The following is a 54,737-nucleotide window of genomic DNA, read 5'->3' on the forward strand; positions in this document are numbered from 1 at the left end:
CCGGCCGCGCGCCATGACCGCCGCCGACGCCCGCCCCGCGATCGGCGGTGACCGGTGAGCGCCGGGGGTGGCCGGTGAGCAGCGTCACCGGGGACGCGTCCGCCCGGCCGATACGGCCGGACGGTCAGGTCAGGTCAGGTCAGGTCAGGTCAGACCGATACGGCCGGCCGCCGAGGCCCAGGCGGACCGGTCGCCCCGGGGGGTGTAGCGGCGCAGCGGCTGGGTGTCCGCGACCAGGCGGCGCATCCGGGAGCGGTCACCGACCAGGCCATGGGCGCGGGCCTGGACGAGGACATTGCCGAGCGCGGTGGCCTCGGCGGGCCCCGCGACCACCGGCAGCCGGGCGGCGTCGGCGGTGAGCTGGCACAGCAGGTCGTTCCGGCTGCCGCCGCCCACCAGGTGGATCACGTCGAGGTCCCGCCCCGCGAGTTCGGCCGCCCGGCGCAGGGTGCGGGCGTGGGCCAGGGCCAGGGCTTCCAGGATGGTCCGCACCAGTGCGCCCTGGTCGGCGGGTGGCCGCTGCCCCGTGCGCTCGCAGAAGGCGGCGATGCGGGCGGGCATGTCACCGGGGGCGAGGAACTCCGGGGCGTCGGGATCGATGACGGCGGTGAAAGGCTCCGCCGACGCCGCCCGGGACAGCAGCGGGCCGATGTCGTGCTGCTTGCCCTGGGCCCGCCAGGTGCGCTGAGCCTCGCTGAGCAGCCACAGCCCCATGATGTTGCGCAGGTAGCGGACGGTGTGGTCGATGCCGAGTTCGTTGGTGAAGTTGGCGGCTCGTGAGGCCTCGGTGAGCACCGGGGCGTCGAGTTCCAGTCCGGCCAGGGACCAGGTGCCGCAGGAGATGTAGCCGAAGCCGGGCCGGTCGGCCGGGACGGCGACGACGGCGGACGCGGTGTCGTGCGAGGCGACGGCCGTGACCGGTGTGCCGGACGGCAGCCCGGTGTGGGCGGCGGCCTCCGGCAGCAGCGTCCCGGTCGCGTCGCCGGGGTGGTGCAGTCGCGGCAGCAGCCCGGCACCGAGGCCGAGAGAGTCGGTCACCGTGGCTGACCAGGTGCCGGCGCGGGTGTCGTACAGGCCGGTGGTGGAGGCGTTGGTGGCCTCGGCGCCGATCCGGCCGGTGAGCCAGTACGTCAGGAGGTCGGGGATCAGCAGCAAATGGCGGGCGGTGCGGAGTTGGGGGGTGCCGGTGGCGGCGGCCAGCTGGTAGACGGTGTTGAAGGGCAGGTGCTGCACACCGGTGATCCGGTACAGCTCCGCCGCGCCGATCTTCTCGCGGACCTCCTCGGCGACGGTGTCCGTGCGCGGGTCGCGGTAGTGGTACGGGTTGCCCAGCAGCGCCCCGGTCCGGTCCAGCAGGCCGTAGTCGACGGCCCAGCTGTCGATGCCGATGGACGCGATCGGACCGGACCGGTCGGCTTCGCGCAGTCCGTCGAGTACTCCCTGGTAGAGCCCGAGGATGTCCCAGTGGAGCCCGGAGGGCAGTCGTACGGGCGTGTTGGCGAAGCGGTGCACCTCCGTCAGGTCGAGGCGGCCGTCACCGACGCGGCCGAGGACCACACGGCCGCTGGTGGCGCCGAGGTCGGCCGCCGCGAAGGTGGCGGGGAGTGCGCGGGGCGAGGCCGTGGAGTTCGTCGCGGAGTTCGTCGTGGAATTCAACGGGCAACCTGGGAGCTGGGCGTCGGGGCCGGGGACGGTGGGGGCGTACGGGTGCCGGAGTGGTACCGGCGGGCAACGGACGGGTAGGTGGACCGCTTGACCGGTCGGCTGGCGTGGCGTCAGCGCAGGAAGGCCGCGGCGACACCGGCGTCGACGGGAATGTGCAGACCGGTCGTGTGGGTGAGGTCGCCGCCGGTGAGCGCGAAGACCGCATTCGCGACGTGCTCGGGCAGGACCTCGCGCTTGAGGATGGTGCGCTGGGCGTAGAACGCACCGAGTTCCTCCTCCTCGATGCCGTAGGTGGCGGCACGCTGGGCCCCCCAGCCGGCGGCGAAGATTCCCGAGCCGCGTACGACGCCGTCCGGGTTGACACCGTTGACGCGGATGCCGTGCTCGCCCAACTCGGCGGCCAGCAGCCGCACCTGGTGGGCCTGGTCGGCCTTGGTGGCGGAGTAGGCGATGTTGCTGGGACCGGCGAAGACCGCGTTCTTGGAGACGATGTAGACGATGTCACCGCCGAGCCGTTGCTCGATCATCGCGCGGGCCGCCTCGCGGGAGACCAGGAAGGAGCCCCGGGCCATGATGTCGTGCTGCAGGTCCCAGTCCCGGGCGGTGGTCTCCAGCAGCGGCTTGGAGAGGGAGACGCCGGCGTTGTTGACGACCAGGTCCACCCCGCCGAACGCCAGTGCCGCGTCCGCGAAGGCCCGGGTGATCTGCTGCTCGTCGGTCACGTCGACGGTGACGGCCACAGCCCTGTCGCCGTCTCCGATCTCCCCGGCGACGGCGACGGCGCTCGCGGTGTCCAGGTCGGCGACGACGACGCAGGCGCCCTCGGCGGCGAGCCGGTGGGCGACGGCCTTACCGATGCCGGAGCCCGCGCCGGTGACCAGCGCGACCCGGCCCGCCAGGGGCCTGGGCGCGGGCATGCGCCGCAGCTTGGCCTCCTCCAGGGCCCAGTACTCGATGCGGAACTTCTCGGACTCCTCGATCGGGGCGTAGACCGACACCGACTCGGCGCCGCGCATCACGTTGATCGCGTTGAGATAGAACTCGCCGGCCACCCGGGCGGTCTGCTTGTCCTTGCCGAAGGAGAACATGCCCACCCCCGGGACCAGCACGACGGCCGGGTCGGCGCCCCGCATGGCCGGGGAGTCCGCGGTGGCGTGCCGGTCGTAGTACGCCTGGTAGTCGGCGCGGTAGGCGGTGTGCAGCGAGCGCAGGCGCTCGGTCACCTCGCCGATCGGCGCGCCGGCGGGCAGGTCCAGGACCAGCGGGCGGACCTTGGTGCGCAGGAAGTGGTCCGGGCAGGAGGTGCCGAGCGCCGCGAGACGCGGGTGTTCGGCGCGGGCCAGGAAGTCCAGTACCGCGTCGGTGTCGGTGAAGTGGCCGATCTGCGGGCGGTCGGTCGAGGCCAGCCCGCGGATCAGCGGCGCCAGGACGGCGGCGCGCTCGCGGCGCCCGGCTCGCGGCAGCGGGCCGTACCCGTCCAGGAGCGCGCCGAAGGGCTCGGGGCGGCCGCGCTCGGCGAGGAACCGCTCGGCCGTGCGGATGATGTCCAGCGAGTTGGCCTCCGCCTCGTCGCTGGTGGCGCCCCAGGCGGTGATCCCGTGGCCGCCCAGGACGCAGCCGATGGCCCCCGGGTTCTCGCGCTTGACGGCCGCGATGTCCAGGCCGAGCTGGAACCCGGGACGGCGCCAGGGCACCCAGGCCACCCGGTCGCCGAAGCACTCCGCGGTCAGCTTCTCCCCGTCGGCGGCGGTCGCCAGGGCGATGCCGGAGTCGGGGTGCAGGTGGTCCACGTGCGCGGCGTCGACCAGGGCGTGCATGGCGGTGTCGATGGACGGTGCGGCCCCGCCCCTGCCGTGCAGGCAGTAGTCGAACGCGGCGACCATCTCGTCCTCGCGCTCCACGCCCGGGTACACGTCCACCAGCCCGCGCAGCCGGTCCAGCCTGAGCGCCGCCAGGCCCGGCTCGGCCAGGGTGCCCAGATCGCCCCCGGATCCCTTGACCCACAGCACTTCGACCTCGCCGCCGGTGACCGGGTCGGGGGCGGAGCCCTTGGCCGATGTGTTGCCTCCGGCGTAGTTGGTGTTGCGCGGGTCCGAACCCAGCCGGTGGGAACGCGCCAGCAGCGCGGAGATCTCGGGGTGCAGCGGCATGGTGGGAGTCCTCGGTGCGGAAGGAAGAAGAGGGGAGGGTCCGGGCCGTCCCGCCGGGTCTCAGCGTGGCGGACGGGCTCGCGGCGTGGCGGACGGGCTCGGCGTGGCGGACGGTCTCAGCGTGACGGACGGTCTCAGCGTGACGGACGGTCTCAGCGTGGCGGGAGTGGCGTCAGGCGCCCCAGCCGGCCTGGTCGCCGCCGACCCGCTCGGCGACGATCCGCCGCTGCCAGCCGGACGCGGCGTAGGCCGCTCGCGGGTCCGGGTCGAGGCCCTGCTCCGCGCGGACCTCGCGCAGCAGCGGGCGGACGTCGGTGTTGTACGCGTCCATCAGCACCGCGTTGGCCTCCAGCACGTCGCCCGCCAGTTGGGCGGCGCGCAGCGCGTCGAGGTCGACCAGCAGAGCCTTGGCCGTGGCCTCCTGGACGTTCATCACCGAGCGGATCACCGCCGGGATCTTGGCCTCGATGTTGTGGCACTGGTCGAGCATGAACGCCACCTGGCGTTCCGGTGCGAAGCCGTCGTTCTTGGCGACCTCGTGCAGGATGCGGAAGAGCTGGAACGGGTCGGCGGAGCCGACCATGAGGTCGTCGTCGGCGTAGAAGCGGGAGTTGAAGTCGAAGGCCCCGAGCTTCCCCTCCCGCAGCAGGAAGGCGACGATGAACTCGATGTTGGTGCCCGGCGCGTGGTGCCCGGTGTCGACCACCACCTTGGCCTTCTCCCCGAGTTTCAGGCAGTGGGCGTAGGAGGTGCCCCAGTCCGGGACGTCGGTCGTGTAGAAAGCGGGCTCGAAGAGCTTGTACTCCAGGATCATGCGCTGGTCCGCGCCGAGCCGGGCGTAGACCTCGGCCAGCGCCTCGGCCAGGCGGTCCTGACGGGCGGTGACATCGTCCTGGCCCGGGTAGTTGGTGCCGTCGGCGAACCACAGCTTGAGGTCCCGCGAGCCGGTCGCGTCCATGATGTCCACGCACTCCAGCAGGTGGTCCACCGCCTTGCGGCGCACCTTCGGATCGGGGTGGGTGACGCTGCCGAGCTTGTAGTCGTCGTCCTGGAAGGTGTTGGTGTTGACCGCCCCCAGCTCCAGGCCGCGTTCCTTCGCGAACGCGGCCAGCGCGGAGTAGTCCTCGACCCTGTCCCACGGGATGTGCAGCGACACCCGCCGCGCCACCCCGGTCGCGGCGTGCACCTGGGCCGCGTCGTCGATCTTCTCGTACGGGTCACGCGGCACACCGGCCTGCGCGAACACCTTGAACCGTGTCCCCGAGTTCCCGTAGCCCCACGACGGAGTCTCGATCTGCTGCGCCTTCAGCGTCGCCTTCACTGCGGACAGTTCCGTCATGAGATTCCCTGTCATCCTCTAAGTGAATCGTTTCACGCAAGGGCAACGTAGTCGGCCGGGCACGCGCAGTCAAGGAAGGCCGCGCACCCGTCGTCGACCGGTGACGGGGCGCGGTCCGTGCGGAATTGCGGCGGGGTCCGAGCGGGTTTGCGGCGGGGTCCGAGCGGGGTACGGCCGGGGCGGGTATCGACCCGCTCCTGGAGCCGACTCCAGACTCTGCCGGGTTGAAACGTTATACGGCTCGCGTGCCCACTCCGCGCACGGCGCGGGACGCGGTCGGTCGGGCCCGGTTCCTCAGGACACGCTCCACGGCTTGCGGGCCGGCGTGCGTACCGTCACCGTCGACAGCGACGGTTCGCGGCGCGACGCGCCCGGTTCCCCGGGGCTCAGCGCCGGGCGAGGGAGGAGCCGCGTACCACCAGTTCGGGCTGGAGGACGACGCGCCGGTGCCGGTGGGTGCCCGCGTCGTCGCCGGTCTCCTCCAGAAGGATCTCGGCGGCCATGGCGCCCATGATGAGGGCGGGCTGGCGGACCGAGGTCAGCGGGACCACCGCGGCGGCGGCGAATTCGATGTCGTCGTAGCCGACGATCGCGAGGTCCTCCGGAACGCTGACGCCCGCCGCGTACAGCGCCTGCAGCACACCGAGTGCCAGCAGGTCGTTGGCACAGAAGACGGCGGTGGGCCGGTGGGCGAGCCCGAGCAGCCGGGCGCCCGCGTCGCGGCCCGCCGCGACGTCGAGCCCGCCGGTCGGCAGGTCCCGCAGGACATCGGCGGGCAGACCGGCCTCCGCGAGCGCGGCGAGCGCTCCGGCCCGGCGGTCCTTGATCTGCTGGAGGTGGCCGGGACCGCTGACATAGGCGATGGAACGGTGTCCCGCGCCCAGCAGGTGCCGCACCGCGAGGGTCCCGCCGGCGATGTCGTCCACGGATACGGAGCATTCGGCGGTTCCGGTCGCCCTGCGGTCCACCAGCACGAAGGGGATGTTCCGGCGGCGGAGGGAGTCCAGGTTGCGGCCGTCGGCCTCGGCGGGTGTCAGCAGGACGCCACGGACCCGCTGTTCGGCGAAGAGGGACAGGTAGTCGGCCTCCTCGGCCGGGTCCTGTCCGCTGTTGCACACCATCACGCGGAGCCCGGCCGCGCGTGCGGCGCGCTCCGCGCCACGGGCGACGTCGACGAAGAAGGGGTTGCCCATGTCCAGGACCAGCAGCGCGATGATCCGGCTCTGCCCGGCCCGCAGTTGGCGTGCGGACTCGCTCCGGACGTAACCGAGGCGCTCGATGACCGTCCGGACCCGGATCCTGGTCTCCTCCGCGACCATCTCCGGCCGGTTGATCACGTTGGAGACGGTGCCGACCGAGACCCCCGCGTGCCGGGCCACATCCTTGATTCCCACCATCCGTGCCACGCGCGTGTCCTGCTGCCTCTCGCTTGCACCGGAGGGTTCGGCCCCGGCGACTTGCTTATCGTATGGGCTCACGGCCGCGCGCCGGCGCCGCACCCTGGCCCTGGCCCGGTCCCGACGACGTACGGCACGCACCGCCGCCGCCCGGCCGGGCGGCGGCGGACCCGTCCGTGGACCGGTGCGGGTCAGCAGCCGGTGCGGGTCAGAGGCCCGGTGCGGGTCAGAAGTGGAACCGGGCGATGTTGGACGCGTCGAAGACGGTCGGCTCGCCGAGCACCACCACACCGTCGGCGCCGATGGTGAAGGTGCCCTGGGAGCCGGCCTTGAAGGTCTGTCCTGGTGCGCCGGTGATCTGACCCGACGCCAGCGCGGTGGCGGCGTAGGCGGCGAGGCTGCCGAGCTTCGCCGGATCCCACAGCTCGAAGGCCTGGACCGTGCCGTTCTTGACGTACGCGCGCATGTCGTCGGGGGTACCCAGGCCGGTCAGCTTGACCTTTCCCTGGTACTTGGAGCCGTCCAGGTACTGCGCGGCGGCCTTGATGCCGACCGTGGTCGGGGAGATGATCCCCTTCAGGTTCGGGTACTGCTGCAGGAGTCCCTGGGTCTGCTGGAAGGACGTCTGGGCGTCGTCGTTGCCGTAGGCCACGGTGACCAGCTTCATCTTGGCGTACGCGGGCTTCTTCAGCTCGTCCTTCATGTAGCCGATCCAGGTGTTCTGGTTGGTGGCGGTCTGGGCGGCCGAGAGGATCGCGATCTCACCGGTGTAGTCGAGCTGCTTGCCGAGGAGTTCGACCTCGCTGCGGCCGAGCGCCTCGGCCCCGGCCTGGGAGATGAACAGCTGACGGCAGTCGGCGTTGGTGTCCGAGTCGTAGGTGACGATCTTGATGCCGTTGGCCATGGCCTGCTTGAGCCCGGTGCACAGGGCTCCCGGGTCCTGGGCGGACAGGGCGATCGCGGAGACCTGCTGCTGGGTGAGGGTGTTCAGGTAGGAGACCTGGCCGGCGGTGTCGGTGCCGCTGGTGGTGCCGACCTCCTTGTAGGTCTCGCCGAGCGAGGCCAGAGCCGCCTTGCCACCGTTGTCGGCGATGGTGAAGTACGGGTTGTTCACCTGCTTGGGCAGGAAGGCGACGGTCAGGCCGGTCTTGGTGGGCGCGTCCGGGTCGGCCGACGCCCGGGAGACGGGGGCGGAGGAGCCCGCCGCACCGGCCGAGTTCTTGGTGGTGCCGCCGCAGCCGCCGAGCGCGAGGGCGAGAACGGCGGCGGCGGCGAGCGCTGTGCCGGTGCGGGCTGCAGGGGTGAACCTCGGGACCATGGTGGTGTTCCTCTCGTTGCTGGGCGGCGGACCCCCGCCGCTGGGCAGCGGACGGGCGGGCCGACGCCTGGAGGCGCCGACGCCTGGAGGTGGGGAGCCGGCGCGGTCCGGCGATGCCGTTCAGGCGGAACCGGCGGGAGCGGGGAGCGATCCTCTGCGGGCGCGGGCCGCGGCGATCCGCCGGGCGACGCGCGGGCCGAGGACGGAGATCACCAACAGGACACCGGTGACCACGATCTGGGACTGTGCCGAGACATTGAGCAGACTCATCACGTTCTGCAGCGCGCCGAGAAGGAACACTCCGGCGACCGCTCCGCCGAGCGTGCCCCTGCCTCCGTCGAAATCGACCCCGCCGAGCAGCACCGCCGCGATGACGGTCAACTCCAGCCCGGTGGCGTTGTCGTAGCGCGCGCTGGCGTAGTGCAGAGCCCAGAACACGCCGGTCAGGGACGACATGAGGCCGGTGGCGACGAACATCGACAGCTTCAGCCGCTTGACCCGGATACCGGTGAACCGCGCCGCCTCCTCGGAGGCGCCCACCGCGAACAGCGACCGCCCGGCAGGAGTCGCGTGCAGCACGACGACCGCGATGACGAGCAGTACGGCCCAGGGCAGCGCCGCGTAGGGGATGAAGGTGCCCGCGACGCGACCCGAGCCGAAGTCCAGGTACCGCTGCGGGAAGTCGGTCACCGAGTTCGCCCCCAGGACGATCTGTGCGACGCCCCGGTAGGCGGCCATCGTGCCGATGGTGACGGCCAGGGAGGGCAGCCCCAGGCGGGTCACCAGCACGCCGTTGACCAGCCCGCAGACGGCCCCCAGGAGCAGGCAGAGCGGAATGATGGTCTCGATGGCCATGCCGGCGTTCCACAGCGCGCCCATGACGGCCCCGGACAGGCCCACGGTCGATCCGACCGACAGGTCGATCTCCCCGGCCACCACCAGCATCGTCATCGGCAGGGCGATCATCGCGATCGGCAGGGTGTTCCCGATGAGGAAGGAGAGGTTGAGCGCGTTGCCGAAGTGGTCCACGAAGGAGAAGGAGCAGACCAGCAGGACCAGCAGCAGCGCGCCGACGACGGTGTCCCAGCGGACGCTCCCGCGCAGGCGGTGGATGCGTGAGGTGTCAGCCATGGCGGGCGATCCTCCTCCGTGCCGCCCTCGTGCGCAGGGTTCCGGCGACCCGCAGGGCCACGATCCGGTCGACGGCGATCGCGAGCAGCAGCAGGATTCCGTCGATGGCCAGGACCCAGGTCGAGCTGACGCCGATCGAGGGCAGGACGCTGTTGACGGAGGTGAGGAGCAGCGCGCCCAGGGCCGCTCCGTAGACGTTGCCCGAGCCGCCGGTGAAGGCGACGCCGCCGACGACCACGGCGCTGACGACGGTGAGTTCGTAACCGCCGCCGGTGCCGGAGTCGACGTTGCCGAAGCGCGCCAGGTACAGCGCGCCGCCCAGGCCGGCGAGCGCGCCGCAGGCGATGTAGGCGGTGAGGACGCGCTTGCGGACCGGGACACCGGCCAGGCGCGCGGCCTCGGGGCTGGACCCGAGGGCGTAGAACTCCCGGCCGCCGGGGTAGTCGCGTAAATACCAGGCGACGGCGACCAGGACCAGGGCGGCCAGGATCGCGAGATAGGGGACGAACCCGAGGCCGCCATGGCCGAACGAGGAGAATCCGGAGGGCAGATCACCCGCGGTGATCTCGCGGGAGCCCACCCAGATCGAGTCGGTGCCGCGGATGATGTAGAGCGTGCCCAGCGTGACGACCAGTGCGGGAACCTGACCGGTACTCACGAGCAGCCCGTTCAGCGCCCCGAAGGCGGCGCCCAGGGCGACGGCGATCAGGACCGCGAGGAACGGGTTTCCGCCGGACCGGAGGAAGGTGCCCGCCGCGAACGCCGCGACGCCCAGCACCGATCCGACGGAGAGGTCGACGTTGCGCGTGAGCACGACCATCGCCTCGCCGATCGCGACCAGGACCAGAATCGTGGCGTTCAGCAGCAGGTCCTTGATCCCCTGCTGGGACAGGAAGGCGCTGTTGGTGATCTGCGTGGCGCCCAGCATCAGGACCAGGACGGCCAGGATGGCGAACTCGCGTAATCTCAGCACCCGGTCGATCAGCGTGGTCGGGGCCGTGGCCGGGACCGGGGCGGATTCCAGGGTCGTCGTCATGCCGCCCTCCCCGCGACACCGGTGGCGGCCGCCATCACCGACTGCTCGGTCGCCTCGGCCCCGGGGATCTCGGCGGCGATCCGGCCCTCGTGCATGACCAGTACCCGGTCTGCCATGCCGAGGATCTCCGGCAGGTCGGAGGAGATCATCAGGATCGCGACTCCGTCTGCCGCCAGCCGCGCGAGGAGCCGGTGCACCTCGGCCTTGGTGCCGACGTCGATGCCACGGGTGGGCTCGTCCACGATGAGCACGACCGGGTCGGTCGCCAGCCACTTGGCCAGCACCACCTTCTGCTGGTTGCCGCCGGACAGGGTGCCGACGAGATCCCCCAGGCGGGCGTAGGTGACCCGCAGTCGCACAGCCCAGTCGGCGGCGCGGCCGCGTTCGGCGGCCCGCCGCATCAGGCCGGCCCGGGAGGACTTCCCCAGCCCGGTCAGCCCGATGTTGCGCTCGATGGACAGGTTCATCACCAGCCCGTGCGCTCTGCGGTCCTCGGGGACCAGCGCCAGCCCCGCGGCCATGGCCATGCTCGGCGACCCGGGTTTGAGCGGGCGGCCGCCGACCGCGACGTCTCCACCGTCCCAGCGGTCCACCCCGAACACGGCGCGGGCCACCTCGCTGCGCCCGGCACCGACCAGTCCGGCCAGCCCGACGATCTCGCCGGCCCGCACCTCGAAGGACACGTCGGTGAAGACGCCCTCACGGGTCAGCCGGCGCACGCTCAGTGCGACCTCGCCCGTCCCGGGGGTCCGCTCGGGATAGAGCTCGCCCAGGTCGCGGCCGACCATCCGGCGGATCAGATCGTCCTCGGCGAGACCCTCGACCGGCTCACTGGCGATCCAGGCGCCGTCCCGCAGCGTGGTGACCCGCTGGCACAGCGCGAAGATCTCCGTCAGCCGGTGCGAGATGAACAGGACGGCCGCGCCCTGCTCGCGCAGGGTCCGCACCACCTGGAAGAGCCGGGCCGCCTCACTGCCCGTGAGGGCGGCGGTCGGCTCGTCCATGATCAGGACCCGGGCGTCGAACGACAGCGCCTTCGCGATCTCGACCAACTGCTGGTCCGCGATGGACAGGCCACTGGCGGCCTGGTCCGGGTCGAGGTCCACGCCCAGTCGCCGGAAGAGACCGGCGGCGGCCGTGCGCACCGCCCGGTGGTCCACCCGGCCGAGCGAGCGGCGCGGCTGGCGGCCCATGAAGATGTTCTCGGCGACCGACAGGTCGGGAAAGAGCGTCGGCTCCTGGTAGATGACGGCCACCCCCGCGTCGCGGGCGTCGGCGGGACCGTGGAAGACGACGGGCTCACCGTCCAGCAGTACGGTGCCCTCGTCCGGCCGGTGCACCCCGGCCAGCGTCTTGATCAGCGTGGACTTGCCCGCACCGTTCTCGCCCGCCAAGGCGTGCGCCTCTCCCGCGTACAGGCGCAGGGAGACCCCGCGCAGGGCGCGCACGGCGCCGAAGGACTTACTCACCCCCTCCAGTGCGAGGACCGGAAGCTGGTCCGGATCGGGGTGGGTCATCGGGCGTCTCCTGGGTCTCCGGGCCACTGCGCCCCGGGGCGATGAAATGTTTCAACGGAGTTGCCGTGAAGCTAGCTTCGCCCCTGGGGGGCGTCAAGGGATAACGAAGGCCCCATCACGCCGGGGAACCCCCCGTGAGCACGGTGGGAGTGCGTGGGAACGCCTGCCAAGCTGGGCCGATGTACGGCGCGCGAGCGATCCGGATGGATTGACACGATTCAATAACGCGATCTCCCCTGGGCGTTCCCCGCGATTTCCGGAGGGGGGTCGCACGCGGGCATACGGACTTCCCCGGAGCTCCCCCGGAGCTCTCCCCGGCGGCCCGGGACCGACCGTGCCCGCCCTGCCGCGTGAACTGCCGCCCGGCAGAGGGGCCTTGTGGCGATGCCGTGCGCGTCCGCCGTCGCCGCCGGGCCTCATGGCCGCGACGGCGGACGCGGCGGGGGCGGCGGCGGGGCGGTGGGGGCGGGCGCGACACGACGCGCCCGCGCCGCGAAGCCGGGGAGCTTCGCGGCGCGGGCGCGTCGGTGGGGGACGTGAGGTGAGGACCGGGCTCAGACGGCGGACGGCACCTTGCTCTCGACCCCGGTCGTACCGGCCTCCGGGGCGGGCCGATGGTCCGGACGGCCCGCCTTCCGGGCCCCCTTGAGGATGATGACCAGCGTGGCGCTGACCGCCGTACCCGCCGCGATGGCGACCAGGTAGAGGAGCGGGGCGCCGATCAGCGGGACCACGAAGATGCCGCCGTGCGGGGCCCGCAGGGTCGACCCGAAGGCCATCGACAGCGCGCCCGTGACCGCGCCGCCCGCCATGGCCGAGGGAATCACCCGGAGCGGATCGGCGGCGGCGAAGGGGATCGCGCCTTCGGTGATGAAGGACGCGCCGAGCACCCAGGCGGCCTTGCCGTTCTCGCGTTCGGTACGGGTGAACAGTCCGCCCCGTACGGCCGTGGCGAGCGCCATCGCCAGCGGCGGGACCATGCCCGCGGCCATCACGGCCGCCATGACCTTCAGGCTGCCCTCGTTGGGGGTGGCGAGACCGCCGACCGCGAACGCGTAGGCGACCTTGTTCAGCGGGCCACCGAGGTCGAAGCACATCATCAGGCCGAGGACGATACCGAGGATGATCGCGTTGCTCCCGGAGAGCCCGGACAGCCAGTCGGTCAGTCCCGACTGGAGGGAGGCGATCGGCTTGCCGACCACCAGGAACATCAGGAAACCGACGACCGCCGACGAGATCAGCGGGATCACGACCACCGGCATGATGCCGCGCAGGGTGGGATGCACCTTCAGCCGCTGGATGGCCATGACGGTGCCACCGGCGATCAGACCGGCCACCAGACCGCCGAGGAAGCCCGCGTTGATGCTGAGTGCGATGGCACCACCGACGAAGCCGGGTACCAGGCCCGGCCGGTCCGCCATGCCGTACGCGATATAGCCGGCGAGGACCGGCACGAGGAAGCTGAACGCCAGGCCGCCGACCTGGAACAGCAGGGCCGCCCAGCTCGTGGTGTCCGTCCAGACGAAGTGTTCGGCGACCGAGGGGGCCTTGTCGATCGTGTAGCCGCCGATCGCGAAGCCGAGCGCGATGAGGAGGCCGCCCGCCGCGACGAACGGGACCATGTAACTCACTCCGGACATCAGCCACTTGCGCAGCTTGGTGCCGTAGCCGTCCCCCGGGTCACCCGCGTCGCCGACCGGCGCGGTGCGGGCCGCGCCGGTGGTCTCGCCGCGCTCCGCCTTGCCGCGTACCTCGGCGATCAGCTCGGCGGGCCGGTTGATACCGGCCTTCACGCCGACATCGACGGTGGGCTTCCCGGCGAAGCGCTCCTTCTCCCGCACGGGCACGTCGTGCGCGAAGATGACCCCGTCGGCGGCGGCGATGACCGCGGCGTCGGCCCGGGTGAATCCGGCGGACCCCTGCGGCTCGACGACGATCTCGACGCCGGCTTCCCGGCCGGCCTGCTCCAGGGCCTCGGCGGCCATGTAGGTGTGCGCGATGCCGGTGGGGCAGGAGGTGACGGCGACGATCCGGAAGACGCGGTCCTCCGTGCCGCCCTCGTCCTGCCGTCCGGTCCGGTCCTCGTCCTGGCGCCCGTCCCCGTCCGCTGCCGCCGCGCCCTGCGCCGTCTCCTCCCCGCTGACCAGGGACGCCGCCGTCGCGGGCGCCGCCACCGCACGGAGCGCGGACGTGAACGTCTCGTCCATCAGGCGGCGGGCCAGGGCCGACAGGATCGACAGGTGCGCGTCGTCGGCGCCGGCCGGGGCCGCGATCAGGAAGATCAGGTCGGCCGGGCCGTCCGGGGCGCCGAAGTCGATGCCGCGCGCCGAGCGGCCGAAGGCCAGCGTCGGCTCGGTGACATGGGCGCTGCGGCAGTGCGGGATGCCGATCCCCCCGTCCAGGCCCGTCGGCATCTGCGCCTCGCGCGCGGCCACGTCGGCCAGGAATCCGTCCAGATCGGTGACCCGGCCGAGGGCCACCATCCGTTCGGCCAGCGAGCGGGCCGCTGCCTCTTTAGTCTCGGCGGCCAGGTCGAGGTCGACCAGGTCCGCGGTGATCATGTCGCTCATCGCGGGCTCCCTTGCTCGGATATCGCGCGGGTGTGGGTGTGGGTGTGGGTGTGGGTGTGGGTGTGGATGTCGGCGTGGGTGTGCGTGTGGGCGTACGTGTGCGGGTGGGCGTAGGTGTCGCCGGGGGCGTGGACCGGGGACAGGGCGGGGCAAGGAGGGGCGGGAAGGCTCATCGGGCGGGCTCCGTGAGGGAACGGTCCAGCGGTACGTCGGCGGTCACCCTGACCGCCGAATGGTCCAGGTCCCCGGGCGACGGCATCACGCTGCCCGGCAGCCGTACCGCCGCCGCACCGTGCGCGACCGCGGCGGCGAGCGCCTCCGGGCCCTCGCCGCCCGCCACCAGGAAGCCGGCCAGCGAGGCGTCACCAGCCCCCACGTTGCTCCGGACGGCGGCGACCGCCGCGGAGCCGAAGTAGGTCCCGGCGTCCGACACCAGCAGCTGACCGTCCGCGCCGAGACTGGCCAGGACCGACCTGGCACCGTACGCCCGCAGTTCCTCCGCCGCCTTGACCGCGTCGCCCACCGTCGCCAGGGGGCGGCCGACGGCCTGGGCGAGCTCCTCGGCGTTCGGCTTGACGACATCCGGCCGCTCCCGGAGTGCTGCGAGCAGCGAGGGCCCCGAGGTGTCCAGGGCGATCCTGGCCCCGGCCCGGTGGGCGCGGGCGACCAGCTCGGCGTACCAGTCGGGGGCGAGTCCGCGCGGCAGGCTGCCGCAGCAGGCGATCCAGCCGGCGGCGTCGGCCTGCCGCGTGGACGCGCTGATCTGCGCGCGGATCGTGGTGAGTAGCGCTTCCGACTCGGCGGCGGTGAGTTCGGGACCCGGCGCGTTGATCTTCGTCAGCGTGCCGTCGGGTTCGGCGAGCGCGATGTTGGAACGGGTCGTGCCGGAGAGCGCTACGGGGGCGACCTCGATGCCCTGTTCCGCGAGGAGCGCGGCGACGAGGGCGCCCGGCGCTCCCCCGAGCGGCAGCACGGCGACCGTGCGCCGTCCGGCCGCGGCGACGGCTCGCGAGACGTTGACGCCCTTGCCACCGGGGTCCACGCGCTCGGCGGTGGCCCGCAGCACGTCGCCGCGGTCGAGGGCGGGCACCTCGTACGTACGGTCCAGGCTGGGATTGGGGGTGACGGTGAGGATCATGATCGCTTCCGGGGCTTCTCGGCTGTACTCACGGCTGTACTCACGGCGCTTCTCCTAAACACACAGCACTTCGGCGCCCGCGGCCTCGATCGCCGCCGCGTCCGAAGGGCTGAGTCCGTTGTCGGTGATGACCAGATCGACGTCGGCGAGCGTGCCGAAGCGGGCGAAGTGCTCCTGCCCGTACTTGGCCGAATCGGCGAGCAGCACCACCCGCCGGGCGGCGCCGACGATGGCACGCTTGACCGCGGCCTCGGCGAGATCCGGGGTGGTGAGACCGCCGCCGGGCGAGAAGCCGTTGGTTCCGAGGAAGACGACATCGGCACGGATCTCGCCGTACGCCCGCAGTGCCCAGGCGTCGACGGCGGCGCGCGTACGGTGCCGGACCCGGCCGCCGACGAGATGCAGGTCGATCCCCGGGTGGTCGGCGAGCCGGGCGGCGGCGGGCAGCGCGTGGGTGACGACGGTGAGCTCGCAGTCCAGCGGAAGGGCCCCCGCGAGCCTGGCCACGGTCGAACCCGCGTCGAGGATCACGCTGCCGTCGGGCGGCAGTTCCGCGAGGGCGGCCCGCGCGATGCGGTCCTTCTCGTCGGCGGCGGTGGACTCGCGCTCGGCCAGGTCGGGCTCGAAGTCCAGCCGCCCTGACGGTATGGCTCCGCCGTGCACCCGCCTGACGAGCCCGGCCCGGTCGAGTGCCTTGAGGTCGCGCCGCACGGTCTCGGCGGTGACCTGGAACTCCTCGGCGAGCGACAGCACGTCGACGCGGCCGCCTTCGCGGGCGAGGCGCAGGATCTCCTGCTGACGCTCCGGTGCGTACATGTGGATTTACGTCCGTTCCGTGCCCGAACCTGTGGTTTCTCCGAAAGAGTACGGGGAGATTTCCAGGAAGTAAACAAGTTCGGGCGCAGCACGGACATGATCGGGCAAGACCCGGCACGATCGGGCACGATCCGGCGCTTGCGCGACCTCGCCGACCCTCGTGCTCTCCGGTCCTTCCGGTTCTTCCGGTTCTTCCGGTTCTTCCGGTAAGCGGGACGAGCCCGGAAGTCCCCGGGCGTGGGCCTCAGGCGTCCTCGTCGTCCTCCGCCGCCGCCAGCCCCTTGACCCGCTTCCCGATGAGCGCGGCCGCCGCGACGGCACTCACCGTGAAGGCGACGGGGATCATCCAGATCCGGTCGAGGCGGTGGCCGGTGACGTGATCGAGCGAATAGCGGCCGGCGCCCGTGACGCCGAGGGACGCGGCGGTCCAGCCGAGGACGCCCGGAAACTCCAGGCCGCCCTTCTGGGAGAAGAACCCGTTGGGGACATGGACCGAGGCCGCTCCCGCCATGGCTCCGGCCGCCGCCGCCCCCGCCACCGGAGTGGCCAGCCCGAGCGCGAGCAGCGCCCCGCCGCCTGCCTCGCCGAGGCCTGAGGCGAGTGCGGTCGCCCGGCCCGGCCGGAAACCCATGGACTCGAAGGCCTGGCCGGTCCCGTTGATCCCACCACCACCGAACCAGCCGAAGAGTTTCTGGGTGCCGTGCGCGGCGAGCACCGCCCCGGCACCGAGCCGCAGGGCGAGCAGGCCGAGGTCGCGTCGGGTCTGACGGGTCATGACGGGCTCCGGGGGGTCGGGGTCGCGGGCGTACGACTCCCACTCTCGGCTGCCCGGCGGGCGAGGGGGCGGCGTTAGTGGGCCGTACGGGTCGGTCCCACCGCCCGGACCGTGCGATACATTCACCGGCGCTTGTGTCCCGACCGTTTTCTGCCCGCAGCTGCCAGGGAGACTGATTTCTCAATGAGCGACATCATCAACGGACTTGGCCGGGCCGGTGCCTATGGAGCGCTCGGCGTGGTCCTTCTGATTCTCGGCATAGTCCTGGTGGACGCGCTGACGCCCGGAAAGCTCGGCAAGCAGATCTGGGAGGAGCGGAACCGCAACGCGGCGATCCTGCTCAGCTCGGCCCTGCTGGGCGTGGGCGGCATCGTGTTCACCTCGATCTGGACGACGTACGACGACTTCGGCAAGGGCCTGGTGTCGACCGCCGTGTTCGGGCTGCTGGGCCTGGTGATGATGGCCGTGGCGTTCCTGATCGTCGATCTCGTGACGCCGGGGAAGCTGGGGGCGACGCTGGTGGAGGCGGAGCTGCACCCGGCGGTATGGGTCACCGCGTCCTGCAACATCGCGGTGGCCGCGATCGTCGCGGCGTCCATCGCCTGATCCGCCCTCCGGCCGGACGCGGCACCCGCCGGCCGGTGCCGCGTCCCCCGCGCGACACCCGCCGGGTCCCGCTCCAGCGGTGTGCGTCCACCGGAGAAGGGCACTCGTCCCCTGTCCCGTGAACCGGCCCGCCCCGGACAGGGCCGCCATCAGCGAAGGGTGACCCCCGGTGAAACAGAAGAAGCGGAAACTCTCACTCGCCTACAAGCCGGTCGGCTTCGTGCTCGGGTGGGCCGGCGGAGCGCTGGCCGGACTGGCCTTCCAGCAGACCTGGAAGGCCCTGCGGCACGAGGAGAACGCCCCCGACGCCCTCGACCGTGACCGTGGCTGGGGAGAGGTGCTGCTGGCCGCGGCCGTGCAGGGCGCGATTTTCGCGGTCGTACGCAGCGCCGTGGACCGGTCGGGCGCCCAGGTCATCGAGCGTGCGACGGGTACCTGGCCGAGCGACAATGGTGGAGGACGAGACTGATTCCGGTCCATCTCCCCCATGGAGGAGGCTCGTTGTGCCACCGTCCAGCAATCGGGAAACCGTTCGGGAGCTGCTCGACGCCGACGGCCGTACGTACGCCGACGAAGCACACATCCACCTGCGGGACACCCCTCAGCCGCTCTATCAACTACTCGTTCTCGCCTGTCTGTTGAGTGCGCGGATCAGCAGCGGCATCGCACTCGCGACCTCGCGGTCGCTCACCGACTCGGGGCTGCGCAGCCCGCGTCGCATGGCGGACGCCACCTGGCAGGAGCGGGTGGACGCGCTGGGCCGGGGCGGTTACCGCCGCTACGACGAACGCACCGCCACCCAGCTCGGCGACGGAGCCCAGCTGCTTCTCGACACGTACGGCGGCGATCTGCGCCGGCTGCGCGAGGCGGCGGAGAGGGCGGAGGGTGACGAGATCACCGCCCTGCGGGGACTGCTGCGGGAGGTGCCGGGCCTCGGCCCCGTCGGCGCGGACATCTTCCTGCGCGAGGTGCAGGGCGTCTGGCCGGAGGTCGCGCCGTATCTGGACGACAAGACCCTTCAGGGAGCGCGCCGGCGCGGGCTGCCGGACGAGCCCAAGGCCCTCGCGCGGCTGGCGGGCGACACGGACCCGGCCACCTTCGCCGCCGCGCTGGTGCGGGCCGCCCTGGAGAAGAAGAAGGGTTGACGCGACCGTGCGCGCACGTCACCGGACCCAGTCGCGGTCCGGTGACGTGTGCGCACGGTACGAGCGGGCCCTGCCCGTCAGCCCTGCCCGTCAGCCCTGCCCGTCAGCCCTGCGGCGGGCGGTCGTCGTTCGGGGGCCGGCCACCGCCGCCGATCTCGTCGTCGAGCCTCTGCTGGGCGCTGTCGACCTGGCCGCTGTACTTGTTTCCGGTCTTCTTGTCGACCGCGTCGCCGCCCTTCTCCACACCCTGCCGGGCCTGGTCCGGGTGCCCCTTGACGAGGTCCTTCAGCTTGTCGAGCATCGACATGGCTTGCTCCTCACTCGGAACGTACTCACGTCCCACCATCGCCGCTGCCCGGTGATCCCGCATCCGCAGAAAAAGCCGTCCTCCGTGCGATCCCAGCAGGATGCGTGGCGGGATCGCACCGCCGGACGCACGGCGGGACTCTCAGCGGGAGTAGGCGCGGCCGTGGCGGGTGCACGGGTCGGTGATCCGGCCGGTGCCGCTCTCCTCGGGCAGGCCCGCGACGGCCTGGAGCGCCGCGCTGACCAGGGTGGCGAGCAAGTCGATGTCCGCTCCCGTGTCGAGTCGTACGGTGACCCAGCCGGAGCCCGCTCTCAGCCGCAGCGCGGTCGAGTTCTTCAGCGCGGGTCGCAGCTTGGCGATCATGGGGTTGGTGAGGTGCACATCGGCCTCGTTCTCGCCGTGGAAGTGCACGATCTCCTGGGTACCGGCGCGCACGCACAGGTCTGAGCCGCAGTAGGCCCGGCCGCCGCTGAGACCCGGCCAGGTCATCAGTCGTTCGCCGGCATGTCTGGCAGCGTTCATGCCCTCAGCGTGCCGTACGGCGCCCGCCGCGCACAGAGGAAAAGGGGCACGAATTCCGTCCGAACCCGCCGGACGCCCCCTGTTCGCCGCCTGTTCAGCGGTCCGTACTGTTGCCCGCCCTTTCCCGTGATCTGCTCGGCAGGACGACGGCAGACATTTCAGGACGAGGAAGGACGGGTCGTGACGGCGAACTCGGTCGACGAGCTGATGGACCTCCTCCACGCGTGCCGGGACGCCTGGGACGCGCCGGACCGCAGCGGCGACCCGGTGGACCTCCACGACCACGCCCTGCAGACGGCCGCCCTGCTGCGCCGCCGGTATCCGGCGGACGAGGAGCTCCAGGTCGCGGGGCTGCTCCACGACCTGGGCCATCTGCTGCTGCCCGGAGACGACGCCGGGCACGCGGACCGGGCCGCCGAGACCGTCCGCCCGGTGCTCGGCGACCGGGTGGCCCGACTCGTACAGCTGCACGTACCCGCGAAGCGCTATCTGGCCGCGGTGGAGCCGGAGCGTGTCCTGTCGCCGCAGAGCGCGCAGACCCTGGGTCTCCAGGGCGGGGTGATGTCGCCGGAGGAGGCGTCCGCCTTCGCGCTCGATCCCCTGGCGCGGGACGCGGTGCGGCTGCGCCAGGCGGACGACGCGGGCAAGGTGATCGGGCTGGACGCGGGCGCGGTCGAGGACTGGCGGCCGGTCCTGGAAGCGGTCGCGGCCGGCCGGCGACGCGGTCCCGGCCCGGACGATCAGCTGCGGGCCCCGACCACCGCTGAGGCGTGAGGCTCTGTGGCGCTGAGGTTCTCCGGCGCTGAGGCTCTGTGGCGCTGAAAGTTCTCCGGCGCTGTAGCTCTCCGGCGCTGTAGCTCTCCGGCGCTGAGGCGACCCGCCCGTCAGAGCGTTCCGCTCGCCAGGTCCTTCGGGGCCCTCACTCCGTCGCGCCGGGTGGCGGTGGAACGCCCCGTCCGGTCGACGGTCCAGTCCGGATGACCGGGCATGCGCGGTGTCCTCGTCCCGTACAGCCAGTCACGCAGGAAAGCCGACAGGTCGCGGTTCGCCACCTCGGAGGCCACCGCGATGTACTCCCCGGTGCCGGCCGAGGTCTCGCGGTACCGGTCGAGGAAGGCGTGCTCGATACGGCGGAAGACGTCCTCGCCGACCAGCTTCCCCAGGGCGTACAGGACCAGCACACCACCGGTGTAGCGCTGGCTGTCGTAGAGGTCGGCCGCTGTCGGAGCGGCGACCGGTCCCGAGTCCTGCCGCCACTGGTCGCCCTGGGCGTAGAGGCTCCTCATCCGGGCCTCCATGGTCTTGAGCCCGATGGAGTCGGACCAGCCGCGCTCGTAGCGGTAGAGCAGCGCGTAGTAGTCGGCGTGGCCCTCGTTGAGCCACAGGTCGGCCCAGGTGGCGGGCGAGACGAGGTTGCCGAACCAGCTGTGGACCAGTTCGTGCATCATGTGCGCGCCGATGACCTCTTCGCCCTGGAGCAGGAAGTCCGGCTTGTAGAGGGTGAGGGTCTGGGTCTCCAGCGCGGTGAAGCCGAAGGCGCCGGGGTCGTCGCTGTTGACCGGCAGGATGCCGTACGTCTCGAACGGGAAGCGGCCGAGCCGCCGCTCCAGCCAGCCGAGCTGGCCCGGCGTCAGGGCGAGGGCGGGCTCAAGTGCCCTGACGCGGGCGGCCGGTACGACATCGCGCAGCCGCAGTCCGTTCGGCCCCCGCCGCTCGATCACGCGGTAGTGCCCGACCACGACCTGCACCAGTTCCGTCGCGATCGGGGCGCGCGAGCGGTAGGTGGCGGTGGTCGTGCCGCCCGCTCCGGCGGTGGAGACGAGCGAGCCGTTGGCGACGGCCGTCAGCCCGTCCGGGACGGTGACCCGGAAGGTGAAGTGCGCCTTGTCGCTGGGATGGTCGTCGCACGGGAAGACCGTGTGCGCCAGGTCCGGCTGTCCGGCCACGGCGAAGCCGTCAGGCGTGGGCACCCAACCGTTGTGCGGCGCCCGGAGCCCTCGGGGGTCGGCGGTGTAGTCGACCCGTACGACCAGCTTCGCGCGGTTCCCGACCGGGGACGCCGGAGTGACGACCAGCTTCCGGGCCGCCTGGCGGAATGCCGCCTTCCGGCCGTCCACCCACACGCCGTGGACGCGGAGGCCGTACGCGTCGAGCGAGAAGCGGGAGAGATCCTGCGTGGCGTACGCGGTGATCGTGACGCGCGCGTCGACCAGCCGGGGTGTGGCGCGGTAGGTGAAGTCGAGCAGATAGGCCGTGACGCGATAGCCGGTATTGCCGAGGCGGGGGAAGACCGGGTCGCCCAGGCCCTCGCCGCCCGGGGTGCCCCGGTTCGCCGGGCCGGGCGCCGGTGTCCGTGAGCTTTGTGCCAGCGCTGCCGGGGAGCGGGTGAGAGCGGCCGCCGTGCCGAGCAGCGCGGCCATGGGTGCGGTCACGCGGGTGCGGTAGCGCATGTGGGCCCCCGGCCCCCTCTCGGTTCCTTCCGGGCGTCGCTCCGGGCCGCGGGAGCGGCCTCCCAGCATGATCCGCGCGGAGCACGGGGGCGGCAACTTCTCGCGGACCGAACGGCGGCTCCGCCTGACGCGGAAAGCACGCCGACGGTCAGGCCCAGGTCACGGCTCGTCATGGCTCGTCATGGCTCGTCATGGCTCGTCGCGGCTCGTCATGGCTCGTCGCCGGCTCGTCGCGGCTCAGGAGACCGGGGCGAGCCAGGCGTTGAGCACCCGCACCCACTCCAGGTCGTCGGTGGTCTCGATGAACTCCCTGCGGTTGATCAGGAGGTAGATCTCGCCCGCGTGGGTGGTGTCCAGGATCAGCGGCTTTCCCCTGTTGAGCAGGCCGCCGATGAAGCGGCCGTAGAGCTCGGTGAATCTGGCCCGCGCGGACCGGATGTCCGCGCGCCGCAGGACGAGGTCCCCGGCGTCGTTCCACCCCATGAGCACCAGCCGGTCGGTGTAGAGCGCGATATTGCCCCGCCGCAGGAACAGCGCCTGCTGGCTCACCCCTCCGGCCAGCTTGTCCGCGGTCGTCTTCCTCGAAAGCTCGGCCGACGTGGCACCGATATACGTGCCGTGATCGGTCGGCACGTCGGTTGCAGCCATGCTGACCCTCCTGGATCGCTCTGTTCACCTCGGCGTATACGTCGACGCTACCGAGAGCGGTCGCCGTCCGTCCCCGGCGCGGGATGCGACCTGGACCGCGACACCAGGCCGGACGCAGATTTTTCCCGATGAACGGGCAGGATTTTGTGCACGCGCGTCAAAAATTTGCGCACGGTCATCTTGTCCATGCACGGTCATGTCCCTAGGTTGTCCGCGGGTGGCCGGACGGGACGCCGGCCACTCCTCGTACCCCACGGTCCAGCCGATTGCGAGGAAATCCCGTGAGCATCTCCAGACGGTCCGTCATCGTGTCCGCGCTCGCCGGTACCGCCACCGCCACGGTCGCGGGCCTGTCGGCCGCCACACCGGCGGCAGCCGCACCGTCCGCTCCCGCCGCCTCCCCGCCCGGGGATGTCGTCGGCAAGATCACCGTCGGTTACCAGGGCTGGTTCGCCTGTTCGGGCGACGGGGCTCCGATCAACGGCTGGTGGCACTGGAGCCAGAACTGGGGCCAGTCGCCGTCGCCCGGCAACAACGCCATCAAGAGCTGGCCCGACAACCGCGACTACACGCACACCTACCGGACCGCCTACGCGGCCCTCGGCAGCGGGCAGCCGGCGACGCTGTTCTCCTCGTACGACCAGCAGACGGTCGACACGCACTTCAGCTGGATGCGGCAGAACGGGATCGACACCGCCGCGCTGCAGCGCTTCAACCCCAACGGCGGGGAAGGCCCGACGCGCGACGCCATGGCCGTCAAGGTGCGCGCTTCGGCGGAGAGCCAGGGCCGCAAGTTCTACATCATGTACGACGCCACCGGGTGGACGAACATGAAGCAGGAGCTCAAGGACGACTGGACCAACAAGATGCGTGCCCACACGGCGTCGTCCGCGTACGCCCGGCAGAACGGCAAGCCGGTGGTGGGCATCTGGGGCTTCGGCTTCAACGAGGCGAACAAGAACTGGCCGGTCGCGGACTGTCTGGACGTCGTCAACTGGTTCAAGGCGCAGGGCTGTTACGTGATGGGCGGGGTGCCGACCCACTGGCGCAGCGGCAACGAGGACTCCCGCGCCGGCTTCATGGACCTCTACCACGCCTTCGACATGCTGTCCCCGTGGATGGTGGGGCGCATCGCCAATGTCGCGGACACCGACAACTTCTACACCTCGGTCAACACCCCCGACCAGGCCGACTGCAACGCCCACGGCGTGGACTACCAGCCCTGTGTGCTCCCCGGCGACCTCCAGGCGGGTCACCGCGCCCACGGGGACTTCATGTGGCGGCAGTTCTACAACATGGTGCGGGTCGGCGCCCAGGGCATCTACATCTCGATGTTCGACGAGTACAACGAGGGCAACCAGATCGCCAAGACAGCCGAGAACGCCTCGCAGATCCCGGTGGGTTCCGGTATCCGGGCGCTCGACGAGGACGGCACCGCCTGCTCGTCGGACTACTACCTGCGGCTGACGGGCGACGGCGGCCGGATGCTCAGGGGCGAGCTGGCGCTGACTCCCGTACGGCCGACCGCCCCGACGCCGGGAGGGGGCGGGGGTGATCCGCAGCCGTCCGGCGACCTGGCACTGCGCAAACCCGCCACGGCCAGCAGCTACACCCAGGTGTACGGGCCGGGCAACGCTGTCGACGGGAACAGCGGGAGCTACTGGGAGAGCGCCAACAACGCCTTCCCGCAGTGGATCCAGGTCGATCTGGGAGCCGCGTCCGCCGTCAAGCGTGTGGTCCTCGCCCTGCCCCCGGACCCGGCCTGGGCAACCCGTACGCAGACGGTGGCCGTGCTCGGCAGCGCGAACGGCACGGACTTCACCACGCTGGCGGGCGCGGCGGGGCGGACCTTCGACCCCGCCGGCGGGAACACCACCACGGTGACGCTTCCCACCGTGGTCACCACCCGTTACGTACGGCTCCAGTTCACCGCCAACACCGGGTGGCCGGCCGGACAGCTCTCCACCCTGAGCGTGTACTCCTCCTGAGGACCGGGCCCCAGGGCCGTGCTCATCCGGACGACTCGTGCGCGGGAGCGGCCCCGGCGCCGCTCCCGCGCCGCTGGTCCGCCCCGGTCCCGTCGCGCAGGATGTCGGCCAGCAGCTGTTCCATCTCCTCCAGGTCACCCGTTTCGCGCAGAGCCGGGCGGAGGGTGGCGAACAGCTCCCGGACCAGGCCGGCCGCGGGGATCCGGTCGCCGGTACGCGGGTGGATGGCGGGCCCGCCGATGCCGTGGCGGGCCGCCGTCCACAGCGCGGCGGCCAGCAACTGGCCGTCGCTCGTGGCGGGCGGGTCAGCCGTGTCGTTCAGGGCCGTGTGAACCAGTGCGCGGGCGAGGCCTGCCTGGAGTACGGCTCCGTCGACGGTGGCGCAGACGTCGGCGACCCGGATCTCGACGGTGGGCAGCCTGCTGGAGGGGCGGGCCAGCCAGTAGGCGTTGGCCTCGGGCCGCAGGACACCGGCGCGGTGGAGGGAGGCGAGAGTCTCCTCGTAGTGCGCGGCGGACTCGAAGTGCGGCGGGATGTGGTTGGTCGGCCACCGGGAGAGGAGGATCGTGCGCCAGCTCGCGTAGCCGGTGTCCAGGCCGTTGTGGAAACGGGAGTTGGCCGAGAGCGCCAGCAGGGTGGGCAGCCAGGGCCGCAGGTGGTTGACGGCGGTGACCGCGTCGTCCTTGTCCAGGGTGCCCACATGGACATGGCATCCGCAGGTCTCCGTCTCGGTGACCAGCTGCCCGTACAGCTCATGCATGGACCGGTAGTGCTCGGTCCCGGAGACCTGTCGCGGCGGGGCGGGCGCGGGGTGGACCCCCACGGCGAGCGGACGCAGGCCCTCCTCCCGGGCCGCCGCCGCCAGGCGGGCCCGGCCCGCGGTGACCTGGCGGCGCACCTCGGCGAGATCACCGCAGACGCCGGTGGTCGTCTCGGCCATCGAGGCCAGTATTTCCTGGTGCAGCGAGGTGCCGTCCTCGGCCGAGGAGGTGCGCTGCCGGGCGGCGTGGGCCAGGACGGCGGGTCCCCGGGCGTCCGGCGCGCCGGTGACGGAGTGGACGAGCTGGAACTCCTCCTCGACACCCATGGTCAACGACGATGCCGGAGCACCGCCCGTGAACGCCGTCGGCCGCATGACTGGCTTCTGCCCCATCGCTGCACAGCTCCCAGGATCGGATACACAGGGAACGGCCACCTTAGGCAGCCGGTCCGATACAGAAAGCGATGACACGGGGGTTCGGCGCAAGAGCGAGTTTTCGGACGCCGCCCGCACGCCGCCCGCACGCCGCCCGCACGCCGACCGGACGCCGCCCGCAGGCTGACCGGACGCCGCCCTCCCGCGCGAAACGGATGCCGCTTTCCTTGACCGGTCAACGTTTCCGAAGCGCCGGCCGCCACGGGCGTTGGTACGCGTAGGACCCCCTGGAAGGTGCCGACCGGCGGAGGTCCCCTGGACCACCGGCCGAGCGCTCGTGAGGTACCGATCATGGACATGGACTCTTCTCCCGCCGGGCTCCCGGCCCGGGACGCGGTGCTCGTCGTCGGCGGATCCCTGGTGGGACTGACGACCGCGCTGGCCCTGTCCCGGGCCGGTGTCGCGAGCACCGTGCTGGAGGCCGCTCCCGGCGAACGCCGGGGCGGCGGAATCGGGATCAGCACGGCGGCCCTGCGGACGGTCACCGGCCACGACCCCCGCGAGCTGCCGGTGGTGTCGGGCTGGCGCGAGTCCACGGGCTGGCGGGACCTCCACCGGTGGCTGGCGGCCAGGGCCGGTCAGGATCCTCGCATCACGCTGCACCGGGGAGTGCGCGTCCGGCGGGTCGGCCAGGACGGCGGCGGCGCGTGGGCGGTGGACGACCTCGGGCGGCGCTGGGAGGCCCCGGTGCTGCTCGGCGCCGACGGCTACCGCAGTGTGGTGCGTACCACCGTCGATCCCGGCCGGCCGGACGGGCAGTACGCCGGTTACCTGCTGTGGCGCGGACTGATCGACGAGCGGGACCTGCCGGCCGGCACGCGCCCCGCCGACGGCGGCCTCTCCTGGCACGACCGCGGCGACCGGATGATGCTCGGCTACGCCGTCCCGGGCGACGACGGCAGCGCCCGGCGCGGGCAGCGCGCCATCAGCTTCGCCTGCTACGACCCCGGCCGGCGCGACCTGCTGCGCGCGGCGGGCAGCCTCGACGGGCACGGGACCGTCCGGCGTTCGCTGCGGGAGTCGCAGGTGCCGGAGGAGATCCTCACCGGTCTCGCCGAGGCCGCCCGCGGCTGGGACAGCCCCTGGGGGCAGGCCGTGGCGACAGCGGCGGCGACGCGCCGCGTCTACGGCACACCGGTCGTCGAATACCTGCCCGAGCGCCTGGTCCGGGGCCGTGTCGCCGTACTCGGTGACGCGGCTCATGTGGCATCGCCCATGACCGGACACGGTTACGCCACCGGCCTGGAGGACGTTGACGCCCTGGCCGGAGCGCTGGGGACGGACTTCCCCGGCGATGCCGTGCGCGCGCTCCAGGACTACGAGGAGCGCAGGCTCGGCCCGGGACGTGACCTGGTACGCGCCGGACGGTCATGGGGGCGCGACTTCCTGGCCCGTCGTCCGTAATGCCGGTCACGCGTGGTGCCGGTCGGCACCAGCGGGGCGGGCCGGTGCGCGGAGCTCTGGGCGGACTCGCGCTCGGCCCGCTGCTCGCCGGGGTGATCGCCCAGTGGATCCCCGGTCCGCTGACCACGACCCAGGTCGGTTTCGCGGTCGCCATGGCCGTCTGCCTCCTGCTGACCCTCTCCACCCCCGAGACGGTCGACCGGGAACAGCGGGCGTCCGAGCGACCCGACCGGTTCGCCCTGCGCCCCGGCGGGCGGGCCGCCTTCGTGCCGGCCTCCGCCCTCGGTTTCTTCGGCTTCGCGCTCTTCGGCCTGGTCGCCTCGCTGGGCGCCACCATGCTGCACACCAAGCTGGGCATCGACTCGCACTTCATGGCGGGGCTGGCTCCCTTCCTGATGTTCGCGGCCGCCGCCGGCCAGTTCGTCCTGGCCGGCTCACTCTGCCGAGGATGGTGACGGTCGGCGCGTTCGTCTTCCCGGCCGGCCTCGCGCTGGTCTCGGTCTCCCTCCACCACCCCGCCCTGTGGCTGTACCTGGTGGCGGTCGCCGTCGCGGGAGCCGGCGCCGGTGTGCTGTTCAAGGGAGGCGTGGCCAAGGCCGCGTCGGTCGCGGAGCCCGACTCCCGGGCCGGGGTCCTGGCCGTGTTCTTCGTCATCGGCTACATCGGCATGGGCCTGCCGTCCATCATCTTCAGCATCCTGATCAAGCACTGAGCATGGAAATCACCATGATCGGCTTCGCCGCCCTGCTGTCGGCGGGGGCGGCGCTCTCCGCCGCCGCCGTGGCACGGCGCCGCTGACGGCTCCGGTCCCGCGTGACGGGCATCGTCATAACGGGGCGCTGTCGTCAGGGCTGTTGCGTGACGGGCGTTGCCGCCGCAACACCCCGGTGCCTTTCCGGCCGTTCCGGTTGAGGTGAGAGCGCGTTGCGAGGCGCGGACCCGGGCGACAACGGATGATCAATGTTGCCGATGTGAGCGTTGAAGAGCGCAACGCCCTCCGGACGTTCCATGCTGTGGCACACCTCCGGACGACCTTCCGGAGGTGTGCGACGCGGTCGGTGTCACCTCGGTGGCGCCCGGGGAGGGATCCGGTGGAACGTTCGTTGTTGTCGGTGAGGTCGGCGCTGGTGTTGTTCGCCGCGGTGCTGACCGGTGTGGGAGCGGGGGTGCTGACCTCGCTGGCGGGGAACGGCGCCGCGCGAAGTGTGCTGTGCGGCACGGCGGCCTTCGGCCTGGCCGTTCCGTTCCTCGACCGGCTCGTGGCCGCCGACGCCGACCCCGGTGAGCGCGGCACGGCCGCCCGGCGGAGCACCGGGAGCGGCGGCGACCATGGGTGAACTCCGGCCGCTGGCCCTCCACCTGAACTACCAGAGCCGGGCCCTCGCGGAAGCCATGCGCGAGCTGTTCGACGGGCTGGAGGTGTCGGTACGCAGATACGCCGCGCGTCGTCGCAGGGACCCCGGCACGCTCTCGCGCTACCTGAGCGGGACGCGGATCCCGCCCTGGGAGGTGGTGATGGACCTGCTCACCGACCTGGCCGAGCACCGGGGCACAGCGGCGACACCCGAAGCGATCGAGCTGGTGAGGGAGTTGCACAACGCCGCCGTACAGACGAGCGCCTCCCCCAAGCACGCCGTGGAGCTGCTGGAGCTGCAACTGGCGGACGCGGACCGCGTCGCCAGGCGGTCCACGGCCCACGGTGACGTGCTCGGGGAAGCGCTGCTGGACCGCAAGTACCGCATCGCGGACCTGGAAGTACGGCTGAACCAGCTGGAGGCGGAGTGGAGCGCCGAGCGGGCGCGCGCCGACGCCCTGGCGGCGGCCTCGCCCGACCGCGACGGGCTGCTGTACGAGCGCGACGCCCTCCAGCAGGAGGTGTTCCGGCTGTCGGCCGAGTTGACCGACACGCGACGACGGCGTGCCCAGGCGGAGGAGCGGTGCGAGCTGTTGGAGCGTCAGCTGGAGACCATCGAGGCCGCGCAGCAGTCGGCGGGACCCCACGCCCTCACCCCCATCCCCGATCCGGTCACCGCGTCCTCCGCCCGGATCATGCCCCGGGTGCTGATCGTCGACGACCAGCCGGACAACCTCCTGGCGATGACCGCTGTCCTCGCGACCCTGGACCAGGAGCTGGTGGCCGTCTCCTCGGGCCGCGAGGCCCTCAAGGCCCTGCTGGATCACGATGACTTCGCCGTGATCATCATGGATGTCCAGATGCCGGAGATGGACGGCTACGAGACCGCGGCCCACATCAAGCGCCGCAGCAGGACCCGGGACGTCCCGATCATCTTCCTCACGGCGATGGGGGTCGACGCCGAACACTCCGCCCGTGGTTACGCCGCCGGCGCGGTCGACTACATCGGCAAACCCTTCGACCCCTGGGCCCTGCGCGCCAAGGTCGCCGTGTTCACCGGCATCTTCCTCGAACGCCGTAACGCCCGCTGAGCCGCACCGCCCCGCGGTGCCCCGCCCGCCGGCCCGCCGGAGTCCCGGCGTCCGGCGGTGGGCGGGCCGTCCCGGGCCTCCACGGCGCGAGCGGCCGTGGAGGCCCGTACGGGTCACAGATCCGCGGGCCGCAGCCGGTAGGCGTAGGTGTACGTGCGGCCGGCGTGCAGCAGGTACCGCGCCAGCGGCGGGGCACCCCAGGAGTCGTTGCCGCCGACCCCGGTCTGACGGTGGTTGATCCCGAGGACCGTCTCGGCACGCCGCTCGGTCTCGTACGGATGGCCGGGACCCTCCAGGTCGGCCGGCGCGTAGTGCAGGGCGCTGGTCTCCAGCAGGGGCTCGCCGTCTGCGGGATCGGCCAGCACCGTCAGGCCCGATCCGGACCCGTCGGTCAGCGTCAGACGCCGTACGTCGGTCATGTTGCCGGTCTGCTGGGGGCGCGCGTAGGCCGCGATCTGGTCGTCGACCGTGGAACGGTAGCGCCCGACCAGTGCGCCGGTCTGCCGGTCCCAGTAGTTCTCGTGGGGTCCGCGCCCGTACCAGTCGAGCCGTTCGAAACCCTCGGGGACGGTCACCAGCACGCCGACGAGCGGCAGATCGGGCAGGCCGTCGGGGGCGGTGAGCGTGTGCCGGACCCGTATCTCGCCGTCGCCGCGCACCGTGAAGACGGTGTGCCACTCGGACGCCGAGGGTGCGGTGGGCAGGGTCGCGGTCACCTCGACGGTGACCTCGCCCGGCGCCGGCTGCCCGGTGTCGACGGAGGTCACGGTGCGGTCCGTGCCCGCGTCCCGCCAGGTGCGCAGGTTCTGCTGGGCGTCCCGTCCGATGTCGTTGTCGGTCGGAGCGCGCCAGAAGTTCGGTACGGGCCCGCCGGCGAGCAGCGATCGCCCCTTGTGGCGGTACGAGCCGAGGGTGCCCGCCGCCTTGTCGAGGACGACCTCCAGGTCCCGCCCGGTGATCCGCACGCTCGTCCCGCTCTCGGTGAGGGTGAGGGCGGGCAGGGTGGCCGGGTCGGGGTCGGCGGGGGCCGGAACGTGCCAGTCCAGGGTGATCTGGCCGGTGGCGACGGTGTGTCCGGCGTCCGCCCAGCGGGTCGCGTCCCGGAGCACGAAGAACACGTTCAGCAGGTACTCCGCGCCCGGGGCGGGTGAGCCGGGCCGGCGGCAGGGGATCCGGACGGTGGACTCCCCGCCGGGCGCCGTGCGCGGTGCGGGCAGGGTGCCGTGCTGCACCTGGTCGCCGTCCTGGGTCACGGTCCACCGCAGCTCGTAGGCGTCGAGGCCGCTGAACAGATGCTTGTTGCGCACCGTCACGGCTCCCGCGACCGGGTCGGCGGCCGTCACGGCCACCGGCTGGTAGACCTTCTTCACCTCCAGCAGGCCGGGGTGGGGCGTACGGTCGGCGGCCACCAGACCGTCGCAGGAGAAGTTGCCGTCCGTCGGGTAGTCGTCGCTCCAGTCGCCCCCGTAGGAGAGGTACGTGCGCCGGGGGTCCCCCGGCACGGGCAGCCGGATCGCCTGGTCGACCCAGTCCCACACGAAGGCGCCGTGCAGGTTGGGGTAGCGCTCCAGGACGTCCCAGTACTCCTGGAGGTTGCCGGTGCTGTTGCCCATGGAGTGCGCGTACTCGCACAGGATGAACGGCTTGGTCCTGCCGGACCTGCCGTACGCCTCGACGTCCGCCGGGACGGTGTACATCTGGCTCTGCAGGTCGGCGACGTCGCTCATGCCCTCGTAGTGGACGGGGCGGGAGGCGTCGCGGGCGTGCACCCAGTCGGCCATCACCTGGAAGTTGTCGCCCCGGCCCGCTTCGTTGCCGAGCGACCAGACGACGACGCACGGATGGTTCTTGTCGCGTTCGACCATCGAGCGGAGCCGGTCCACGCAGGCGTCCGTCCACTCGGGCAGCGAGCCGGGCAGACGGTCGTTGACGCCGTGCGTCTCCAGGTTCGTCTCGCCGATGACGTACAGGCCGTACTCGTCGCACAGCTCCAGCCAGCGCGGATGGTTCGGGTAGTGCGAGGTGCGCACGGCGTTGATGTTGTGCTGCTTCATCAGGCGGATGTCCTCGATCATCCGTTCCTCGGGGACGGCCTGCCCGTGGTCGGGGTCCGACTCGTGGCGGTTGGTGCCGCGCAGCACGATCGGTTCGCCGTTGAGGGTGAAGGTGCCCGGACCGTAGTCGACCTGGCGGAAACCGACCCGGGTCCGCTGGATGTCGACCGGCTTGCCCGCGCCGTCGGTGAGGGTGACCACCAGCGTGTACAGGTAGGGCTGTTCGGCCGACCAGAGCGCGGGGCCCCGCACCCCGGCCCGGAGTGTGACGGCCGCGTCCCCGTCGCCGAGGAGCACCTGGCCGGTCAGCGGCCGGCCGAGGACGGGGCGCCCCGCCGCGTCGTACAGCACCGCTTCGACCCGGTGCTCGCCGGGCTCCCCGCCGCTCAGGTCGCGGACCGCGACGGCGACCGTGAGCTCGGCGTCGCGGAACGCGGAGTCCAGAGTGGTCCGGACGAACAGGTCCTGCACCCGCACCGGGGGGACCGCGTAGACGTACACGTCGCGGAAGATCCCGGACAGGTCGATCATGTCCTGGTCCTCCAGCCAGCTGCCGTCGGACCAGCGGTAGACCTCGACGGCCAGCGTGTTCCGGCCGGGGCGCAGATGGTCGCCGATGTCGAACTCCGCCGGGGTGTAGCTGTCCTCGCTGTAGCCGACCCGTTCGCCGTTGACCCAGAGGAAGAAGGCGGATTTCACGCCCTGGAAGGAGATCAGGGTGCGGCGCCCGGCCCAGTCGGGGGGCACGGTGAAGGAACGACGGTAGGAGCCGACCGGGTTGAAGGAGCGGGGCACGTCCGGCGGCTCGGGTGTCTCGTAACCCACCCAGGGATACCTGATGTTGAGGTAGATGGGTTCCCGGTACCCGCACATCTCCCAGTTGGACGGCACGGTGATGTGGTCCCAGCCGCTGTCGTCGTAGTCCGGGTCCTGGAAACCGGTGGGGCGGGCGTCCGGGTTCTCGGCCCAGTGGAAGCGCCAGGTGCCGTTGAGGGACCGGTGGTACGGCGAGGCGCCGGGATCGCCGCGCAGGGCGTCCGCCGCGCTCGCGTACGGGACGAGGCGGGCGCGCGCGTCCTCCCGGTTGACCTGGAACACGCGTGGGTCGGCTTCCCACTCGGGTGGGCCGGCCTCGGCGGACGCGCGGTCCGCCGCGAACGCCTGCTTCTGGGCGGCGAAGGCCGCCCAGCCCGCGAGGGCTACGGAGGCGGTGGCGGTGGCGGTGGCGAGGACTGATCGGCGACTCGGTCGGGATGCATCATCCATCGGACAACTCCGAACGGAAGGCGACAAGACTCGTCAGCATCCGACAGGATCGCTCACCTCACAAGGGGTCGCGCGCGCACACGGCCTGAACCCGGCGGCCCGGATGCCCGGCCGCGCGCCACCCTCGACGGACGGCGGTGGCCCGGCGGAGCATGAGCTCGGCGGCCGGGCCACGCCGTGGCGTCAGGACCGGTAGGCGTTGCGGAGGTAAGTCCGGCTGAGCGGTCCGGTGTTCGCGAAGTACTGGGCGATCAGGTAGGCCGGGTCGGTGGCGATGGAACCGGCCTGGAGGTCACTGCCGTCGTTCGTGTCGTCCCAGCCCCAGGGGGTGTGCGCGGCGTTGTCCTTGCCGTTGTCCCCGGCGAAGGCACCCCAGGAGGCGTACGGGGGCTTCGCGTCGCGGCGGTCCCAGAGGCCGCCGGACCCGAAGATGTCGACCAGCTGGTAGGAGGCGGCGCGGTCGTTGCCCCCGGTCGGGACCGTACCGGCGGTGCGGCTGGGGCGGTAGACGATGCCGTCGCCGCCCGGGAAGGCGCCGCCGCTCCAGTTGTACACCCCGTGGCCGCGGTCCTCCTGGAAGACCGTGGGGTGCTGGGCGCCGTCGTGGTCCTCCATGAGCAGGGCGCCGTCGATGTTCTCGCGGTTGTTCTTGAAGGGACTGCCCGCCGGTACGTACTGGTAGTAGTTGTCGTGCGCCAGGGTGACCGCCGCCTGGAGTGTTCCGTACGTGCCGCCGTCCTTGCCGACGACCTCCAGGACACCCTCCATGTCGTTCTCGTGCGAGAACAGGTTGAGCGGGTAGTCCTTCCAGTCGCGCGCGTGGTAGAAGGCGTACGTGATGTACCAGTGGGTCTCCGTCTCGACCACGGAGTAGTACGCCGTGCCGGTCAGCCGGGCGGCGTTGGCGTCGAGGTTCTCCCAGTTGTTGAGGGTGTTCCAGTCCCCGTCGTAGTCGACCCGCGCGAGGTAGTCGGCCGTGTAGTAGGCCGACGACGTGTCCTGGTAGTGGACGGGGGCCCACCGGTAGGCGAGATCGGCGTCGCTGGGCTCGGCCGCGTACACCTGGGTCGGCGCGGCGAGGAGTCCGGCGGAGAGCAGGACGGTGAGGAAGACGGCGCGGGCGGATCGCCGGAGCTTCATGGGGTCTCCAGAACACTGGGGGCGGTTGACGCGCGAACGGCCGCCACTCTCCGGCCGCCGGATGACGCCCACCCTGGCGCACAATGACGTGAACATGAAATCTGACGGGCCGTTGACCGATCGGCCGGCGGCGGGGCCGGCGCGACGGGCCTCTTCGCCGGACTTCACCGCGCTTCCCGCCGGGGCTTCACCGCGCTTCCCGCCGGGGCTTCTTCCGCGTCTTCCCCGCCACCCGAGCGTTCCGCAAGCCCTGACTCCGCTGTTCCCCCTCCCTTGACGGGGTCTCCTACGACGGGCCCTCCTGCGACGTGCCCTCCCAGGACGGGTCCACGGGGATGTTCCAGCCTCTCAGCATGGACAGGATCTCCGCCCGGGTCCGCGGCCGGGCGAACCGGAAGGCGCGGTCGAGTACGTCCCTGCTCTCCAGGAGAGGTTCCACGAAGGTGAAGTAGGCCGTGTCCACCAGCTCGCCCCCGCGACTCTCCTCCAGGCCCTCGACGAACTCGAATCAGCGCGTCAGGAATTCCTCCGCCGCCGCGTCGATCTCGGCGGATTCCATCAAGGGCTGGAAGAGCGGGTGAGCGAGCACTTCGGACAGCAGTGTCCCCGGGTGGGTGGTGATCTGGTCCCAGTGCGTCACCTGCGACGCGCGCAGGCCGTGCCGCTCGGCCGCCTTGCCGACGTAGGGCTCCACTTCCGGGAGCAGCCGCAGCAGCCGCTCGACCAGTTCGCCGGAGGGAATTCCTCGCATGTCCGTACTCCTTCGTCCTGCGCCGAAAAGCACCGCGCCACCGGGACCACTCCCTGGCCGTCACCGGAGAGCACGCACCCCGCGCCCTGGCCCTCGGGGATCATGTCCAGCGGGTCCGTCAGGGACTGGGACTCCGCGAGTGGAAGCCACGATTCACGATGGAAAACCGGGCGTTTCCCCCTCCGCGGACGCCGGACCATGGGAGGCAACACCATGACTTGACCCCCTGTGAACGAAACACCGTCCACAGGGGTCCGTGAGTTCCAGGGAGCACGGAAACGTCCAGGTCAGGGCCAGATTTTACGGCTCGTTCCACACAGTCGTGAGATCTGTGTGAGACACCGTGAGACGACGAAGCCCCGCCGGCCGGGGCTTCGTCGTGGGCCTCAGAGGACACTCAGGGCGCCTCGGCATCCTCGGCGTCCTCGCTGTCGGGGGCGCTGTCCTGTGGGGAGCCCGAGGAGGGGTCCGGGGATGTGTTGATCACCAGGCGTCCATCCGTGCCGAACAGCTCGATCAGTTGGGACAGGTGGGCTCGGGCGGTGCTGCGCACGTGGAGTTCTCCGGAAGGGGACGTATGACGGTTGGGTTGGTCGAAGAGGAGAGTTGGGGCCGCCTCGCAGGCACTCTCGTGTTCATCCGTCGCCCCTTCTTCGCAACAGCGCCCACACCTGTTTCCCCCAAGGCAGCGTGTCGGTGCCCCAGTCCTCCGCCAGCTCCGCCACGAGCGCGAGACCACGACCGCCTTCGTCCTCGTCGTCCGACTCCTTGGGCACCGGGGGCGCTTTCGAGAAGTCCACGACGCCGATGCGTACGCACGCGACCCCGGGGCGATCAATAACGACCCGGATGGACTCCCGCCGGGCGTGCTGGACGGCGTTGGACACCAGCTCGGAGACGATCAGCGCGCCGTCCTCGGTCAGCTCCTCCAGCTCCCAGGCAGCGCAGGCGGTGCGCACCAGGCGCCGAGCCGTCGCGGCGCTCTCCGGCTCGCGCGGCAGGGTCTCGCTGTAGCCGGGGTGCCCGGTGGGTCGGGAGGTGGTGGTCACGGTCATCAGGACCCCTCGTCAGTGTGCTGGAGGCACAGTTCGCCCCCGACGGGGGCCAGGGACGGGCCTCTCTGTCCTGCCACCGCGCTGTCCTTATCCGGTGGCGGCCTGTCACTCAGTCAACGACGCCTTGTGACTGCCCGTGAGGAAATGTCAGGCCACCGTGCAGCGCGGGCAACCGGAAATTTCGCCGCTGCTCCGACGCCGCGACCCTGCTACCTCGCTACCTTGAAGACGTGGAGGCGAACAGACACCTGGCGGACGCGCTCAAAGAAGCAGGGCTGACCCAGAACGAGTTGGCGGAGTCGGTGAACGATTACCTTCGGTCTGTCGGCAGGGAGGGCACGGTCAGTGATCGCACGGTGCGCCACTGGCTGACCGGAAAGACCCGCTGGCCCCACCCTCGGCAGCGCGAAGCAGTGGAGGCAGTATTCGGCTGTACCGCCGGGGAACTGGGCTTCACACCCCCAGCGGGCAGACCTAGCCCTACCAGGACGGAGGACCCTGTGCACCGCAGGAAATTCCTCACCGCCGCCGTCGTGCCCCTGATCGCCGCCAGGCCGCACGCGGTGGGCACCACCGACGTGATCCGCCTCCGCAGCGGCCTGGACGCCCTGACAGCCCTGGACGCCTCCAGAGGTGGGCATGAGGCCCTGGAGCGGGCCGCGCTCGCAGGTGCTGCGGAGGCCCTGGACCTACAGAAGCGCGCAGCCTCCCAACGCATCCGGCAGCGCCTCTTCAGCATGGCCGCGAACTACACCGCGTCGGCAGCGTGGTCGGCCGTGGATGCCCGCCAGAGCGACCGCGCACAGGGCCACCTGAACCGCGCGCTGTACCTGGCAGGCATGGGGAAGGACCCGGTGGCGGAGCTGCGCGTGTGGAACTCACACGCCATGCTCGCGGTCCATCGCGGTGAGTTCTCACAAGCCGTGGACGCGGGCCAAGCGGCGCAGGCGACCGCCGTCACACGGCGCGATCCCCTGTTCGCCTCCCTCGCCCACGCGCGCACGGCGATCGGGCATTCCACCGTCGGCGACCGCCAGGGCGCCCTGCGGTCGCTGGGGCACGCGGAAGACGCTCTGGCGAAGGCGTCCCTGGAGGAGTCCCGACCATCATGGGTGGCGTTCTACGGGCCTGCGGAGCTACTGGCCATCACTGCCATCGTCCGGGATGACATCGGGGACTCTGCGGGCGCAGAGGCAGCTTCACACCGCGCCCTGGCGGCCATCCCGCAGCAGTACCGACGGAACCGGGCGCTGGCCACCCTGCAACTCGCCCTGACACAGCTTCACCAACGGGACGTGGACCAGGCGTGCGCCACAGCTGAGCAGGTATTCGCGCTGATGACCGGCAACCCCCTGCCGGGCCGGATGCGCTCCTACCTCGGAGATTTCTACCGCGACTTGACCACCCTCGCGCCGGACTCCGGCACTGCGCGAGAGTGGGAGGACCGTTACCGATCAGAATGGAGCCAGGCCCGATGACTTCTGCCTTGGAACTGCGCCAGTACACCCACGACGACCTGTCGGAGATCCGACAGACGTTGATCGACGTGCACGCGGATGTGCACGCCGACCGGATGGCGGACGACGACTTCCGGCAGAAGTTCCCCTGGTTCGTGGATCACTGGGGAGGTAACCCCGGCTTCTCCTGCGTGATCGCGTACGACGGCGCCGACGTGGCGGGCTTCGCGTACGGCGCCCCTGGAGCGGAGGGGCGCGAGTGGTGGCGGGAGCACCTGGGCCCGGCGCCGGAGAAAAGCCGCACGTTCCACTTCTCGGAGCTGATGGTGCGCGAGCAGTGGCGGAAGACGGGCGCGGCCGAGCGCCTTCACAAAGCGTTGATGGACGCCAGGAACGAAGATCTCGCGGTGCTTCTGGTAGACGTGACGCACCCGAAGGTGGAAGCCCTGTACGAGTCCTGGGGCTACAGGAGGGTCGGGAAGGACCAGCCGTTCCCGGACTCCCCGGTGTACGCCGTGATGCTCGTGGATCTCCCACTGTCCTGACGCCTTGCTCCCGGACCCGGGGCCCGGGGTGTTGCGGCGATCGAACATCATGCACGCACGGACTCAGGACTTGCAGCGGTGCTTGGCGCCGGGATCACCGGCGCCGTAGCGTCGTTGGGCGCGTTTCTCACCTACCGACAGACGAAGGTCCAGATCATGTCTCTAGCAGGTTCTTTGGGGACCGCTGCAGCAGGTACTTCGGGCTCCAGGCTGCAGCAAGTTGATCTGGCTCCAGTTGCTGGGCGAGGCTCCCGGACGGCTGTGTCAGTGGTTCCTCGTACTCTGCGCTGGTGAGCATGAATGGTGAGTACCTGCGCGTGACCGTCGCCGAGCTAGAACGGGCGATCGAGGATCCGGAGTGGGCGTTCGAGCACGTCGAGGAGGTCATGGAGAGCGATGGCGTCAACGACGTTGCCCCTGCGGACGCCCGGCAGCTGACGACCCACAAGGCGTGGCACGCCGTCGCTTTCCTCCTCGAACGGGCCGGGTTCCCCGTGGACATCGTTCATGGCGAGCAGGCGTTCACCGACGAGGACTGGGGCTACGGACCGGCGAAGTACCTGGATACCGACCAGGTCAAGCTCGCAGCCCAGACTCTGGCCCGGCTGCCCTTCGACGACCTGGTCCGCGACGTTGATCCCGCCCAGCTGGCGGCCGCGCAGATCTATCCGCAGCACTGGGACGAGGCCGGTGCTCTCGAATGGGTGCGCGGGTGGTTCGACCCGCTGGCTCCGTTCTTCGGGGCAGCGGCTCAGGCGGGCGAGGCGGTGCTGGTCTGGCTCGACTGAGTCCGCTCCGCGCGCTGGTCCGGTGCATCTCGCGATGCGCCGCCTCGCCCGCTTTCGAGTGAATGCGGGTGCTCCGTTCGGCTGCCGCGCCAGGGTGTGACCCAGCGATCACGGCCTGTCGGGGGCCGTGGCTGTGGTCATGGTCGTGTCGGGAGGCCGAGGGTGGCGCTGTCGCGGGTGGAGTTGTTCGCAAGCATTCGTCGGGACAAGCGACTTGAGCCCGAAGTTTCCCAACGGGCCCTGGCGGAGCGTTACGGTGTCCATCGCCGCACGGTGCGCCGGGCCCTGGACTCGGCGGTGCCGCCGACCCGCAAGGCCGGCTGGCAGCGGGTCTCGGTGCTGGACCCGGCGAAGGACTGGATCGACGCGATACTGCGCGAGGACCTGACCGCGCCGCGCAAGCAGCGGCACACCATCGAGCGGATCTTCCAGCGACTGGCGGGCGAGTACGGGTTCAGCGAAGCCTCGTACTCGACGCTGCGGGACTGGGTGAACAAGCGCCGCCCGCAGATCGCGGCCGAGGCCAGGGAAGGCCACCAGCACCTTGAGGGCATGGTCCCGCAGGTTCACCTGCCCGGCGAGGAGGCGGAAGTCGACTTCTCCGACGTGTGGGTGCGCGTCGCCGGGACCACGGTCAAGTGCGCCCTGTTCACCCTGCGAATGTCGTTCTCCGGCAAGGCCGTGCACCGACCCGTTGACTGCACTATCGGCGTGTCCTACGTGTCGGCTTGGTGAGGGCGAGGAGTCTCCGTTCGGGATGTGCCCGATGAGACGGAGATGCGATGGATCACGGTGTAGTGATACCCGAACGCGAAGTGTCGGGCCTGGTGGTTACACGGGTCGGCGGCGTGGAGGCGACCACTGCCGCCACGCTGCCCTGGGTGGTGCTCGATGGCGCCGGGCGGCCGATCACACCGGCAAGCGAGTTTCTTCGGGAGCTGCTGGCTTGCGGCAACACTCCGGCTTCCTGCCGGTCCTATGCCTTTGACCTGCTGCGCTGGTTCCGGTTCCTCGCCGCAGTGGACGTCGAATGGAGCCGTGCGAAGCGTGTGGACGTACGCGACTTCGTCCTCTGGCTCCGTACATGCCACAACCCGGCGCGGGACAGGCGTCACCCGGACGCACCCGTGCCGGGGTCGCTGAACGCGCGTACCGGCAAGCCGTACCTGAAGTCGGGCTATGCCCCGGCGACCATCAACCATGCGGTGTCGGTGCTGTCGGCGTTCTACGACCACCATCTGCAGACCGGGCAGGGTCCGCTGGTCTCCCCGGTGCCACCGCAGTCCCGTGACGGGCGCCGGCTGGAGGCGCATCACAACCCGCTGGAGCCTTTCCGGCTGCACCGCCGGGGCGCCTACCGGCAGAAGCAGGTCGACCGCGAGCCGCGGGCGGTCCCCGACGATGTCGTCGAGGACCTGTTCACCTCGCTGGGCTGCCACCGCAACCGGGCACTGTTCTCCATGTTCTTGTCCAGCGGCGCACGGGCCGCCGAGATGCTGGGCATGACGATCGGCCCCCGCATCCCCACACTGGTCCCCAGAATCTCTACCGCCCTGGTCCCCAAAGTTCCTGCCACAGACAAGATCAGGAGCAACGCGAAACTGGCGCTTCGTGAGCCGAGGCGGAAGGTCTACAGCGACTTCCCGGCTGCCAGCCGAGGAGCGGTTTCGGCCGTACTGGATCTCGTAGACGAGGACACGGGAGAGGTTGACCTCGAACCTCTCTGCCTCGCGCTTGACGAGCGCTTCCCGGCCCTGATGCATCTGCTTGCCGAAGTGGACCTGGAAGGGCCGCAAGCAGTGAGTGACGTCAGGTACGCGTCGCTGCTGCTCGGGCGTCAGCTCCAGGGCGCCGAAGGCCCGGTTCATAGCCTCGAACATGATCTTCGTCTGGACTTCCGCGATGTGCACCAAGCGCTCGTTCACCCCATGCGAGAGGCCACCGAGCACATATGGACCAGACGGTCCCGCTCCTCGCCGTAGAGGCGGACCCAGCCGTGCACTTCGGCCGCGTACGTGGTGTCGACGCCGGGAAACTCCCCGCCCTCCCGGTGCACCTCGGAGGTCATGCCCCACACCACGGCGTCCGCCTCCGTCTCTCGGACGCGCTCCAGCAGCCACGCCACATGCCCGGACGCTTGCCGGATGAGCCGGGACATCACCACCGCAGGGCCCTCGGCCGGGCCGATCTCCCCGAAGGTTGTGCCCCACTCAGTGAGGGCCGCCCGGCGCCGGTCGTCCGCCTGCCGCTCCGCGACCGAGGCCGGTAAGCGCCACGCTGCCCCTGCCGAAGCCGGTCCTGCGGGCGTTGAAGGCGTTCCGGGCGCAGCAGGCAGATGGCGAACCACGGGGTGCCGGACACGGTGGTCACCGTGTGGGCCGGTCACTCGGACCTCGGGTTCACGAAGCGGACCTACGTTCACCCTGACCCGCAGTCGTTGAAGGCCGGTTCGGAGAAGCTGGCCGAACTGCTCGGCTGACCTTGATCAACAGCACTGGTGAGAAATCGTGAGACGGCAGGCCTGGAAACGATCGAAAGGGGCCCCGAAGGACCCCTCTGACCTGAAAATACATCGTCGGGACGACAGGATTTGAACCTGCGACCCCTTGACCCCCAGTCAAGTGCGCTACCAAGCTGCGCCACGTCCCGATGCCCGGCCTCACCAGGGCTTCCCCGGCTGGCCACGCAAGAGAACATTACCTCACTCCACGCAGCGGAGAAACGCACCCCTGTCCGCGCGACAATCGAGGCATGACGGAGAAGCGGCGGGACCGTGACAGCGAGGGGCGGGCGCGGAGCGCGCGGCCACGGGACGGGCTGGGGCGCCCGTTGCCCTACGGGGCGCCGGGCGTGGAGCGGCAGCCGGAAGGGCTGGTGCGGGCGCCCGGGGAGACGGTGCGCGAGGCACAGCGGCTGCTGGACGGAGGCAGGCCGTTCCACGCGCATGAGGTGTTCGAGGACGCGTGGAAGTCGGGCCCCGACGCGGAGCGGGCACTGTGGCGGGGACTGGCGCAGCTGGCCGTCGGGCTGACGCACGCCGCGCGGGGCAATACGGCGGGCGGGGCGCGGCTGCTGCTGCGCGGTGCGGGCGGGATCGCCGCGTACCGGGACCGTGCCCCGTACGGGATCGATGTCGCCGGGCTGACGGCATGGGCCGGGGAGCTGGCGGGGCGGCTGGAGGGGCACGGCCCGGTGGACGCGGGGGCCGAGGCGCCCCGGCTGATCTGACTGCCCGGCCGGCCGCTCCCCCGGTCATCCGCTCAGTCGTCGAGGAGGATCACTTCCAGGGCGCGGGGGCCGTGCACGCCTTCCACCCGGTCGAGTTCGATGTCACTGGTCGCTGACGGTCCCGAGATCCAGGTCAGCGGGCGGGTGGGATCCAGGCGGGGCATGGCCTGGGGGACGGATGCGACGACCTGGTCGGCGGTACGTACGACGCAGATGTGGTGGTCGGGGACCAGGGTGATCCGGCGCCGTCCCTGGCCGGGCCCCGCGTCCAGGACGAGGGTGCCGGTCTCGGCGATGGCGAGAGCGCAGCCGGTGATGACGCTGTCGACGGCGTCGAGCTCGTGGGCGGTGGCCCCGGGGTCGTCCTCGATCCGGGTGATGCCGGGGGCCGACGCGGAGAGCCAGGAGGCGGGGAGCAGCGGCGGTACGAGGACGCTGCGGGCGCCCCGTTCGGCCAGCAGGCGGGCGACCAGCGCGGGCAGGCCCTCCGGGTCCGCGCGGTGGACGATCGCGCGGTAGTCCGCGAGGTTCTCGGCGAGCAGGTCGATGACGCGGTCGCGGTCGTCCGGGGTGTGCGTGGTGAGGTAGTCGCGGCCGGCTTCCGGCGCGTCGGGGGCGTCGGCCACGGCGGTACGGATACGGGCGAGGATCCGCTCCCGCGCGCCCGGCGCCGGACCCGGGCCCGGACCGGTGCTGGTACTGGTGCTGGTGCTCATGTGCCGTTGTCCTCACGGTCGTTCTCGCGGTTCTTCTCGCGGTTCTTCTCGCGCTTCTTCCACCAGTCACGGAACGGCTCGGGTGGGATCCCGGGCAGGTCGCGGGTGTCGGTCCAGGCCCCCGCGCCCGGGAGTCTCGACGGATGCAGGGTGCGGGTCCTGGACGCGACCCGCTCCCCCGCGGCCAGGACGCGGGGGTGGTCGAAGACCCAGCCCGCCGCTTTCATCGCCACCTTCTCCAGCCGGTGCCCCTTGCCTCCCTGGTCCGCGACCCGCTCGCGCAGGTGGACCAGGACCTCCGGGATGTCGATGGCGACCGGGCACACGTCGTAGCAGGCCCCGCAGAGGGAGGAAGCGTACGGCAGTGACGCGTCGATCTCGCTCCGCGTGCCCCGCAGTTGAGGGCTGAGGATCGCGCCGATCGGGCCCGGGTAGACGGAGCCGTACGCGTGACCGCCGGCCCGCTCGTACACCGGGCAGACGTTGAGACACGCCGAGCAGCGGATGCAGCGCAGCGCCTGCCGGCCCACCTCGTCGGCCAGTGTGCCGGTCCGGCCGTTGTCCAGCAGGACGAGGTGGAAGGTGCGGGGCCCGTCGGTGTCGTGGGTACCGGTCCACATGCTGGTGTACGGGTTCATCCGCTCGGCGGTCGAGGAGCGCGGCAGCGTCTGGAGGAAGACTTCCAGGTCACGCCAGGTGGGCACGACCTTCTCGATCCCGACGACGGAGATCAGGGTCTCGGGGAGGGTCAGGCACATACGGCCGTTGCCCTCCGACTCGAAGACGACGAGTGTCCCGGTCTCCGCGACCATGAAGTTCGCGCCGGAGACGGCGACCTTCGCCCGGAGGAACTTCTCCCGCAGATGTAGCCGCGCGGCTTCGGCGAGTTCGGCGGGGGTGTCCGACAGGCCGTCCGGGGCCGCGCGTCCCCATTGCGCCATCCGGTCGCGGAAGATGTCCCGGATCTCGCCGCGGTTGCGGTGGATGGCGGGGACGAGGATGTGGGAGGGCCGGTCGTCGCCGAGCTGCACGATGAGTTCGGCCAGGTCGGTCTCGTACGCGGAGATGCCTTCGGCTTCCAGCGCCTCGTTGAGGCCGATCTCCTGCGTGGCCATCGACTTGACCTTGACGACCTCCGACTCGCCGGTGGCCTTCACCAGCTCGGTCACGATCCGGTTCGCCTCGGCCGCGTCGGCGGCCCAGTGCACGATGCCGCCGGCCGCCGTGACCGTCTCCTCCAACTGGACCAGATAGCGGTCCAGATGGCGCAGGGTGTGGTCCTTGATCTGCTTGCCGGCTTCCCGCAGCCGCGCCCAGTCGTCGAGCTCCGCCACCGCCTTGGCCCGCTTGTCGCGGATGGTGTGGGTGGCGTGCCGCAGATTGCCCCGCAGCGTCTCGTCGCCCACCGCGGCCTTGGCGGCCACCGGAAAGGCGGGCATCCCCAGATACGTACCGCTCATGACCAGGGCTCCTCTTCCGTCGATGCCAGGATTTCCGCGAGATGTACGGCGCGCAGCGGGGCGTCCTCGCGGCTCACGATGCCGCCGATGTGCATGAGGCAGGAGTTGTCGGCGCCGCACAGCACCTCCGCCCCGGTGGAGACGGCATTGCGGACCTTGTCCTGGCCCATCGCCGCGGAAACATCGGAGTTCTTCACCGCGAACGTGCCGCCGAAGCCGCAGCACTCCTCCGCGCCCGGCAGTTCCCGCAGCTCCAGTCCCTTGACCGCTTCCAGCAGCTTTCGCGGCCGTTCCCCCAGGCCCAGCATCCGCAGTCCGTGGCAGGACGGGTGGTAGGTGACGGTGTGGGGGAAGTACGCGCCGACGTCGGTCACCCCGACCACGTCGACCAGGAACTCGGTCAGCTCGTACATCCGCCCGGCCAGCGACGCGGCGGCCGCGTCACCGATCTTCGGATAGGTGTGACGGACCATCGCCGCGCAGGACCCGGAAGGGGTGACGACGTAGTCGTAGCCCTCGAAGGCACGGGTCGTCCGCCGCACCAGGGGCTCGGTCTCGCGGCGGTAGCCCGTGTTGAACTGGGGCTGGCCGCAGCAGCTCTGCGCCTCGGGAAAGTCGACATCGACGCCCAGGCGTTCCAGGAGCCGTACGGTCGCGATCCCGGTGGACGGATACACGGCGTCATTGACGCAGGTGACGAAGAGTGCGGCGCGCATGTGCGGAGCATATGTCGCGCGCGGCGGCCCACGTAAGACCCTCAAGGCGCCTGATGGGCCATCAGACCTCCGATGGCTGGGAGATCCGAAGATCTCCGCCCGCGCGGCGCCGGGACGGCCGCGGCCCGTGGGGCCAGACTCGGTGCGGTGAGAAAGATCTATGTCATCGGCATCGGGGCGGGCGATCCGGACCAGTTGACCGTGCAGGCGGTCAGGGCCCTGCGTCAGGTGGACGTCTTCTTCCTCCTGGACAAGGGCGCGGAGAAGTCTGACCTCATCGGGCTCCGGCGCGAGATCCTGGAGCGCCACATCGAGGGGCGCGCCTATCGGCTGGTCGAGGCCGGCGATCCGGAGCGGGACCGCGCGGCCGACAGCGCCGCCTACCCCGGTGCGGTCGACGACTGGCGCCGCCGCCGTGCCCGGCTCTACGAGCGCATGATCATCGACGAGCTGGGCGAGGGCCCCGGCGAGGACCGTACGGGCGCGTTCCTCGTCTGGGGGGATCCCGCCCTGTACGACTCCACGCTCGCGGTCCTGGACGAGATCCTGGAGGGCGGCTCGGTCCGGTTCGAGCATGAGGTGATTCCGGGCATCAGCAGCGTCTCGGCGCTGGCCGCGAAGCACCGGGTCGGACTGACCCGGGTGGGCCGGCCCCTGGAGATCACCACGGGCCGGCGGCTCGCCGACGGGTGGCCGGAGGGGGTGGACGATGTCGTGGTGATGCTGGACGCGCGGGGGGCCTTCCGCCATCTGACGGCAGCCGACCCGGTCATCTACTGGGGCGCTTACGTGGGGACCGGGGACGAGATCCTGATCTCGGGGCGGCTCTCGGAGGTCGCCGGGCGGATCGAGGAGGCGCGGTCGGCGGCGCGGGCCCGCAAGGGCTGGATCATGGACACGTATCTGCTGCGGCGCGACTGAGACCGCGTCGGCGAGCGCGCGCGTCCCGCCGCGTCCCGCCGCATCGCATCGCACCGGATCGCGCCGGCGTCACCGGGCTCGCGCCGGATCGCGCCGGCATCAGCGGGCTCGCGCCGGGGTCGCATCGGGTCGGCGCCCGCGCGTGGCCATGGGGTTGCGAGGGGCGGGAGTTGCTGCTGGTCTCCGATTCCCACTTGCCTTTTTTGACATGCTTCCTACAAGTCGCACCCTGGTATGTACGGCTTCACCGGCGCCTTTGGGTCGAAGATTTTTACTTCTGGCTTCAAAATTTGCGCGGATTCATAGACTTCCTGCGTCCTCACTTCTAGCCTTCTCGCGTCCGCAGAGTCCCCACGAGCCGCAAGGACGTATGTCTGTGACACTCCCCCCGAGACGCCGTTTGCTCCGGCGCGGCATATCCGCATCCGTGTCCCTCGCCCTCGCCGTGGCCGGGACGGCCGCAGCGGTGGTGCTCTCCACCGCACCCGCCGCGCAGGCGGCGGCGGTCCCCGCCCCTTCTCCGCTCAACGTCCCCGGTCGCGGCGCGACCGTGCCGTTCAAGGAGCAGGAAGCCGAGTACGCCGCCACCAACGGCACCCTGATCGGCCCCGACCGTCTCTACGGACACCTCCCCTCCGAAGCTTCCGGCCGGCAGGCCGTGACGCTGAACGCGGTCGGCCAGTACGTGGAGTTCACCCTCACCGCACCGGCGAACGCCATGTCGTTCCGCTACTCGCTGCCGGACAACGCGGCGGGTACGGGCCGGGACGCCTCCATCGACGTCAAGGTCAACGGCAACCAGCTCAAGAGCGTCCCCGTGACCTCGCACTACAGCTGGTACTACGGCGGTTACCCGTTCAACAACAACCCGGGTGACACCAACCCGCACCACTTCTACGACGAGACCCGCACCATGTTCGGGTCGACCCTGGCGGCCGGGACCAAGGTCCGGCTCCAGGTCTCCTCGACGGCCGACTCGCCGACGTTCACCATCGACCTGGCCGACTTCGAGCAGGTGGCCTCCCCGATCGGCAAGCCCTCGGGCGCGCTGGACGTGGTGAGCGACTTCGGCGCCGACCCGACCGGCGCCGCGGACTCCACCGCCAAGATCCAGGCGGCGGTCGACGCGGGCAAGGCGCAGGGCAAGACGGTCTACATCCCGCAGGGCACCTTCCAGGTACGTGACCACATCGTCGTCGACCAGGTGACGCTGGCGGGTGCGGGCCCCTGGTACAGCGTGCTGACCGGACGCGACCCGTCCAACCGCTCCAAGGCCGTCGGGGTGTACGGCAAGTACGCCAACGCGGGCGGCAGCAGGAACGTCACCCTCAAGGACTTCGCCATCCTGGGCGACATCCGTGAGCGCGAGGACAACGACCAGGTCAACGCCATCGGTGGCGCACTGTCCAACTCGACGGTCGACGACGTGTGGATGCAGCACACGAAGGTCGGGGCGTGGATGGACGGCCCGATGGACAACTTCACCATCAAGAACAGCCGCATCCTGGACCAGACCGCTGACGGCGTCAATTTCCACATGGGCGTCACCAACTCCACCGTCACCAACACCTTTGTGCGCAACACCGGTGACGACGGTCTGGCCATGTGGGCGGAGGCCGTTCCGAACGTCAACAACAAGTTCACCTTCAACACGGTGATCCTGCCGATCCTGGCGAACAACATCGTGACGTACGGCGGCAAGGACATCACGATCTCCGACAACGTGATGGCGGACACCATCACCAACGGTGGCGGTCTGCACATCGCCAACCGTTACCCGGGGGTCAACTCCGGTCAGGGCACGGCGGTCTCCGGCACCACCACAGCCGCGCGCAACACCCTGATCCGTACCGGGAACAACGACTTCAACTGGCAATTCGGGGTCGGCGCGGTCTGGTTCAGCGGTCTCAACGAACCGATCAACGCCACGATCAATATCACTGACAGTGAGATCCTGGACAGCTCCTACGCCGCGATCCATCTGATCGAAGGCGCGACGAACGGGCTGCACTTCAACAACATCCGGATCGACGGGGCCGGCACCTACGCGCTCCAGATCCAGGCGCCCGGCACCGCCTCGTTCACCAACGTCACGGCCACGCACATCGCGCAGCCCAACCCGATCCACAACTGCATCGGATCCGGCTTCGTGATCACCCGGGGCACCGGCAACTCGGGCTGGTTCGCCGACCCGCCGGTCTGCACCGGCACCTGGCCGACCCCGGTGTGGACCAACGGCGGTGTTCCGGGTGGCGGCACCCCGCCCACCGACCCGCCGACCACGCCTCCGACGACCCCGCCCACGACTCCGCCGACCACCCCGCCGACCACCCCGCCGGCGGACACGGGCAACATCGCCCAGGGCAAGCCGATCACCGAGACGGGCCACGCGGACGTGTACGGCGCGGGCAACGCGGTCGACGGCAACGCCAACACCTACTGGGAGAGCACGAACAACGCCTGGCCGCAGTCCGTCACCGTCGACCTCGGTGCGGCGAAGGCGGTCAAGCGCCTGGTGCTGAAGCTTCCTCCGTCGTCGTCGTGGGCCACCCGTACGCAGACCCTGAGCGTGCTGGGGAGCACCAACAACTCCTCGTACACCACGCTGAAGGCTTCGGCGGGATACACCTTCAACCCGTCGAGCAACAACACCGTGACCGTCAACCTGGACGGCACGTCGACCCGCTACCTCCGGCTGACCTTCACCGGTAACACCGGCTGGCCGGCCGGACAGCTCTCCGAGCTGGAGGCCTACACCAGCTGATCGCTCCCTCCCGGGACTTCCCGGGACACGCGTGCGGGCCCGGCCGCCGAGGCCGGGCCCGCATCGCTGTTCAGACGGCTCGGGCTTCGCCCGTACGCGGAATCGCTTCCTCGCGTTCGCGCAGCGCGTTGTACACCTTCTCCGGCACGCGCAGCCGGGCATCCTCCTCACCGAGCCGCCGCAACGCGTCGAAGCCCGTGTCGGGCGTGCCCGTGAGGGCGGCGAGACCGTCGAAGAAGGCGGCCCGCTCGTCGTCGATCGTCTCGTGCGGCCGGGGCATCGCGCCCCAGGCGTCCCACGGCAGCAGCTCGACGCCGCCCAGCGCGGCGGCGTCCCGCATCAGGTTGCCGGCGATCCACCACAGACCGGCCCGCTTCCGGAGACGGAGCCCGAACCTTTCCGGGTCCGCCGTCCCCGCGCGGCACCGCCGCCAGGCTTCACCGGCCGTCAGGTAACGGTCGCGAGGCACTCGCGTGGGATCGAAATCGATCCGGAACATCATCCGCTGCCGGGCGTCGAGCTGCGCGTCGACGAGATCCCAGCGCCGCTCCCCGGAGTTCCAGTACTCGCACACCCAGTGGTCCTCGAACGTGCCCGCGCCCAGGTAACCGGCGAAGCCGCAGCGCGCCCGGGCCGGGGTGCCCTGGGCGCGCAGCATCGCGACCATGAGGACGCTGAAATGCCCGCAGTTCGCCGGTATCCGGTCCGGCAGCGGCCGAGCGGTGTCCAGCGGACGGGGATCCCGGGCGGCGATCCGCTCCAGCAGCTCCTCGACGCGGCGGATGTGCACAGCGGCGTGGTCCTCGTCGGAGAGTGTCCGCCCGTACGCGTGCGCGACATGCTCGTGTATCAGCAGCCCCTGGGCGATGCCCGCGAGCGCCGGCACACCACGCGGCAACACGTCGAACAGCGGCGCGAACCGGCCCGCCGAGGTCATGATCCCCGGCCGTGTGTAGTACGGAAGGGTGCCCGGGTCCTGCTCCGGCATCGCTCTCCTCGTGGGTGCTCTTCACCGATCACCGGTTAATCGATCACCAATCGATCACCAATCGAACGCGAGCACCCAGCGTAGCCCTACGGACGCGGGCTGAGCCGGATACGGACCGTCTTCTCCCCGACATCGAGGAACGTCACCGTGACGCCCTCCGCCGTGAGTGTGGTGCCCGCCCCGACCGTTCCCCGGCACCCGTCGTCGTCGCCCACCACATGGATCCCACCGGGTCCGGACGCGCCGCACCGCTGAGCACCCGGCAGACGCCACGTGACGCCCTTCCCGTCCACGGCGGTGACGCCGAAACGGTCGACGCCCTCGCGGGCGCGGAAGCGGACCTCGTCACCCGCGCCCAGCTCGATCTCGCAGTCGGTGTCCGCGCAGGCGGCCCGGCTCCTGCCCTCGGACGCGGACCCGGACCCGGACGGGGAGGCGGACGCGATGGGGCTGGACGCGGGCTCGGGCACCGGCGCGGAGACCGACCGCGACGCGGAGGGCCGGGGCGGCGGGGACGGTGCTCTGTCGTGAGGCGCGGAAGGACCACCGTCCGTACACCCCGCCAGCACCAGCAGCAGGCCGATGACGCCCGCACCATATCCGTATCCGTACCGGCGTCCGTATCCGAATCCGAACTCGCGCATACCGCTCCTTCGCTCCCCGGAAGGCTGCGCGGCCGCCGGGCGGCGAAAACGCGAGAGGGCGTCCGCACTACCGCGCGAGTACCGCCCGGATGGTCTTGCCGCCGCCGGGGCGGGCCCGGACGGTGACCCGCTGGGCCAGGCGCTGGATCATCGGCCAGCCGAAGCCGCCGGTGCGGCCGGTGAGGTCGGGCGTACGGTCCTGCGGCTGCGCAGAGCTGGGGTCGTCGACGACGATCTGCAGGCTCTGCCGGTCCGCGCGCAGTCGCAGAGAGCTGACGTCCCCCGCGTGCCGCAGGGCGTTCGTCACCAGCTCGGAGACGACCAGGACCAGGTTCTGGGCCGTGTGGGCGGACGGTGTCGGATACAGCCCGGCGAGGAATCCGTAGGTGGCCTCCCGGGCCTCGGCCGCCAGCTGTGGACGGCAGTCCCACTCCGCCGGCGGTGAGGACTCGTTGTCGCTCATGGGTACGTGGTTCATCTGGTTCACCCCGAAGGTCGGACTCCTCTGACGCCCTGGTCCTCTCGCCGTGTACCCCCGCGAGCCGAGCCCATGGGTGTCCCCGGACCCAAGGGCGGCTGAACCGGTCGAACAGGGATGGCGGCGTAGCTCACCCGACCCGTGCCCGGGGTCCCGCCGTCACCCCGGGCCCCGGTTCCCCCGGCCCGGCAACTGGTGACGCGTCCCGTCGTCGTGTGAAATACGGATGAGCGGGAAGGGCAGCAGTGGTCGGACAGCGTGTCGCGCCCCGCCGGCGGCGACACGCGGAACGGATGGGCACATGGAAGGACCCCGGCCCCCGGCATCGGCGGAGGCCCTGCGCGAAGCCGCGGAACAGCTCGCCGTGTCCGCGGAGGCCGTCACGGAGATCGCGGCCGGTGCGGCCGCCGCCGTCGACCGCCGGCTGCTCCCCCACCGGCTGAGAATCCTGCTGATCGTCCAGGAGCGCCCGGGGATCAATCTGACCGGGGCGGCCAGGGCGGTCGGGCTGACACTCCCCCGCGCGAGCCGCGTCTGCGGCGGGATGGAGGCGGCCGGTCTGCTGGAGCGCCGACCGGTGCTCGCGGACCGCCGGGGGATAGAGCTGGCGCTCACCCCGGAGGGCGCGGCGCTGCTGGCGGACTACCGCTCCCGGCGGGCGGCGGAGATCGCGGAGGTCATGCGCCGGATGCCGGCGGGTGAGCGCCGCCATCTCCTCGCGGGACTGCGGTCGTTCTCCTCGTCACTCGCGGCCGTCAGGGGCGAGTGACGTCGACGGGGCGTCGGCCGCGAGGGCGTCGCCGACCGTGCCGTACACCGGCAGGGCGTGTTCGAGCCCGATGACCGCGAACAACCGCCGCACGAAGGCGGAGGGCTCGGCCAGGCGCAGTCTCGGGCCCAGCGTGCCGTGGGCCTGCAACAGCACGTTGACCGTCGTGGAGTCGGCGAAGCTGACGCGGGAGAGGTCCACCACGACGGGACCCGTCACGGTCTCGCCCGCTTCGGCCAGCGCGGTGGCGAGGGGGGCGATGTTCTCCAGGTCGAGATCACCGCTGACGGCGAGAACGATCGCGTCGCCGTTCTGCCTCGCGGCCAGTCCCATGGCCTGTCCTGCGCTGTCGGAAGGGAACACGGAGATCCTTCAAGGGCTGTAGAAGAGGTCGGGAGACGGCGCCGCCCGGCCGCACAGCTCGCGGCCCCACGGCTGACTACACGGTGCCACCACGATAGAAGCGATAGTTGCCATTTGACAACATTCTCTGGTGGGCAACAATCTGTTCTCTGCTTCCGCACGAGGACTTTGCGCGGAGAGTAACGTGCCGATGCCAGGAAGTGGGCCCGAATGAAGCTATGCGCTGTCCGCCACGTGGCTCCGCTCTCCGGCGTCGGCGGGTTCGCTGCCCAGGGCCCCGAGCCGGCCCGCCGCCGCGGCACGGAACGCGGCGAGCCCCTCCGCGAGCATCACCACGTCCGAGGGGTCCATCCGCTCCAGCACGATGCCGACCTCGCGGGTGCGGAAGGCGCGGTACTCGTCGAGCACTTTGTGCCCCCGCCGGCTGAGGCGCAGCTCGACCTCCCGGCGGCTCGTCGGGCTGGGCGAGCGGACCACGAGGCCCATGGCCTCCATGCGGTCGCAGAGCCTGCTCAGCGAGGAGGGACGCGAGCCGAGGACTTCGCCGAGCGTGCGGAGGTTCGCGCCCTCATGCTTTTCGATGACGAGAAGGGCACGTAGCTGGGAAGGGGAGACCGGCCCCGAAGGCGCCGCCTCCTGGCCACGCCCCCACAGCACCTCGAGCAGTTCCGAAGCGGCTGAGACGGCCTCGGCAACCTGCTCGCGTTGGCGCGACTGACCAGTGAAGCGGGACATCGATCCACTCTTTCATCCGGCACGGGCCTTTGTCAGCCCAGACGGACCCGACCTCGTAAGAAGAAGGCCAGAACGACAGTGACTCTACTCGCGGATGTGGAAAGAGCGGTCCGCGCAGCGGCGCCGCATGCCCTGGTGGACACGCTGCGGGGCCAGCTCGCCTCGGTGTACGGCGCGGTGTCCGTACAGCTCTATCTCGCCGACTACGGGCTCACGGTGCTCCAGCCGGTCAACGGCGTCGCCCACCCCGACGAGGCGCTGTCGCTGCACAACACCCCGGAGGGCCGGGCCTTCGGCAGCCAGGAGCCGCACGAACAGGAGGCCAGGCACCGGGACGCCGTGGACCATCATCTGCCGGTCACGGTCCGCGGTGAGCGGCTCGGCATCCTCACGGTCCGGCTGCCGGCCGACCGCTCCACCCCGGACACCGTGGAGGGGCTGACGCAGGTGGCCGAGCTGCTCGGGCACGAGATCCTGGTGGCCGAGCGGGACACCGATCTCTATCAGCGGGCGCGCAGGGTGAACCGGCTGACCCTGGCGGCGGAGATGCAGTGGGAGCTGCTGCCCGCCCGGGCCTGCACCGCCGAGGAGTACGCGATCGGTGCGCAGCTGGAGCCCGCCTACGCCATCCACGGTGACAACTTCGACTGGGCCGCCGACGCCGAGGAGCTGACGCTCGCGGTGACGAACGGCATGGGCGAGGGCATCCAGGCGTCCCTGCTCACCAATCTCGCCGTCAACGCGCTGCGCAACGCCCGCAGGGCCGGGATCGGTATCGCGGACCAGGCGGCGCTGGCGGACCAGGCGCTGTACGAACAGCACCGGGGGGCGTCCTACGTCTCCACCCTGCTGCTCCGCTTCGAGCTGGCCACCGGCTGGGTCGAAGCGGTCGACGCCGGTTCCCCTCAGCTGTGGCGTCAGCGGGACAAGACCGTGGAACGTATCGACCTCGACGCCCAGCTGCCCCTCGGCATGTTCGAGGAGTCCGACTATGTGGCACAGCGGTTCCAGGTCCTGCCCGGCGACCGGCTGTTCTTCGTCAGCGACGGGGTGTACGCGGCGGTCTCGCCGCAGGGCGAGGTGTACGGGGAGCGGGCGCTGGCCCGGGCGATCAGCGCGACGAGCCTGCTGCCCGCCGCCATGGTGCCGCGCGCGGTGCTCCGTGAGCTGACGGCCTACCGTGAGGCCGAGTCGATGGACGACGCGCTGGTGCTGTGCGTGGACTGGTTCGGCAGGCGGTCCTAGGTCCTGCCCGGCCCGACGGGGCCTGGTCCGGCGGGGCCTGGTCCGGCGGGGCCTGGTCCGAGGCGGGGTTCCCGTACGGATGTAAGGCGCCTGAGGGTGTCCGCGGCCCCACGGTCGCGCTACGGGACCCGGAGTCGTAGCGCGATCCGGGTCCCGGTCCGTGCGGTCCGTCAGGCCGCGACCGTCCGCCGCGCCAGGTCGAACACGGCCTGGACCCGCTTGCCGACCGGTACCCGCTCGGCGGTGAGCCGGTCGCTGAGCACATGCACGATCTCCATGCCGTGCCCGCCCAGCCGGGTGGGGTCCTTGGCGAAGCGCCGGGGCAGCGTCGAGCTGCTGTCGTACACGGTCACGGTCACCTGCCGGTCGGTGCCCTCCAGCTCCAGCAGGTACGGCCCGTGGCTGTGCCGCTCCGCGTTGGTGACCAGCTCACTCACGACCAGCAGCAGATCGTCGCGCGTGTGGCCGCCGAGGACGGCGAGCCATTCGGCTTCGAGCTGCTGCAGGAACCGGACGGCGAGCTGCCTGGCCTCCGCTATGCACCCCGGCTCGCCGGTGTACTGGCTCGCGCGGCGCAGCGGCTGTACGGGGTCCGTCGCGGTGGACGGGAAGGCCGTACCGATCATGGTCTGCTGGTTCATACGCTCCTGCCCGCGCGCCGGTGCGGCGATCGGGACCCCCTTCTCCGATCGCCTTATGCCCGCACATGCCGACGGTATGCCCGCCATTTTCCGTGAGGCGTGTCACCCACGGCCGGGGAGCCGCACCACGGTCACGAAGAACTCGTCGATCTGCCGGACGGCGGCGATGAACTGGTCCAGGTCGACGGGCTTGGTCACATACGCGTTGGCGTGCAGTTTGTAGCTGCGCATGATGTCCTCCTCGGCGGACGAGGTGGTGAGGACCACGACGGGGATCAGGGCCAGTTCCGGGTCGGTCTTGATCTGCTCCAGCACCTGGCGTCCGTCGTACTTCGGCAGGTTGAGGTCGAGCAGGATGAGGTCGGGCCGGGGGGCCTCCTCGTGCTCACCGCGCCGGTAGAGGAAGTCGAGGGCCTGCTCCCCGTCGCGCACCACGTGGAGGGTGTTGCGG

General features: G+C 71.1%; 57 protein-coding genes and 1 tRNA gene (2 of these 58 only partly in view). 22 read left to right on the plus strand and 36 right to left on the minus strand.

What is annotated here, in order from left to right; all coding sequences use genetic code 11:
- On the plus strand, positions 1-58 hold the final stretch of the coding sequence (locus ACIBAE_RS14335) for an amino acid ABC transporter permease (protein WP_399285064.1). 989 nt of this gene lie to the left of the window's left edge; only the last 58 of its 1,047 coding nucleotides appear in the window; its start codon lies beyond the left edge, outside the window; it ends in the stop codon at positions 56-58.
- 86 nt (positions 59-144) lie between these two features.
- On the opposite strand, the gene ACIBAE_RS14340 is transcribed toward ACIBAE_RS14335, so the two are convergent.
- The 13 genes from ACIBAE_RS14340 to ACIBAE_RS14400 form a co-directional block, all read right to left on the minus strand.
- Positions 145-1,656, minus strand: a complete 1,512-nt coding sequence (locus ACIBAE_RS14340) for a rhamnulokinase family protein (protein ID WP_399284922.1) — start codon at positions 1,654-1,656, stop codon at positions 145-147.
- Positions 1,657-1,775: 119 nt separating this feature from the next.
- On the minus strand, positions 1,776-3,815 hold the full coding sequence (locus ACIBAE_RS14345) for a bifunctional aldolase/short-chain dehydrogenase (protein ID WP_399284923.1): 2,040 nt from the start codon (positions 3,813-3,815) through the stop codon (positions 1,776-1,778).
- Between the two features lie 172 nt (positions 3,816-3,987).
- Positions 3,988-5,154 (minus strand): L-rhamnose isomerase, encoded by a 1,167-nt coding sequence (gene rhaI, locus ACIBAE_RS14350; protein WP_399284924.1) that lies wholly within the window; start codon positions 5,152-5,154, stop codon positions 3,988-3,990.
- Positions 5,155-5,540: 386 nt separating this feature from the next.
- Complete coding sequence (locus ACIBAE_RS14355; protein WP_399284926.1) at positions 5,541-6,560, minus strand: LacI family DNA-binding transcriptional regulator; 1,020 nt, start codon at positions 6,558-6,560, stop codon at positions 5,541-5,543.
- A gap of 217 nt (positions 6,561-6,777) precedes the next feature.
- Positions 6,778-7,869: a rhamnose ABC transporter substrate-binding protein gene (gene rhaS, locus ACIBAE_RS14360; protein WP_399284927.1), complete on the minus strand. Its 1,092-nt coding sequence runs from the start codon at positions 7,867-7,869 to the stop codon at positions 6,778-6,780.
- A 120-nt stretch (positions 7,870-7,989) separates the two neighbouring features.
- Positions 7,990-9,000: an ABC transporter permease gene (locus ACIBAE_RS14365; protein WP_399284928.1), complete on the minus strand. Its 1,011-nt coding sequence runs from the start codon at positions 8,998-9,000 to the stop codon at positions 7,990-7,992.
- On the minus strand, positions 8,993-10,036 hold the full coding sequence (locus ACIBAE_RS14370; protein WP_399284929.1) for an ABC transporter permease: 1,044 nt from the start codon (positions 10,034-10,036) through the stop codon (positions 8,993-8,995). Before ACIBAE_RS14370 ends, ACIBAE_RS14365 begins: the two co-directional genes overlap by 8 nt.
- Complete coding sequence (locus ACIBAE_RS14375; RefSeq protein ID WP_399284930.1) at positions 10,033-11,553, minus strand: sugar ABC transporter ATP-binding protein; 1,521 nt, start codon at positions 11,551-11,553, stop codon at positions 10,033-10,035. The genes ACIBAE_RS14370 and ACIBAE_RS14375 overlap by 4 nt, the downstream gene beginning before the upstream one ends.
- A 554-nt stretch (positions 11,554-12,107) precedes the next feature.
- Positions 12,108-14,123 carry a fructose-specific PTS transporter subunit EIIC gene (locus tag ACIBAE_RS14380; protein ID WP_399284931.1) on the minus strand — a complete coding sequence of 672 codons (2,016 nt, stop codon included), beginning with the start codon at positions 14,121-14,123 and terminating at the stop codon, positions 12,108-12,110.
- Positions 14,120-14,296, minus strand: coding sequence for a hypothetical protein (locus tag ACIBAE_RS14385; RefSeq protein ID WP_399284932.1), 177 nt, complete (start codon positions 14,294-14,296; stop codon positions 14,120-14,122). The genes ACIBAE_RS14380 and ACIBAE_RS14385 overlap by 4 nt, the downstream gene beginning before the upstream one ends.
- The gene (gene pfkB / locus ACIBAE_RS14390; protein ID WP_399284933.1) at positions 14,293-15,261 is read right to left on the minus strand and encodes a 1-phosphofructokinase; all 969 of its coding nucleotides are present in this window, start codon (positions 15,259-15,261) and stop codon (positions 14,293-14,295) included. The genes ACIBAE_RS14385 and pfkB overlap by 4 nt, the downstream gene beginning before the upstream one ends.
- Positions 15,262-15,315: 54 nt before the next feature.
- A complete protein-coding gene (locus tag ACIBAE_RS14395; protein ID WP_399284934.1) occupies positions 15,316-16,077 on the minus strand; it encodes a DeoR/GlpR family DNA-binding transcription regulator in 762 nt (253 codons plus the stop codon).
- 244 nt (positions 16,078-16,321) lie between these two features.
- Positions 16,322-16,852: a DoxX family protein gene (locus tag ACIBAE_RS14400; RefSeq protein ID WP_399284936.1), complete on the minus strand. Its 531-nt coding sequence runs from the start codon at positions 16,850-16,852 to the stop codon at positions 16,322-16,324.
- 183 nt (positions 16,853-17,035) lie between these two features.
- Here ACIBAE_RS14400 and ACIBAE_RS14405 point away from each other — a divergent pair, with 183 nt between their 5' ends.
- The 3 genes from ACIBAE_RS14405 (at position 17,036) to ACIBAE_RS14415 (ending at position 18,603) form a co-directional block, all read left to right on the plus strand.
- Positions 17,036-17,458 (plus strand): DUF350 domain-containing protein, encoded by a 423-nt coding sequence (locus ACIBAE_RS14405; RefSeq protein ID WP_399284937.1) that lies wholly within the window; start codon positions 17,036-17,038, stop codon positions 17,456-17,458.
- A gap of 169 nt (positions 17,459-17,627) precedes the next feature.
- Positions 17,628-17,927, plus strand: a complete 300-nt coding sequence (locus ACIBAE_RS14410; protein ID WP_399284938.1) for a DUF4235 domain-containing protein — start codon at positions 17,628-17,630, stop codon at positions 17,925-17,927.
- A gap of 34 nt (positions 17,928-17,961) precedes the next feature.
- Positions 17,962-18,603, plus strand: coding sequence for an endonuclease (locus tag ACIBAE_RS14415; protein WP_399284940.1), 642 nt, complete (start codon positions 17,962-17,964; stop codon positions 18,601-18,603).
- Positions 18,604-18,706: 103 nt separating this feature from the next.
- On the opposite strand, the gene ACIBAE_RS14420 is transcribed toward ACIBAE_RS14415, so the two are convergent.
- Both ACIBAE_RS14420 and ACIBAE_RS14425 read right to left on the minus strand, forming a co-directional pair.
- Positions 18,707-18,910: an antitoxin gene (locus ACIBAE_RS14420; protein WP_399284941.1), complete on the minus strand. Its 204-nt coding sequence runs from the start codon at positions 18,908-18,910 to the stop codon at positions 18,707-18,709.
- A 141-nt stretch (positions 18,911-19,051) separates the two neighbouring features.
- A complete protein-coding gene (locus ACIBAE_RS14425; protein WP_399284942.1) occupies positions 19,052-19,432 on the minus strand; it encodes a luciferase family protein in 381 nt (126 codons plus the stop codon).
- Between the two features lie 207 nt (positions 19,433-19,639).
- Between ACIBAE_RS14425 and ACIBAE_RS14430 the strand changes: the two genes are divergently transcribed.
- Positions 19,640-20,206: an HD domain-containing protein gene (locus tag ACIBAE_RS14430; RefSeq protein WP_399285066.1), complete on the plus strand. Its 567-nt coding sequence runs from the start codon at positions 19,640-19,642 to the stop codon at positions 20,204-20,206.
- 110 nt (positions 20,207-20,316) lie between these two features.
- Here ACIBAE_RS14430 and ACIBAE_RS14435 read toward each other — a convergent pair whose 3' ends face one another.
- Both ACIBAE_RS14435 and ACIBAE_RS14440 read right to left on the minus strand, forming a co-directional pair.
- Positions 20,317-21,882, minus strand: coding sequence for a M1 family metallopeptidase (locus ACIBAE_RS14435; RefSeq protein ID WP_399284943.1), 1,566 nt, complete (start codon positions 21,880-21,882; stop codon positions 20,317-20,319).
- Between the two features lie 237 nt (positions 21,883-22,119).
- Entirely contained in the window at positions 22,120-22,530 is a 411-nt protein-coding gene (locus ACIBAE_RS14440) for a hypothetical protein (RefSeq protein WP_399284944.1), read from the minus strand.
- Between the two features lie 281 nt (positions 22,531-22,811).
- Between ACIBAE_RS14440 and ACIBAE_RS14445 the strand changes: the two genes are divergently transcribed.
- A complete protein-coding gene (locus ACIBAE_RS14445; RefSeq protein ID WP_399284945.1) occupies positions 22,812-24,518 on the plus strand; it encodes a discoidin domain-containing protein in 1,707 nt (568 codons plus the stop codon).
- A 22-nt stretch (positions 24,519-24,540) separates the two neighbouring features.
- Here ACIBAE_RS14445 and ACIBAE_RS14450 read toward each other — a convergent pair whose 3' ends face one another.
- Positions 24,541-25,671, minus strand: a complete 1,131-nt coding sequence (locus ACIBAE_RS14450) for a glutamate--cysteine ligase (RefSeq protein WP_399284946.1) — start codon at positions 25,669-25,671, stop codon at positions 24,541-24,543.
- Between the two features lie 333 nt (positions 25,672-26,004).
- On the opposite strand from ACIBAE_RS14450, the gene ACIBAE_RS14455 reads away from it, so the two are divergent.
- From ACIBAE_RS14455 to ACIBAE_RS14475, 5 genes are all read left to right on the plus strand, one after another.
- Positions 26,005-27,117: an FAD-dependent monooxygenase gene (locus ACIBAE_RS14455; protein ID WP_399284947.1), complete on the plus strand. Its 1,113-nt coding sequence runs from the start codon at positions 26,005-26,007 to the stop codon at positions 27,115-27,117.
- Positions 27,118-27,161: 44 nt separating this feature from the next.
- Entirely contained in the window at positions 27,162-27,572 is a 411-nt protein-coding gene (locus ACIBAE_RS14460; RefSeq protein ID WP_399284948.1) for a hypothetical protein, read from the plus strand.
- Positions 27,566-27,829, plus strand: coding sequence for a hypothetical protein (locus tag ACIBAE_RS14465; protein ID WP_399284949.1), 264 nt, complete (start codon positions 27,566-27,568; stop codon positions 27,827-27,829). Before ACIBAE_RS14460 ends, ACIBAE_RS14465 begins: the two co-directional genes overlap by 7 nt.
- A 379-nt stretch (positions 27,830-28,208) precedes the next feature.
- Positions 28,209-28,454: a hypothetical protein gene (locus ACIBAE_RS14470; protein WP_399284951.1), complete on the plus strand. Its 246-nt coding sequence runs from the start codon at positions 28,209-28,211 to the stop codon at positions 28,452-28,454.
- On the plus strand, positions 28,447-29,562 hold the full coding sequence (locus ACIBAE_RS14475; RefSeq protein ID WP_399284952.1) for a PleD family two-component system response regulator: 1,116 nt from the start codon (positions 28,447-28,449) through the stop codon (positions 29,560-29,562). Before ACIBAE_RS14470 ends, ACIBAE_RS14475 begins: the two co-directional genes overlap by 8 nt.
- 113 nt (positions 29,563-29,675) lie before the next feature.
- Here the strand turns inward: ACIBAE_RS14475 and ACIBAE_RS14480 are convergent, their stop codons facing one another.
- The 6 genes from ACIBAE_RS14480 to ACIBAE_RS14505 all read right to left on the minus strand — a co-directional run bounded on the left by ACIBAE_RS14480 (position 29,676) and on the right by ACIBAE_RS14505 (position 35,828).
- Entirely contained in the window at positions 29,676-32,882 is a 3,207-nt protein-coding gene (locus ACIBAE_RS14480; RefSeq protein WP_399284953.1) for a glycoside hydrolase family 2 TIM barrel-domain containing protein, read from the minus strand.
- Positions 32,883-33,065: 183 nt separating this feature from the next.
- Positions 33,066-34,022: a hypothetical protein gene (locus tag ACIBAE_RS14485; RefSeq protein ID WP_399284954.1), complete on the minus strand. Its 957-nt coding sequence runs from the start codon at positions 34,020-34,022 to the stop codon at positions 33,066-33,068.
- A 286-nt stretch (positions 34,023-34,308) separates the two neighbouring features.
- Positions 34,309-34,485, minus strand: a complete 177-nt coding sequence (locus tag ACIBAE_RS14490; protein ID WP_399284955.1) for a hypothetical protein — start codon at positions 34,483-34,485, stop codon at positions 34,309-34,311.
- Between the two features lie 45 nt (positions 34,486-34,530).
- Positions 34,531-34,773, minus strand: a complete 243-nt coding sequence (locus ACIBAE_RS14495) for a hypothetical protein (RefSeq protein WP_399284956.1) — start codon at positions 34,771-34,773, stop codon at positions 34,531-34,533.
- A 397-nt stretch (positions 34,774-35,170) separates the two neighbouring features.
- Complete coding sequence (locus ACIBAE_RS14500; RefSeq protein ID WP_399284958.1) at positions 35,171-35,326, minus strand: hypothetical protein; 156 nt, start codon at positions 35,324-35,326, stop codon at positions 35,171-35,173.
- Between the two features lie 82 nt (positions 35,327-35,408).
- The gene (locus ACIBAE_RS14505; protein ID WP_399284960.1) at positions 35,409-35,828 is read right to left on the minus strand and encodes an ATP-binding protein; all 420 of its coding nucleotides are present in this window, start codon (positions 35,826-35,828) and stop codon (positions 35,409-35,411) included.
- Between the two features lie 230 nt (positions 35,829-36,058).
- On the opposite strand from ACIBAE_RS14505, the gene ACIBAE_RS14510 reads away from it, so the two are divergent.
- The 5 genes from ACIBAE_RS14510 (at position 36,059) to ACIBAE_RS14530 (ending at position 40,600) form a co-directional block, all read left to right on the plus strand.
- Positions 36,059-37,306, plus strand: coding sequence for an XRE family transcriptional regulator (locus ACIBAE_RS14510; RefSeq protein WP_399284961.1), 1,248 nt, complete (start codon positions 36,059-36,061; stop codon positions 37,304-37,306).
- A complete protein-coding gene (locus ACIBAE_RS14515) occupies positions 37,303-37,830 on the plus strand; it encodes a GNAT family N-acetyltransferase (RefSeq protein ID WP_399284962.1) in 528 nt (175 codons plus the stop codon). The genes ACIBAE_RS14510 and ACIBAE_RS14515 overlap by 4 nt, the downstream gene beginning before the upstream one ends.
- 296 nt (positions 37,831-38,126) lie before the next feature.
- Positions 38,127-38,618, plus strand: coding sequence for a YfbM family protein (locus tag ACIBAE_RS14520; protein ID WP_399285068.1), 492 nt, complete (start codon positions 38,127-38,129; stop codon positions 38,616-38,618).
- A gap of 162 nt (positions 38,619-38,780) precedes the next feature.
- Positions 38,781-39,353 carry a hypothetical protein gene (locus tag ACIBAE_RS14525; protein ID WP_399284963.1) on the plus strand — a complete coding sequence of 191 codons (573 nt, stop codon included), beginning with the start codon at positions 38,781-38,783 and terminating at the stop codon, positions 39,351-39,353.
- Positions 39,354-39,400: 47 nt separating this feature from the next.
- Positions 39,401-40,600 (plus strand): hypothetical protein, encoded by a 1,200-nt coding sequence (locus ACIBAE_RS14530; protein WP_399284964.1) that lies wholly within the window; start codon positions 39,401-39,403, stop codon positions 40,598-40,600.
- Here the strand turns inward: ACIBAE_RS14530 and ACIBAE_RS14535 are convergent.
- Complete coding sequence (locus ACIBAE_RS14535; protein WP_399284966.1) at positions 40,540-40,776, minus strand: hypothetical protein; 237 nt, start codon at positions 40,774-40,776, stop codon at positions 40,540-40,542. The two genes, ACIBAE_RS14530 and ACIBAE_RS14535, sit on opposite strands and share 61 nt — an antisense overlap.
- 177 nt (positions 40,777-40,953) lie before the next feature.
- Between ACIBAE_RS14535 and ACIBAE_RS14540 the strand changes: the two genes are divergently transcribed.
- Positions 40,954-41,097: a hypothetical protein gene (locus tag ACIBAE_RS14540; RefSeq protein WP_399284968.1), complete on the plus strand. Its 144-nt coding sequence runs from the start codon at positions 40,954-40,956 to the stop codon at positions 41,095-41,097.
- 96 nt (positions 41,098-41,193) lie between these two features.
- Here ACIBAE_RS14540 and ACIBAE_RS14545 read toward each other — a convergent pair.
- Positions 41,194-41,267 (minus strand) — tRNA-Pro (locus tag ACIBAE_RS14545).
- A gap of 102 nt (positions 41,268-41,369) precedes the next feature.
- Here ACIBAE_RS14545 and ACIBAE_RS14550 point away from each other — a divergent pair.
- Positions 41,370-41,846 carry a DUF309 domain-containing protein gene (locus tag ACIBAE_RS14550; protein ID WP_399284969.1) on the plus strand — a complete coding sequence of 159 codons (477 nt, stop codon included), beginning with the start codon at positions 41,370-41,372 and terminating at the stop codon, positions 41,844-41,846.
- Between the two features lie 32 nt (positions 41,847-41,878).
- Here ACIBAE_RS14550 and ACIBAE_RS14555 read toward each other — a convergent pair whose 3' ends face one another.
- From ACIBAE_RS14555 to ACIBAE_RS14565, 3 genes are read right to left on the minus strand one after another with little or no spacing between them, the layout of a single operon-like run.
- Positions 41,879-42,562: a lactate utilization protein C gene (locus ACIBAE_RS14555; protein WP_399284971.1), complete on the minus strand. Its 684-nt coding sequence runs from the start codon at positions 42,560-42,562 to the stop codon at positions 41,879-41,881.
- Positions 42,559-44,022, minus strand: a complete 1,464-nt coding sequence (locus ACIBAE_RS14560; protein ID WP_399284973.1) for a LutB/LldF family L-lactate oxidation iron-sulfur protein — start codon at positions 44,020-44,022, stop codon at positions 42,559-42,561. Before ACIBAE_RS14560 ends, ACIBAE_RS14555 begins: the two co-directional genes overlap by 4 nt.
- Positions 44,019-44,738, minus strand: a complete 720-nt coding sequence (locus ACIBAE_RS14565; RefSeq protein ID WP_399284975.1) for a (Fe-S)-binding protein — start codon at positions 44,736-44,738, stop codon at positions 44,019-44,021. The genes ACIBAE_RS14560 and ACIBAE_RS14565 overlap by 4 nt, the downstream gene beginning before the upstream one ends.
- Positions 44,739-44,885: 147 nt before the next feature.
- Between ACIBAE_RS14565 and cobF the strand changes: the two genes are divergently transcribed.
- Entirely contained in the window at positions 44,886-45,659 is a 774-nt protein-coding gene (gene cobF, locus ACIBAE_RS14570) for a precorrin-6A synthase (deacetylating) (RefSeq protein WP_399284977.1), read from the plus strand.
- 376 nt (positions 45,660-46,035) lie between these two features.
- Entirely contained in the window at positions 46,036-48,423 is a 2,388-nt protein-coding gene (locus ACIBAE_RS14575) for a discoidin domain-containing protein (protein ID WP_399284979.1), read from the plus strand.
- A gap of 70 nt (positions 48,424-48,493) precedes the next feature.
- Here the strand turns inward: ACIBAE_RS14575 and ACIBAE_RS14580 are convergent, their stop codons facing one another.
- The 3 genes from ACIBAE_RS14580 to ACIBAE_RS14590 all read right to left on the minus strand — a co-directional run bounded on the left by ACIBAE_RS14580 (position 48,494) and on the right by ACIBAE_RS14590 (position 50,533).
- The gene (locus ACIBAE_RS14580; protein ID WP_399284980.1) at positions 48,494-49,411 is read right to left on the minus strand and encodes a transglutaminase domain-containing protein; all 918 of its coding nucleotides are present in this window, start codon (positions 49,409-49,411) and stop codon (positions 48,494-48,496) included.
- 86 nt (positions 49,412-49,497) lie between these two features.
- The gene (locus ACIBAE_RS14585; protein WP_399284981.1) at positions 49,498-50,055 is read right to left on the minus strand and encodes a hypothetical protein; all 558 of its coding nucleotides are present in this window, start codon (positions 50,053-50,055) and stop codon (positions 49,498-49,500) included.
- 67 nt (positions 50,056-50,122) lie between these two features.
- Positions 50,123-50,533 (minus strand): ATP-binding protein, encoded by a 411-nt coding sequence (locus tag ACIBAE_RS14590; protein WP_399284982.1) that lies wholly within the window; start codon positions 50,531-50,533, stop codon positions 50,123-50,125.
- 301 nt (positions 50,534-50,834) lie between these two features.
- On the opposite strand from ACIBAE_RS14590, the gene ACIBAE_RS14595 reads away from it, so the two are divergent.
- The gene (locus ACIBAE_RS14595; protein WP_399284983.1) at positions 50,835-51,302 is read left to right on the plus strand and encodes a MarR family winged helix-turn-helix transcriptional regulator; all 468 of its coding nucleotides are present in this window, start codon (positions 50,835-50,837) and stop codon (positions 51,300-51,302) included.
- Here ACIBAE_RS14595 and ACIBAE_RS14600 read toward each other — a convergent pair.
- A complete protein-coding gene (locus ACIBAE_RS14600; RefSeq protein WP_399284985.1) occupies positions 51,276-51,665 on the minus strand; it encodes an STAS domain-containing protein in 390 nt (129 codons plus the stop codon). The genes ACIBAE_RS14595 and ACIBAE_RS14600 overlap by 27 nt on opposite strands.
- Positions 51,666-51,881: 216 nt before the next feature.
- Entirely contained in the window at positions 51,882-52,400 is a 519-nt protein-coding gene (locus ACIBAE_RS14605) for a MarR family winged helix-turn-helix transcriptional regulator (protein ID WP_399284987.1), read from the minus strand.
- Positions 52,401-52,535: 135 nt separating this feature from the next.
- On the opposite strand from ACIBAE_RS14605, the gene ACIBAE_RS14610 reads away from it, so the two are divergent.
- The gene (locus ACIBAE_RS14610; RefSeq protein WP_399284989.1) at positions 52,536-53,645 is read left to right on the plus strand and encodes a PP2C family protein-serine/threonine phosphatase; all 1,110 of its coding nucleotides are present in this window, start codon (positions 52,536-52,538) and stop codon (positions 53,643-53,645) included.
- A gap of 170 nt (positions 53,646-53,815) precedes the next feature.
- Here the strand turns inward: ACIBAE_RS14610 and ACIBAE_RS14615 are convergent, their stop codons facing one another.
- Positions 53,816-54,286: an ATP-binding protein gene (locus ACIBAE_RS14615; RefSeq protein ID WP_399284991.1), complete on the minus strand. Its 471-nt coding sequence runs from the start codon at positions 54,284-54,286 to the stop codon at positions 53,816-53,818.
- Positions 54,287-54,388: 102 nt separating this feature from the next.
- A protein-coding gene (locus tag ACIBAE_RS14620) for a response regulator (protein ID WP_399284993.1) crosses the window boundary here: on the minus strand, positions 54,389-54,737 show its 3' portion. 95 nt of this gene lie beyond the right edge of the window; 349 of the gene's 444 nt are visible here — the last part of the coding sequence; the start codon falls outside the window, past its right edge — the gene reads right to left on this strand; its stop codon occupies positions 54,389-54,391.

Origin of the sequence: Streptomyces sp. NPDC051569 (genome assembly GCF_044454085.1) — a bacterium.
GTDB lineage: Bacteria > Actinomycetota > Actinomycetes > Streptomycetales > Streptomycetaceae > Streptomyces.

Excerpts from the sequence above, each read along its gene's own strand:
- ACIBAE_RS14345 (WP_399284923.1), bottom strand. The coding sequence starts at position 3,815 with ATGCCGCTGCACCCCGAGATCTCCGCGCTGCTGGCGCGTTCCCACCGG.
- rhaI (WP_399284924.1), bottom strand. The coding sequence starts at position 5,154 with ATGACGGAACTGTCCGCAGTGAAGGCGACGCTGAAGGCGCAGCAGATC.
- rhaS (WP_399284927.1), bottom strand. The coding sequence starts at position 7,869 with ATGGTCCCGAGGTTCACCCCTGCAGCCCGCACCGGCACAGCGCTCGCC.
- ACIBAE_RS14365 (WP_399284928.1), bottom strand. The coding sequence starts at position 9,000 with ATGGCTGACACCTCACGCATCCACCGCCTGCGCGGGAGCGTCCGCTGG.
- ACIBAE_RS14370 (WP_399284929.1), bottom strand. The coding sequence starts at position 10,036 with ATGACGACGACCCTGGAATCCGCCCCGGTCCCGGCCACGGCCCCGACC.
- ACIBAE_RS14375 (WP_399284930.1), bottom strand. The coding sequence starts at position 11,553 with ATGACCCACCCCGATCCGGACCAGCTTCCGGTCCTCGCACTGGAGGGG.
- ACIBAE_RS14380 (WP_399284931.1), bottom strand. The coding sequence starts at position 14,123 with ATGAGCGACATGATCACCGCGGACCTGGTCGACCTCGACCTGGCCGCC.
- ACIBAE_RS14385 (WP_399284932.1), bottom strand. The coding sequence starts at position 14,296 with ATGAGCCTTCCCGCCCCTCCTTGCCCCGCCCTGTCCCCGGTCCACGCC.
- pfkB (WP_399284933.1), bottom strand. The coding sequence starts at position 15,261 with ATGATCCTCACCGTCACCCCCAATCCCAGCCTGGACCGTACGTACGAG.
- ACIBAE_RS14395 (WP_399284934.1), bottom strand. The coding sequence starts at position 16,077 with ATGTACGCACCGGAGCGTCAGCAGGAGATCCTGCGCCTCGCCCGCGAA.
- ACIBAE_RS14400 (WP_399284936.1), bottom strand. The coding sequence starts at position 16,852 with ATGACCCGTCAGACCCGACGCGACCTCGGCCTGCTCGCCCTGCGGCTC.
- ACIBAE_RS14405 (WP_399284937.1), top strand. The coding sequence starts at position 17,036 with ATGAGCGACATCATCAACGGACTTGGCCGGGCCGGTGCCTATGGAGCG.
- ACIBAE_RS14420 (WP_399284941.1), bottom strand. The coding sequence starts at position 18,910 with ATGTCGATGCTCGACAAGCTGAAGGACCTCGTCAAGGGGCACCCGGAC.
- ACIBAE_RS14425 (WP_399284942.1), bottom strand. The coding sequence starts at position 19,432 with ATGAACGCTGCCAGACATGCCGGCGAACGACTGATGACCTGGCCGGGT.
- ACIBAE_RS14430 (WP_399285066.1), top strand. The coding sequence starts at position 19,640 with ATGGACCTCCTCCACGCGTGCCGGGACGCCTGGGACGCGCCGGACCGC.
- ACIBAE_RS14435 (WP_399284943.1), bottom strand. The coding sequence starts at position 21,882 with ATGCGCTACCGCACCCGCGTGACCGCACCCATGGCCGCGCTGCTCGGC.
- ACIBAE_RS14440 (WP_399284944.1), bottom strand. The coding sequence starts at position 22,530 with ATGGCTGCAACCGACGTGCCGACCGATCACGGCACGTATATCGGTGCC.
- ACIBAE_RS14450 (WP_399284946.1), bottom strand. The coding sequence starts at position 25,671 with ATGGGGCAGAAGCCAGTCATGCGGCCGACGGCGTTCACGGGCGGTGCT.
- ACIBAE_RS14455 (WP_399284947.1), top strand. The coding sequence starts at position 26,005 with ATGGACATGGACTCTTCTCCCGCCGGGCTCCCGGCCCGGGACGCGGTG.
- ACIBAE_RS14465 (WP_399284949.1), top strand. The coding sequence starts at position 27,566 with ATGGTGACGGTCGGCGCGTTCGTCTTCCCGGCCGGCCTCGCGCTGGTC.
- ACIBAE_RS14475 (WP_399284952.1), top strand. The coding sequence starts at position 28,447 with ATGGGTGAACTCCGGCCGCTGGCCCTCCACCTGAACTACCAGAGCCGG.
- ACIBAE_RS14480 (WP_399284953.1), bottom strand. The coding sequence starts at position 32,882 with ATGGATGATGCATCCCGACCGAGTCGCCGATCAGTCCTCGCCACCGCC.
- ACIBAE_RS14485 (WP_399284954.1), bottom strand. The coding sequence starts at position 34,022 with ATGAAGCTCCGGCGATCCGCCCGCGCCGTCTTCCTCACCGTCCTGCTC.
- ACIBAE_RS14495 (WP_399284956.1), bottom strand. The coding sequence starts at position 34,773 with ATGCGAGGAATTCCCTCCGGCGAACTGGTCGAGCGGCTGCTGCGGCTG.
- ACIBAE_RS14505 (WP_399284960.1), bottom strand. The coding sequence starts at position 35,828 with ATGACCGTGACCACCACCTCCCGACCCACCGGGCACCCCGGCTACAGC.
- ACIBAE_RS14515 (WP_399284962.1), top strand. The coding sequence starts at position 37,303 with ATGACTTCTGCCTTGGAACTGCGCCAGTACACCCACGACGACCTGTCG.
- ACIBAE_RS14520 (WP_399285068.1), top strand. The coding sequence starts at position 38,127 with ATGAATGGTGAGTACCTGCGCGTGACCGTCGCCGAGCTAGAACGGGCG.
- ACIBAE_RS14530 (WP_399284964.1), top strand. The coding sequence starts at position 39,401 with ATGGATCACGGTGTAGTGATACCCGAACGCGAAGTGTCGGGCCTGGTG.
- ACIBAE_RS14535 (WP_399284966.1), bottom strand. The coding sequence starts at position 40,776 with ATGTCCCGGCTCATCCGGCAAGCGTCCGGGCATGTGGCGTGGCTGCTG.
- ACIBAE_RS14540 (WP_399284968.1), top strand. The coding sequence starts at position 40,954 with ATGGCGAACCACGGGGTGCCGGACACGGTGGTCACCGTGTGGGCCGGT.
- ACIBAE_RS14550 (WP_399284969.1), top strand. The coding sequence starts at position 41,370 with ATGACGGAGAAGCGGCGGGACCGTGACAGCGAGGGGCGGGCGCGGAGC.
- ACIBAE_RS14555 (WP_399284971.1), bottom strand. The coding sequence starts at position 42,562 with ATGAGCACCAGCACCAGTACCAGCACCGGTCCGGGCCCGGGTCCGGCG.
- ACIBAE_RS14560 (WP_399284973.1), bottom strand. The coding sequence starts at position 44,022 with ATGAGCGGTACGTATCTGGGGATGCCCGCCTTTCCGGTGGCCGCCAAG.
- ACIBAE_RS14565 (WP_399284975.1), bottom strand. The coding sequence starts at position 44,738 with ATGCGCGCCGCACTCTTCGTCACCTGCGTCAATGACGCCGTGTATCCG.
- ACIBAE_RS14580 (WP_399284980.1), bottom strand. The coding sequence starts at position 49,411 with ATGCCGGAGCAGGACCCGGGCACCCTTCCGTACTACACACGGCCGGGG.
- ACIBAE_RS14585 (WP_399284981.1), bottom strand. The coding sequence starts at position 50,055 with ATGCGCGAGTTCGGATTCGGATACGGACGCCGGTACGGATACGGATAT.
- ACIBAE_RS14590 (WP_399284982.1), bottom strand. The coding sequence starts at position 50,533 with ATGAACCACGTACCCATGAGCGACAACGAGTCCTCACCGCCGGCGGAG.
- ACIBAE_RS14595 (WP_399284983.1), top strand. The coding sequence starts at position 50,835 with ATGGAAGGACCCCGGCCCCCGGCATCGGCGGAGGCCCTGCGCGAAGCC.
- ACIBAE_RS14605 (WP_399284987.1), bottom strand. The coding sequence starts at position 52,400 with ATGTCCCGCTTCACTGGTCAGTCGCGCCAACGCGAGCAGGTTGCCGAG.
- ACIBAE_RS14615 (WP_399284991.1), bottom strand. The coding sequence starts at position 54,286 with ATGAACCAGCAGACCATGATCGGTACGGCCTTCCCGTCCACCGCGACG.